49 protein-coding genes and 1 pseudogene (2 of these 50 running past the window's edge) are annotated in these 57,671 nt (G+C 59.6%); 30 read left to right on the forward strand and 20 right to left on the reverse strand.

Annotated elements, in window-relative coordinates; genetic code table 11:
* From ACLGGT_RS09455 to ACLGGT_RS09465, 3 genes are all read left to right on the forward strand, one after another.
* Positions 1-1,834, forward strand: partial view of a leucine-rich repeat domain-containing protein gene (locus ACLGGT_RS09455; RefSeq protein ID WP_437195833.1) — the 3' portion only. 962 nt of this gene lie to the left of the window's left edge; 1,834 of the gene's 2,796 nt are visible here — the last part of the coding sequence; its start codon lies beyond the left edge, outside the window; it ends in the stop codon at positions 1,832-1,834.
* Between the two features lie 36 nt (positions 1,835-1,870).
* Positions 1,871-8,311, forward strand: a complete 6,441-nt coding sequence (locus ACLGGT_RS09460) for an RHS repeat-associated core domain-containing protein (RefSeq protein WP_437195835.1) — start codon at positions 1,871-1,873, stop codon at positions 8,309-8,311.
* Positions 8,312-8,372: 61 nt separating this feature from the next.
* Positions 8,373-9,029, forward strand: coding sequence for a hypothetical protein (locus ACLGGT_RS09465; RefSeq protein ID WP_437195836.1), 657 nt, complete (start codon positions 8,373-8,375; stop codon positions 9,027-9,029).
* 153 nt (positions 9,030-9,182) lie between these two features.
* On the opposite strand, the gene ACLGGT_RS09470 is transcribed toward ACLGGT_RS09465, so the two are convergent.
* The 5 genes from ACLGGT_RS09470 to ACLGGT_RS09490 all read right to left on the reverse strand — a co-directional run bounded on the left by ACLGGT_RS09470 (position 9,183) and on the right by ACLGGT_RS09490 (position 13,924).
* Positions 9,183-9,839: an aspartate/glutamate racemase family protein gene (locus ACLGGT_RS09470; protein ID WP_437195837.1), complete on the reverse strand. Its 657-nt coding sequence runs from the start codon at positions 9,837-9,839 to the stop codon at positions 9,183-9,185.
* A complete protein-coding gene (locus ACLGGT_RS09475; RefSeq protein WP_437195839.1) occupies positions 9,836-10,672 on the reverse strand; it encodes an ABC transporter permease in 837 nt (278 codons plus the stop codon). The genes ACLGGT_RS09470 and ACLGGT_RS09475 overlap by 4 nt, the downstream gene beginning before the upstream one ends.
* Before the next feature lies 1 nt (position 10,673).
* Positions 10,674-11,528 (reverse strand): ABC transporter permease, encoded by an 855-nt coding sequence (locus ACLGGT_RS09480; RefSeq protein WP_437195841.1) that lies wholly within the window; start codon positions 11,526-11,528, stop codon positions 10,674-10,676.
* A gap of 100 nt (positions 11,529-11,628) precedes the next feature.
* A complete protein-coding gene (locus ACLGGT_RS09485; RefSeq protein ID WP_008281527.1) occupies positions 11,629-12,900 on the reverse strand; it encodes an ABC transporter substrate-binding protein in 1,272 nt (423 codons plus the stop codon).
* Between the two features lie 49 nt (positions 12,901-12,949).
* Entirely contained in the window at positions 12,950-13,924 is a 975-nt protein-coding gene (locus ACLGGT_RS09490) for an ABC transporter ATP-binding protein (protein WP_037298111.1), read from the reverse strand.
* Between the two features lie 252 nt (positions 13,925-14,176).
* Here ACLGGT_RS09490 and ACLGGT_RS09495 point away from each other — a divergent pair, with 252 nt between their 5' ends.
* The 4 genes from ACLGGT_RS09495 to ACLGGT_RS09510 all read left to right on the forward strand — a co-directional run bounded on the left by ACLGGT_RS09495 (position 14,177) and on the right by ACLGGT_RS09510 (position 17,869).
* Positions 14,177-14,863, forward strand: coding sequence for a GntR family transcriptional regulator (locus ACLGGT_RS09495; RefSeq protein ID WP_422002958.1), 687 nt, complete (start codon positions 14,177-14,179; stop codon positions 14,861-14,863).
* Positions 14,860-15,693, forward strand: a complete 834-nt coding sequence (locus tag ACLGGT_RS09500) for a GNAT family N-acetyltransferase (RefSeq protein WP_437195845.1) — start codon at positions 14,860-14,862, stop codon at positions 15,691-15,693. The genes ACLGGT_RS09495 and ACLGGT_RS09500 overlap by 4 nt, the downstream gene beginning before the upstream one ends.
* 143 nt (positions 15,694-15,836) lie before the next feature.
* Positions 15,837-16,295, forward strand: coding sequence for an NUDIX hydrolase (locus tag ACLGGT_RS09505; protein ID WP_422002954.1), 459 nt, complete (start codon positions 15,837-15,839; stop codon positions 16,293-16,295).
* A gap of 191 nt (positions 16,296-16,486) precedes the next feature.
* Positions 16,487-17,869 carry an inorganic phosphate transporter gene (locus tag ACLGGT_RS09510; RefSeq protein ID WP_437197409.1) on the forward strand — a complete coding sequence of 461 codons (1,383 nt, stop codon included), beginning with the start codon at positions 16,487-16,489 and terminating at the stop codon, positions 17,867-17,869.
* A 138-nt stretch (positions 17,870-18,007) separates the two neighbouring features.
* Here the strand turns inward: ACLGGT_RS09510 and ACLGGT_RS09515 are convergent, their stop codons facing one another.
* The 4 genes from ACLGGT_RS09515 to ACLGGT_RS09530 are packed head-to-tail and all read right to left on the reverse strand — an operon-like array spanning position 18,008 to position 21,156.
* The gene (locus ACLGGT_RS09515) at positions 18,008-18,832 is read right to left on the reverse strand and encodes an ABC transporter ATP-binding protein (protein ID WP_437195846.1); all 825 of its coding nucleotides are present in this window, start codon (positions 18,830-18,832) and stop codon (positions 18,008-18,010) included.
* Positions 18,832-19,866 carry a FecCD family ABC transporter permease gene (locus ACLGGT_RS09520; protein ID WP_437195848.1) on the reverse strand — a complete coding sequence of 345 codons (1,035 nt, stop codon included), beginning with the start codon at positions 19,864-19,866 and terminating at the stop codon, positions 18,832-18,834. Before ACLGGT_RS09520 ends, ACLGGT_RS09515 begins: the two co-directional genes overlap by 1 nt.
* On the reverse strand, positions 19,839-20,867 hold the full coding sequence (locus tag ACLGGT_RS09525; RefSeq protein WP_437195850.1) for an iron ABC transporter substrate-binding protein: 1,029 nt from the start codon (positions 20,865-20,867) through the stop codon (positions 19,839-19,841). The genes ACLGGT_RS09520 and ACLGGT_RS09525 overlap by 28 nt, the downstream gene beginning before the upstream one ends.
* A 1-nt stretch (position 20,868) precedes the next feature.
* Complete coding sequence (locus ACLGGT_RS09530; protein WP_437195851.1) at positions 20,869-21,156, reverse strand: hypothetical protein; 288 nt, start codon at positions 21,154-21,156, stop codon at positions 20,869-20,871.
* A 634-nt stretch (positions 21,157-21,790) separates the two neighbouring features.
* Between ACLGGT_RS09530 and ACLGGT_RS09535 the strand changes: the two are divergent.
* The 5 genes and pseudogenes from ACLGGT_RS09535 to ACLGGT_RS09555 all read left to right on the forward strand — a co-directional run bounded on the left by ACLGGT_RS09535 (position 21,791) and on the right by ACLGGT_RS09555 (position 27,834).
* Positions 21,791-23,052: pseudogene (locus tag ACLGGT_RS09535) on the forward strand (imelysin family protein).
* A gap of 120 nt (positions 23,053-23,172) precedes the next feature.
* The gene (locus ACLGGT_RS09540) at positions 23,173-24,198 is read left to right on the forward strand and encodes a hypothetical protein (protein ID WP_437195853.1); all 1,026 of its coding nucleotides are present in this window, start codon (positions 23,173-23,175) and stop codon (positions 24,196-24,198) included.
* 90 nt (positions 24,199-24,288) lie between these two features.
* On the forward strand, positions 24,289-25,764 hold the full coding sequence (locus ACLGGT_RS09545; RefSeq protein ID WP_437195855.1) for a di-heme oxidoredictase family protein: 1,476 nt from the start codon (positions 24,289-24,291) through the stop codon (positions 25,762-25,764).
* Positions 25,761-26,759, forward strand: coding sequence for an imelysin family protein (locus ACLGGT_RS09550; RefSeq protein WP_437195857.1), 999 nt, complete (start codon positions 25,761-25,763; stop codon positions 26,757-26,759). The genes ACLGGT_RS09545 and ACLGGT_RS09550 overlap by 4 nt, the downstream gene beginning before the upstream one ends.
* A gap of 4 nt (positions 26,760-26,763) precedes the next feature.
* Positions 26,764-27,834: a DUF1513 domain-containing protein gene (locus ACLGGT_RS09555; RefSeq protein ID WP_437195858.1), complete on the forward strand. Its 1,071-nt coding sequence runs from the start codon at positions 26,764-26,766 to the stop codon at positions 27,832-27,834.
* Positions 27,835-28,136: 302 nt separating this feature from the next.
* Here the strand turns inward: ACLGGT_RS09555 and ACLGGT_RS09560 are convergent, their stop codons facing one another.
* Positions 28,137-30,056, reverse strand: coding sequence for a sigma-54 interaction domain-containing protein (locus ACLGGT_RS09560; RefSeq protein WP_254700015.1), 1,920 nt, complete (start codon positions 30,054-30,056; stop codon positions 28,137-28,139).
* Positions 30,057-30,198: 142 nt separating this feature from the next.
* Between ACLGGT_RS09560 and ACLGGT_RS09565 the strand changes: the two genes are divergently transcribed.
* The 4 genes from ACLGGT_RS09565 to cynS are packed head-to-tail and all read left to right on the forward strand — an operon-like array spanning position 30,199 to position 33,836.
* On the forward strand, positions 30,199-31,575 hold the full coding sequence (locus tag ACLGGT_RS09565) for a CmpA/NrtA family ABC transporter substrate-binding protein (RefSeq protein ID WP_151976996.1): 1,377 nt from the start codon (positions 30,199-30,201) through the stop codon (positions 31,573-31,575).
* Positions 31,576-31,578: 3 nt separating this feature from the next.
* Positions 31,579-32,412 (forward strand): nitrate ABC transporter permease, encoded by an 834-nt coding sequence (ntrB, locus tag ACLGGT_RS09570; protein WP_151976998.1) that lies wholly within the window; start codon positions 31,579-31,581, stop codon positions 32,410-32,412.
* A gap of 11 nt (positions 32,413-32,423) precedes the next feature.
* Positions 32,424-33,326 (forward strand): ABC transporter ATP-binding protein, encoded by a 903-nt coding sequence (locus tag ACLGGT_RS09575; RefSeq protein ID WP_151977000.1) that lies wholly within the window; start codon positions 32,424-32,426, stop codon positions 33,324-33,326.
* A 27-nt stretch (positions 33,327-33,353) separates the two neighbouring features.
* Positions 33,354-33,836: a cyanase gene (cynS, locus tag ACLGGT_RS09580; RefSeq protein ID WP_437195860.1), complete on the forward strand. Its 483-nt coding sequence runs from the start codon at positions 33,354-33,356 to the stop codon at positions 33,834-33,836.
* Positions 33,837-33,909: 73 nt separating this feature from the next.
* On the opposite strand, the gene ACLGGT_RS09585 is transcribed toward cynS, so the two are convergent.
* The 9 genes from ACLGGT_RS09585 to ACLGGT_RS09625 form a co-directional block, all read right to left on the reverse strand.
* Positions 33,910-34,275, reverse strand: coding sequence for a cupin domain-containing protein (locus ACLGGT_RS09585; RefSeq protein WP_437195862.1), 366 nt, complete (start codon positions 34,273-34,275; stop codon positions 33,910-33,912).
* A 49-nt stretch (positions 34,276-34,324) separates the two neighbouring features.
* Positions 34,325-35,146 carry an ABC transporter permease gene (locus ACLGGT_RS09590; protein ID WP_008281552.1) on the reverse strand — a complete coding sequence of 274 codons (822 nt, stop codon included), beginning with the start codon at positions 35,144-35,146 and terminating at the stop codon, positions 34,325-34,327.
* On the reverse strand, positions 35,146-36,036 hold the full coding sequence (locus tag ACLGGT_RS09595) for an ABC transporter permease (protein ID WP_437195864.1): 891 nt from the start codon (positions 36,034-36,036) through the stop codon (positions 35,146-35,148). Before ACLGGT_RS09595 ends, ACLGGT_RS09590 begins: the two co-directional genes overlap by 1 nt.
* Positions 36,033-37,121 carry an ABC transporter ATP-binding protein gene (locus ACLGGT_RS09600; RefSeq protein WP_437195866.1) on the reverse strand — a complete coding sequence of 363 codons (1,089 nt, stop codon included), beginning with the start codon at positions 37,119-37,121 and terminating at the stop codon, positions 36,033-36,035. The genes ACLGGT_RS09595 and ACLGGT_RS09600 overlap by 4 nt, the downstream gene beginning before the upstream one ends.
* Positions 37,122-37,195: 74 nt before the next feature.
* A complete protein-coding gene (locus tag ACLGGT_RS09605; RefSeq protein ID WP_081506931.1) occupies positions 37,196-38,236 on the reverse strand; it encodes a polyamine ABC transporter substrate-binding protein in 1,041 nt (346 codons plus the stop codon).
* A 95-nt stretch (positions 38,237-38,331) separates the two neighbouring features.
* On the reverse strand, positions 38,332-39,591 hold the full coding sequence (locus ACLGGT_RS09610; protein ID WP_037298122.1) for an NAD(P)/FAD-dependent oxidoreductase: 1,260 nt from the start codon (positions 39,589-39,591) through the stop codon (positions 38,332-38,334).
* Between the two features lie 179 nt (positions 39,592-39,770).
* A complete protein-coding gene (locus tag ACLGGT_RS09615) occupies positions 39,771-41,249 on the reverse strand; it encodes a PLP-dependent aminotransferase family protein (protein WP_151977005.1) in 1,479 nt (492 codons plus the stop codon).
* Positions 41,250-41,330: 81 nt separating this feature from the next.
* The gene (locus tag ACLGGT_RS09620) at positions 41,331-42,431 is read right to left on the reverse strand and encodes a mandelate racemase/muconate lactonizing enzyme family protein (RefSeq protein WP_375554269.1); all 1,101 of its coding nucleotides are present in this window, start codon (positions 42,429-42,431) and stop codon (positions 41,331-41,333) included.
* A 109-nt stretch (positions 42,432-42,540) separates the two neighbouring features.
* Complete coding sequence (locus ACLGGT_RS09625) at positions 42,541-43,344, reverse strand: response regulator transcription factor (protein WP_437195868.1); 804 nt, start codon at positions 43,342-43,344, stop codon at positions 42,541-42,543.
* 98 nt (positions 43,345-43,442) lie between these two features.
* Here ACLGGT_RS09625 and ACLGGT_RS09630 point away from each other — a divergent pair, with 98 nt between their 5' ends.
* The 7 genes from ACLGGT_RS09630 to ACLGGT_RS09660 all read left to right on the forward strand — a co-directional run bounded on the left by ACLGGT_RS09630 (position 43,443) and on the right by ACLGGT_RS09660 (position 49,255).
* Positions 43,443-44,627 (forward strand): ABC transporter ATP-binding protein, encoded by a 1,185-nt coding sequence (locus tag ACLGGT_RS09630; protein ID WP_437195870.1) that lies wholly within the window; start codon positions 43,443-43,445, stop codon positions 44,625-44,627.
* Positions 44,628-44,668: 41 nt separating this feature from the next.
* Complete coding sequence (locus ACLGGT_RS09635; protein ID WP_437195872.1) at positions 44,669-45,823, forward strand: ABC transporter substrate-binding protein; 1,155 nt, start codon at positions 44,669-44,671, stop codon at positions 45,821-45,823.
* A gap of 17 nt (positions 45,824-45,840) precedes the next feature.
* Positions 45,841-46,698 carry an ABC transporter permease gene (locus tag ACLGGT_RS09640; protein ID WP_437195874.1) on the forward strand — a complete coding sequence of 286 codons (858 nt, stop codon included), beginning with the start codon at positions 45,841-45,843 and terminating at the stop codon, positions 46,696-46,698.
* A 7-nt stretch (positions 46,699-46,705) separates the two neighbouring features.
* Positions 46,706-47,512 carry an ABC transporter permease gene (locus ACLGGT_RS09645; RefSeq protein ID WP_437195876.1) on the forward strand — a complete coding sequence of 269 codons (807 nt, stop codon included), beginning with the start codon at positions 46,706-46,708 and terminating at the stop codon, positions 47,510-47,512.
* Between the two features lie 4 nt (positions 47,513-47,516).
* On the forward strand, positions 47,517-48,287 hold the full coding sequence (locus ACLGGT_RS09650) for an SDR family NAD(P)-dependent oxidoreductase (protein WP_081506925.1): 771 nt from the start codon (positions 47,517-47,519) through the stop codon (positions 48,285-48,287).
* A gap of 87 nt (positions 48,288-48,374) precedes the next feature.
* Entirely contained in the window at positions 48,375-48,677 is a 303-nt protein-coding gene (locus tag ACLGGT_RS09655; protein ID WP_437195878.1) for an SH3 domain-containing protein, read from the forward strand.
* Positions 48,678-48,685: 8 nt separating this feature from the next.
* Positions 48,686-49,255, forward strand: coding sequence for a hypothetical protein (locus ACLGGT_RS09660; protein ID WP_437195880.1), 570 nt, complete (start codon positions 48,686-48,688; stop codon positions 49,253-49,255).
* Positions 49,256-49,478: 223 nt separating this feature from the next.
* Here ACLGGT_RS09660 and ACLGGT_RS09665 read toward each other — a convergent pair whose 3' ends face one another.
* Positions 49,479-50,621 (reverse strand): HPP family protein, encoded by a 1,143-nt coding sequence (locus ACLGGT_RS09665; protein WP_437195882.1) that lies wholly within the window; start codon positions 50,619-50,621, stop codon positions 49,479-49,481.
* Between the two features lie 156 nt (positions 50,622-50,777).
* On the opposite strand from ACLGGT_RS09665, the gene ACLGGT_RS09670 reads away from it, so the two are divergent.
* The 7 genes from ACLGGT_RS09670 to ACLGGT_RS09700 form a co-directional block, all read left to right on the forward strand.
* Entirely contained in the window at positions 50,778-51,725 is a 948-nt protein-coding gene (locus tag ACLGGT_RS09670) for a DMT family transporter (protein WP_037298130.1), read from the forward strand.
* Between the two features lie 662 nt (positions 51,726-52,387).
* The gene (locus ACLGGT_RS09675; RefSeq protein WP_037297995.1) at positions 52,388-53,623 is read left to right on the forward strand and encodes a transporter substrate-binding domain-containing protein; all 1,236 of its coding nucleotides are present in this window, start codon (positions 52,388-52,390) and stop codon (positions 53,621-53,623) included.
* An 85-nt stretch (positions 53,624-53,708) separates the two neighbouring features.
* A complete protein-coding gene (urtB, locus tag ACLGGT_RS09680) occupies positions 53,709-54,578 on the forward strand; it encodes an urea ABC transporter permease subunit UrtB (protein WP_437195884.1) in 870 nt (289 codons plus the stop codon).
* 10 nt (positions 54,579-54,588) lie between these two features.
* Positions 54,589-55,701: an urea ABC transporter permease subunit UrtC gene (gene urtC, locus ACLGGT_RS09685; RefSeq protein WP_081506921.1), complete on the forward strand. Its 1,113-nt coding sequence runs from the start codon at positions 54,589-54,591 to the stop codon at positions 55,699-55,701.
* A 2-nt stretch (positions 55,702-55,703) separates the two neighbouring features.
* The gene (locus ACLGGT_RS09690; RefSeq protein ID WP_037297998.1) at positions 55,704-56,432 is read left to right on the forward strand and encodes an ABC transporter ATP-binding protein; all 729 of its coding nucleotides are present in this window, start codon (positions 55,704-55,706) and stop codon (positions 56,430-56,432) included.
* 2 nt (positions 56,433-56,434) lie between these two features.
* Positions 56,435-57,136 carry an urea ABC transporter ATP-binding subunit UrtE gene (gene urtE, locus ACLGGT_RS09695; RefSeq protein ID WP_008281574.1) on the forward strand — a complete coding sequence of 234 codons (702 nt, stop codon included), beginning with the start codon at positions 56,435-56,437 and terminating at the stop codon, positions 57,134-57,136.
* 45 nt (positions 57,137-57,181) lie between these two features.
* On the forward strand, positions 57,182-57,671 hold the 5' portion of the coding sequence (locus ACLGGT_RS09700) for an aliphatic amidase (RefSeq protein WP_008281575.1). The gene runs 554 nt beyond the window's last position; the window shows 490 of its 1,044 coding nt (coding positions 1-490); it begins with the start codon at positions 57,182-57,184; the stop codon falls past the right edge of the window.

The following is a 57,671-nucleotide window of genomic DNA, read 5'->3' on the forward strand; positions in this document are numbered from 1 at the left end:
ACTGTCCTTGCCCGGCAATGTGCCGGACACCATCGCCCCTCTGCAATTTCTGACCCAGCTGACCGAGCTGGATTTGGCGCGAAACGAGCTGACCTCGGATGACATCGGCGTGCTGGTTGGTCTGTCGCAGCTCACGTTACTCGACCTTTCCAACAACGAAATCGACGATTTCAGCGAGCTGGCCAATTTTGGAAGCGAGGTGGAATTCAAGCTTGCGGGCAATCCAGCCTCCACCGGTGGCCCCACGGATTTCATCACCTTTTGCGTGCAGTTGCGCGATGAGCCCACCCAGACCGGCGCCACAATCCGCGCGATGATCGAAGTCACCGGGCAAAGCACCTGTTCGGGGGCGGCAACCGTACTTAATTCCTCGAATGCGCTGACGATCACCGGCAAGACCTTGTCAGAGCTTGGACCACTCGCGACCCTCAGCCATCTGACATCGTTGAACCTTGCCGACAACACGATCACCGATGTATCGGCACTGGCCGCGCTGACGCAGATCATCACGCTTGATTTATCGAATAACGCGATCATCGATGTGCGGCCCCTGGCCGCGCTGGAGCGGCTGACCACTCTGCGCATGGCGGGCAATCCTGTAACCTTCGGCGACTACCTGTCGGCCTGCATCCTGCGCAACGAACCGGAAACGCTGAGTGAGGCGCATCGCACAGAGGTTGGCGCGCTTTTGAGCATATCACAGACGCAAACCTGCAGGTCATCGGAAAGCCGGCTAAAGACCATGTCGACAATCAACCTGCGCGATCGCGGGCTGACCACGCTGGATTACATCCGGGTGGCTGAAAGCGCGACGAACGTTTTGCTGGACAACAACCCCGTTGGCGAAGTGAGCAACCTGCGGTTCCTGCAACGGCTGCAATTTGTCGATGCCTCGAATACCGGGCTCGAGGATGACGACAGCCTGATCAACCTGCGCGCGCTGCGGAACCTCGACATCTCTTCGAACCCGATTGCCGAACTTTGGGCTCTGCGCAACATGCCAGAGTTGCAATCCGTCAATTTCCGCGACACCCAGGTCCGCGACATCCGCGTTCTGGACGAATTGCCAAGCCTGCAAACCGCGACGATGTGGAACGCGCCGGTCGTGATGAATTCGATGCTGACCTATTGCCTCGTGCACAGGTTTCAGATCGGGATGCTGGGCGATGCAAGGCGTACGGTGGACGCGATCATGGCGGTGGCCGAGGGCGCGGGCCAGAGCAGCCAGAATTGCCGGGGCGTCAACGAATGGGCGCGCAGCGTCACATCGTTGAACCTCAATGCCAAGCAGATCAGCAACGTGGCTCCTATCGCCGGGATGCCGGAACTGACCAGTCTGCTTCTGTATGACAACAACATCAGGGATGTGCAGCCGATGCGGCAGTTGCGCAAGCTCAAAACCCTGAACCTGAGCAAGAACCAGCTTGGCACCATTCCAATCGTCTTTTCACAGGATCTCGAACACCTCTATGTGACGGAAAACCAGATCGCGAACCCAAGCGCGGTCAGCCGGTATTCCAAACTCAAAAGCCTCAACCTGCGCAAGAACCGCCTGACCGTGACCAGCGGAATTTCCGGGCTGCCGCAGCTGTCCTTTCTCGATCTGCGGGACAACAAGATCGCGCAACTCAATCAGATCACCCCGTTGCTCAGCAAGAACCCCTACATCAAGGGTAACCCGGTTTGCGGGTTGCAGAACACTGTTCCGATCTTGGTGATCTGCCAGCGAGAGCCGCAATTCATTCTCAATTCGAATCTGGTCGATCCCAACGTGGTGATCCGACGCGACTTCTTGCAGCCGGTGCCGATCATCATCACACCGTCAAACCCCTGATTGTCGATCCTACGTCCCAACCGAAAGGACCTTGTCATGACACGATTTTACACAGCGTTTCCTGTCGCCGCCATGCTCGCGGTCCTACCTGTGGGCGGGTTCGCCGCCGATGACAAATCCGCCTCTTCGGTGATCCAGCTGCCATCTGCGGGCGGCACGGTCAGCCAAGAGGAGGGGGCGTTCCAGCTCAACGCCAACACCGGGTCGGCCAACTTTTCGCTGCCGCTGCCAGAGCTGCCGCAGCGCGGCAAGTTCGGTCCGGGGCTCTTCCTGAGCTACAACCAGTTCGCGGGGGACAGCGGGTCGGGGCTGGGCGTGGGATGGTCCTTTACCGCGTCTTCGGTGATCGTGAACCAGGATTTCGGCACCGCCATTCCGGGCAGGAAGCCGGATGGCGATTTCTTTCACCGGCTGAGCTTTCAGGGCGCGCGGCTGGTCTATCTGGGCGAGATAGACGGTTTGCCGAGCTATCGCCCGGAAGTGGCCGAAGAACAGATGGTGTTCGTGCGCCGCGATATGCCGTTCGAGGTGGTCGTGCTGGACCGTACCGGTGAGCAAGAGGTAATAACGATCCCAGCCGGGTTTGAGCTGCGCATGGCGGATGGCAGCCGGATGTATTTCTCTGGCGCCGAGGGTGTGGCCGAGGGCAATTTCGCGACGGCCGAACCCACGATCACCCGCTGGCCGCTGGTGATGAGCGTCAACACCAACCGTGACGCAGTGCGCTATGAATATGAAAAGCACGGAGAACGGTCCTACCTTACCGGGGTGGCCTTTGCCGGGGGGCAAAGTCGTTATGATTTCGATCTCATCGACACGCGCGCCAGCCTTGTCAGCCATATCGCCGGAGTGCGTCAGCAGAACCCCAAGCTCTACGGCAAAGTGACGGCGAGTTTCGCAGGTGATGTCTATGACCAGTGGTGCATGGCCTTTATCGGTCGGTCGCTGAATGACAATACCGAATTCACCGTGCGCACCCATCCCGATTGTCAGGCCATGGCCGAATCCGACCTTGCGGGCGAGATCGACCCCAATTCGGTCAATGTTCTAGACCAGCTGCGCGCGGTCTATCGCTTTGGCAACACCGGCGGCTCTGCGCTTGGCGATGATACGCTGCGCTACCCCGATCTGCGGTTTGACTATTCAAGCTGGACGGCGGCAGAGCTGGCCGAGCGGGAGCTTGTCTTTCCCGCGCCAAACCTGGCTTTTGCGGGGGATATTTCGCCGCAAAACTTGGAACTTGCCGATCTGAACATGGATGCGCTGCTTGACGTGGTGCAGACCAGCGACACCGAAGTGACCCGGGTGCACTTGGGTGAAGGGGCTCTGGAATCGGCCTTTGAGACGTCAATTCCACTGAAGCTGACGCGCACGACAGCCTCTGGCCTGACGCGCGAGATCACGCCGAGGCTGGTTGAGAACCGGTTCCATTTCGCTGACATCACCGGTGACACCTATGCCGATATTCTAGAGGTCGAGGACGGTCTGCTGCATGTCTTTAACGGCAACGCGGTCGGGGATTTCCCCTATATCGGGCGGGCGATTCCGCTGGACGGGATTTCACCGTCGCTGTTCTCGGACGGCAATGGCCGCTTTGTGGATGTGAACCTTGATGGTCTTAGCGACATTGTCGCGACGCGGCTTGATGCCAATGGCCGGACCGAGGCGCTGATTTACCTCAACCTTACCCGACGCCAGCCAGACGGGGGCCATGCGATCAATTTCGCTCGGGTGTCCAAGGTGCTGCCGATGGACAGCCAAGATGGGGGCCTCTTGAGCCGCCAGTCGACCCGGCTGACGGATGTGAATGGTGATCGATTGCCCGATCTGGTGACGATCAACGTCGCTGATCAGGGGTTTTGCATCTACGAGAACCAGGGCAACATTTTCAGCCGCGAAGCGGGTGCGCTGCTCTGGGGGGATATGCGCTTGAATGACCCAAAATGCGGGGCAGGGCGGTTCACCGCGATAAGGGGCATGAGCCCGTCCGACAACGTGCAGTCGATGTGGTACGTGGATGCCAATGGCGATGGGGTGCGCGACTTTGCCTCGATGGGCAGCCGTACCGACGAGATTCAGATTTGGCTGGGCTTTGGCGATGGATCTTTTGCGGATGAAAGCCTGCGGCTGTCGCTGAATGCCCGGGTGCAGGTGGGCAATGCGCCCAATTCCTTCCGCTCGCGCGTGGCTGATCTGGATGCCGACGGTCAGGCGGAAATCATCGTGTTCCAACAGGCCAGTGGACCAGAGATTGCGCCGGTCGTGGTGATTGATTTCAATCGCACCACAGAGATTCAACTGGTCAAGGCCAACCTGCTGACAGTGGTGAGTTTCGAGAGCGGGCGGCGGCACGACATCCGCTATGCAACCTCCACCGACGAGATGCTGCGCGATCGCGCGGCGGGGCGCGAAACCGCGACGCTGCATTTTCCGGTGGTGGTGGCAAAACAGATGGTCACCTCTGAAGGCGTGGCAAACGCGGCGCGGCGTGATGTGCAGGTCGAGGAATACTTCTACCACAAGCCCTTCTATGACGTGATCAACCGCCGCTTCATCGGCTTTTCCGAGGTCGAGCGTGTCACCTATGGCGACGAATTCGTGGGCGGGGCAGATACCCAGAAATCTTCGATCGCGTTCGAGCAATATTACGCCTTTGCCGATGTGACAGCCGACCTTCACCTTGCTGGCAAGCTGCGTATCCGGCAGACCTACGCGGTCGATGCCGATCCGGTGCTGCTTGCTGCAGCTGCCGGGTCCGCGTCGCTCGATCCGAATGCGGCGGGGCTGCATTCGCTGTCCACCGCGACACGGGCCCAGAAATTGCCGACGCCCGGCGCAATGTTGTCCTGCGAAAGCAATACATGGCAGACAGCGCCTACTGGGATTGCCAATGTCAGCTGGCTGCGCAAGACCGAGGAAAGGCTGACCGCTGCGGCGGGGCCACAGCACGTGCAAGAGCCAAGCGACACAGAATGCGTGAACCCGGTCAAGACGCGCATCTTCGCGGAATTCGACGAATTCAACTATGCGGGCCGCGAAACCGAAACCGTGGTCGAACTGACCGGCCCAGAGGGCCAGGTCATGCCCGGCTATGCGCGGGTGACGGAAACCGATTACGCAGAGGCGCGCGCCACTTTGGCACCGCTTGGCATCGTCAACGCCGCATCGGCGCGGCGAACCGTGGCAGGCACGCGCCTTCTGTCGCGGGAACGCTTTGCCTACCTGCCGGAAAATGGGGGGCGTCTGGGAATGCGGGCGATCGACGTATTCTCCAGTCTGGCAGATGTTCCGCCAGACATTGCCGACTGGCACAGCGCCACCCATACGCTGCTCAAGAACATGGCCTATGACAGGTTTGGCAACGTCGTGGAAATGTCCGACAATCTGTCGAAAATCGAAAGCGTGACCTTTGACGAAACCGGCACCTTGCCAACGGCGCATACCAAGTTTCACGGCTCAGACGACAGCCGCAATCAGGTTACCACCATGGCCTATGATGATGGGATTGCCGGGCGGTTGTCTGGGCAAACCACGCCACTGGGCATGGAAATCAACTACGACTACGACGCGCTGGGCCGCAAGCTGCGCGAACTAAGCGCGGATGGGTCGGAAAAGCGCTATGCCTACCGCTTTGGCCTGAACGGCGCGCCGTCCATGATCCTGACCTCGCTGCGTCGTTACCCCTCCGCCGCCGACACGCCGGAGGGCGAAAGCGAATTCGTGCGCTCGTTGGCTGCGTTCAACGCACGGGGCAATCAGCTGGCCGAGATGGAGGATGTGGCTGAGGGCGGTGTTCGGATGTTCAAGTACTCGGAGTTCAACCGCAATGAGCTGCTGACCTTCCGTTGGACACCTTACATGACAGAAACCGTGCCGGATGTTGAGGCAGCCTTTGCCTCGGGTCAGGTGCCAGAACCCGAACGCCGCCACGGCAATGCCTATCGCTATGACGGGCTGGGCCGGATGATCGAGGAAACGCATCCGTCAGGCAAATTTTCCACCCAGAGCTATGCGCCTTGGGGCATGACGACAATCACCACCTACGAAGACCAGCACGGCGGCTCCATGTCGGTTGAAGAGCATCGGCTGGTCAATGATGTTGGCGTCCACGCAGTGATGATCGGCGATGCAAGTGGCACCTCGCTTGTAACCCGGTTCGACCGCGACAGCTTTGGCTATCTGACTGCAATCCGGCTCGCGGGCGAAGATGCGCCGCGGCAATTCCGTTTCAACTCTGTCGGGGATATGGAATTCCAGCAGATCCCGGGGCTGGGCACGCATTACTACTTCTACGATGAGCGCGGCAGACAATGGTCCAAGGCGCGGATAGCCGAAGATGGCACCACCGATGTGATCGCCTTTGAGTACGACCTTCTGAACCGCAAGCTGCTCGAGACGGTGAATGGCGAGGACCGCATCCGGTACGCCTATGACGTGACCGAGACGTTGCAGGTTGCGGCGGCCTTCGAAACGCCGATCCCGCTGCCTCTGGGCAAACACACCCGGATTGAGGTCATCGATCCTAACGGGCGGCATGACAGCATCCAGCGCTTTGGCTGGGATGCCAATGGCCGCATGGTCCAGAACGAGATCGAGATCGCGGGCGAGGTGTTTGCCGAAAGCTTTCACCAGACGCTCGACGGGCGGATCAATCGGGCGACGGGGCCAGGTGGTCTCGGCTATGACTTTGCCCTTGGGCCAGACCGGAACCTGCGACGGGTTGCGATCACTCATCCCGATTTCAGCGGGCCGGAAACGGTGATCGAGGACATCACCTACAACCCCGAAAGCCGGATTGATCAGATTGCCTACCGCGCTGGGGCCGTGACCGAGCTGACCTATAACCGCGAAACGCTCTTTCTCGAAGAAATCGTGACGCGGACAGGTGACGGCACTGCGTTGCAGGACATTTCGATGACCTTCAACGGGAATGGTTCGATCACCGAGATCGTGGACCGTCTGGCGGCTGGGCCTGCGCCCGCACATGGCCATGTCGACCGGTCGGGCACTTTCCACTACGACTTTCGCAACCAACTGGTGCGGTACCTGCGCTACGGCGAGGACGCGGCGTTTGAATACACCGATGCCGGTGCCTTTTCGCGGAATGACGAAATGGCTGCGGGGGAAACATTGGTGCCGCCCTCGGATGCCGATACGGACCTGATCCCAGTTGGTGCCTCTGCTGCGCCCTACAGCTTTGACGGCTTTGGTCAGCTGGCCGCGAGCCCCAAGGTAACGGCAACGGTCTTCGATGCCTATGGGCGGCTCATCCGGGCGCAGACCTTGGAACATGACGTGTTCTTTGGCTACGACCAAACCGGGCGGAGAACGTACAAGGACGTAGTGCCGCTCGACGATGCGGGTGCCGCAGAGCTTTACCTCTTTCCCACCGAAACTTTCCATCGCGGGCCGAAAGGGGACGAGAGCTTTGTCAATATCGGCTCTACCCGCTTGGTACGGATGGAACACGGGACGGGGCGCTGGTTCTACTACCTCAAGGACCATCTGGATTCCTCGGATTACGTGATGACAAGTGCTGGTGTGCCGGTCGAACAGATGCTCTACCGCGCCTATGGCACAGAGCATCAGCCCCAAATTCTGTCATCCGATTGGGCCAGCCATGAGGAGGCTGTCGCCGACGAGAAACCGCGTGAAAAGACGCATCACCGCTTTACCGGCAAATATCTCGATGATGCGACGGGGCTCTATTACTACGGGGCGCGCTACTACGATCCGGCGCTGGGGCGCTTCATCTCGCCTGACCCGCTCTATCTGAGCGACCCCGAGCGCTGTGTTGGCAACACCATCGCCTGCACTCTCTTTGCCTATGCCAACAACAACCCGATGTCGTTCATTGATCCCACAGGGCTAGAAGGCATCGTGCAGGGCGATGAGGCCTATAGGCGGCAGGTCGAGGAAAGTCTGCAACGCGTTGATCCCACTGCGCGGGTAGATATGGAGACTGGCGAAATCAGCCAAAGCTGGCTGCACGGGCTTTGGCTCGATATCAAAAGCTTCTTTACCGGTGAGACCAATTTTGACACCGGCCGAGAGCTTGTCAGCCGGATCGTGGAGGACCCGCAGACCACCACAATCAGCTTTCAGGCCAATGCGGCTGGGGGGGCGCGGGCGGATGGTCAGCCCTTCACGTCGAGCACGCCGGGTGATATCAACCTTGTCTATGACCCATCCTACCTGCCGGCGTTGCCAGAATATGACGCGTCAACCGGCACATTGTCCTACGAGACGCCCGATCCGGGCGTGGTTTTGGGCCATGAGCTGATCCACGCCACTCATGGGATGCGCGGCGATGTCGGATCGGCAATCGTGAACTACACTGGTCTGGATGGGTCGCCGCAAAGTGCATGGCACGAGGAGATCCGCACCACAGGTGTAGGTGGCGTGAACAGCCCTGACGACATCACCGAAAACGACCTGCGCGAGATGCTTGGGATCAACCCGCGCAACCACTACTAGCAGGCAAAGCGCCGAATGAGAGGAGCGGCGGCTGTGCCGCTCCCGGGAAAGGAGTTAGACAATGTCGAGAACCTCAACCAAAGGCCGAAATTGGGCTGCGGCGGCGCTGATCGGCGCGGCGGCGCTTGGACCTAGCACAGGAGAAATGGCCATGGCGACCCCGCTTGCCGAACCATTGGACATCCCTGCGGAATTCCTGTCGGAAATCGACGGCGCTCCGGATTGGCTGCGCGGTGCGATGGCGGGCCTCGGGGCACCTGAGGGCTGGTCGATGACCCGCGACGCCATCGTCGTGAGCGAGGTTGAGGCGCTGCGCGCCCTCAACCGCATCCGCTCCTTTCGCCAAGCAGTCAGGGGCGGCACCGGGGCGATCTGGCTGTCACTGCCGGTCGCCAACGAGATGGGCGAAATACGTGACTGTGTGACGCCTTGGGCAACGCAACTGATCCCCGACCTCGATGCCAATGATTTCGGCCAGAGCTTTGCCCTGTCGATGCTGCGCACCGATGAACCCGAGGCCTGCCTGATCGACGTGGGCACGGATGATCCTTGGGCAGGCTCAGACCGCACCGCTTTGCGCGGCTATTTCGATGATGCAGGTGACCTTATGGTCGAGCATATAAGCCTTAACGAAGACGCATTGTTCGTCCGCGCCCTGATCGAGGCAGGCTATCTCGTCACCAAAGGCAGCGTGTCCGGACGGCTGCGCGTGGAATAGCGCGCGGGCGAGCGGGCAAAACCTATTGTCCGTGATGGTAGGGTAAGGGTGTCGATACCGAAACGGTCTTGCGGCGTCACGGTCCCGGCCAGAAGGCTGGTTATGGGCCACTTGCCCAGACGAACAGATCCGCGGGTGGGGCGCTCCGGTCGCCTATGGGCCAAAGCCGGACACGATCGCCTTGGCCAACAGGGCAGATGCTGAAACGCCGTCGATCAGGCGTAAACTTGTCCGTGCCGCCAACGCCCCTTGCAGCGGGGCCATTCCGGCGCAACCCAGCACGGCGCAGGTGGCAGCATCTTCAAGGCGGGCGGTCTCGATTTCGGCGGCGATGCGGTCGATGGTCTCTGGCGCGCCCTCGTCGATGGTCAGCACCGGCAGGCCGCTTGCCCGCACAGAGGCGCAAATCCCGGCAAAGCCCTGCTCGCGGATATTCTCTTCGATCACGGGGACAGAAATGGCCATAGACGTGATGACCGAGAACCGCAGCCCTAGCAATTGCGCCATCACATAGCTGGCCTGTCCGATACCCAAAACCGGGCAACCGGCGCGCGCGCGTGCCTCATTGAGGCCTGTATCGTCGAAACAGGCGATTACAATAGCCTGCGCGCCTTGCGCCCGTGCGACGGGTAAAAGGGACAAAAGACCGGGCACCGCCGCGTCCCCATCCGCCTTGCCCTGAATGGCCACAGGACCGCTTGTATTGGTCAGGCCAAAGATCTCCGCCTCTGGCAAGGCCTTGCGCGCGGCGGTGACGATCCCTGTTGTCATGCCGACCGTTGCATTGGGGTTGATATAGGCAAGCTTCACAATCCGAGCCCCGCATCCGAACCAAGACGTGCGCGCCGCTTGCCCATGATCCACGCGCCCATCAAAAAGGCTGCGATGATTGCAAAGGAAAAAACCGTGGTGAGTGTGCCAAGCGCGTAGATCACCGGCGTGGTGACATTCGTCGTCATCCCAAAGATCTCCAGAGGCAGGGTGTTGTAGCTGCCAGCCGTCAGCAGGGTGCGGGCGAACTCATCATAGCTCAGGGTAAAGCCAAAGAGTGCCACCCCGATCAGCGAAGGCCCAATGATCGGCAGAACCACATAGCGCAGGGTCTGCCACGCGGTGGCCCCTTGATCGCGGGCGGCTTCTTCATAGCTTTTGTCAAAGCGGTTAAAAACGGCGAACATGATCAGCAACCCAAAGGGAAGCGTCCACGTCAGTTGCGCGCCAAAGCCCGAGGTTGCCCAATGTATCTTTAGGCCCAACTGGGTAAAGATGAGGCCCACCCCTAGGGAAATCAGGATCGACGGGATCACCAGCGCGGTGACTGTGGTGTAAAACAAAAGGCCAGATCCGACAAACCGCTTGCGAAAGGCCAGTCCAGCCATGACCGAAACCACCACTGTCGTGACCATCACGACCAGCCCAAGCACCAAGCTGCGGCGGAACGCGCCCCAGATGTCGCCCACCGCCTGCTGCTCGAACAGGTCACGAAACCAGTGCAGTGACGCGCCGTTCATGGGAAAGGTCAGACCCCCTTGCGGCCCCTGAAAGCTCAGGATGCTGATGGTCAGGATCGGACCATAGAGAAACAGTACGAATAGGCCAAAAAAGGCGGCCAAGACGTAAAACGAGCGCGGCCTGCGTTCCATCTCAGAGTTCCTTGCGAATGTTCACAAACCGCAGCAGGATCGCAATCACGATCAGGACGGTGCAGAGCAGCACAACGGCGGTCGCGGCTGCGGATGGGTATTGCAACAGGGCAATATCGTTGGAAATCAAACGCCCCACATTGGCGCTCTGACTTCCGGACATGAACCGAACGGTGACAAAATCGCCCATCACCAATGTCACGACAAAAATGGTTCCAATCATTATGCCGGGTTTGGTGAGCGGCAGGATGACGTATAGCAAAGTCTGCAAGCCGTTTGCGCCATTGTCGCGCGCCGCCTCAAGCAGGGATTTGTCGATCCGCATCATGGTGTTGAAAATCGGAACCACCATGAAAAGCGCGTAGAGGTGCACAAAGGCAAGGATCACCGCGAAATCGGAATAGAGCAGCCATTCCAGCGGTTCGTCGATCACACCCCAAGACATCAACGTCTGATTGGCAAGACCATTTCGGCCCAAAAACGGAATCCAGGAAATCATACGGATGATATTAGATGTCCAGAACGGGATCGTGCAGACCAGAAAGAGTGCCACCTGCATCGTCAGGCTGCGAATGTGAAAGGCCAGAAAATAGGCAACTGTGAACCCTATGGTGAGCGTCAGCGCCCACGTGATCAGCGCATATTTCAGTGTTGCGCCAAACACCTGATAGGTCACGGGCGAGCCAAACAGAAACTCGTAATTGTCGAACTGGAATGCGGGATAAATCGAAAACTCGGTCGCGCCCCAAAAGCTGACGACAACGATCATCACAATGGGTGCGATCAGAAACGCGAGCAGCACCACAGCCAGAGGTGCCGCTTGTAACCAGCCCAGAATATGACGGTTGGTCGTCATGTTACCCGCTCTTCATGCTTGGGAACTTTGGTCAGGATCCTTGGTCTGGGGGGCGCCTGCCCCCCAGCCCTAAATGGCGTTCAGTCTGCGTGCTATCGGGTCATGCAGCGATGAACTCGTTCCACTTGCGCACCATATACTGGTTTTCGTCCATGACCGCGTTCCAGCAGGCCACAGCGCCCATACGCTCGTTGAACGACCCGCCATCACGCACCTCTCCGGCCTGCGCAAGGGTATCGCCGGTGGGCGAGGTGATAACATCCGTTGCGGGCTTGCCCTCGAACCAGTAGCCCCATTCGTTCTCGGACATGAAGTTTTTGGAGGTCTCGGGCACCGCAGAGTAATAGCCCTGCCGCATCAAATAGCCGCCAACCCAGCCCGAGAGATACCAGTTGATATAGTCATAGGCCGCATCCAGCTCCATTCCGGATAGGGATGCGGACAGGCCGATACCGCCCCCCCAACTGCGATAGCCTTCTTTTAGCGGCTGATACACGCAAGGGATGCCGCGTGATTTGACTGCGGTGATGGCGGGTGACCACATCGACTGGATCACCACCTCTCCACTCGCCATCAGGTTCACGCTCTCATCAAAACTTTTCCAAAAGGCGCGGAACTGTCCGTTTTTCTTGGCCTCAGTAAAGATCGCCATGGTCTTGTCTATCTCGTCGCGGGTCATGTTGCCTTTGTCGCCATATTCGACCGCGCCCATAGCCTCGCAGACCATGGCCATATCCATGATGCCGATGGACGAAATATCAAGGATCGACGCTTTGCCCTTGAATTCGGGGTTCAAAAGCTCGGTCCAGCTTTCGATCGGGCGGCCGATCAAGTCTGGGCGGATCCCTAGCGTATCGGCATTATAAATCGTCGGAATAAGGGTCATCCAGCCGGTTTCTTCACTCGCAAAGCTGGTGCTGCCGGGGCCGTCGACAAATCCCACCGAATGCGGCGCGGTGCCTTGGGCAATGGTCGACGTGGGCGTCAGCTTGCCCGAGCGAAAGATGCCGACGATCTTGTCGTAATTGGCGATGCGCGCGGTATCCATGGCCTGAAGGTTGCCGGTCGGCCATACCTTCTTGCAGATCCAGTATTCGATATCGGCAATGTCAAAGCTATCGGGCTGGGTGGCTGCGCGCTGGGTGACGCTATCGCTGTCGAGCGCCGTCATTTCCAAGGTAAAGCCGAGGTCCTCTTTAACCTTGTTGGCCACGTCGTTGAGGTTCGACACACCGGTGCCAAACTGGCGCAGCACGATGTCCTTGGTATCCTGCGCCCAGAGCATGGGGGCGGGCAGTGCGGAGGCGGCAAATGCTGCGCCCCCGGCCTTGAGTAGGGCGCGACGACTATAGCCGACCTTGGGTTTTGCCATTGTTCTGTTCCTCTCTGTCCTGTGGATTGGTGGGAATTGGGGTGGGCTCTCAGGCCTCAAGCCGGTGGAGTCGCCCTTCGTCCCAGCTCAGCCTGACGGCTTCACCGGGAGATTTCGGAGATTGAAAAAATTGCGCTTCGGGCAGCAGGGCAAGCATCTCTTCGCCGCTTTCGGTTGCCGCCGTGACACTGACAGAGGCCCCCTGATATTCGACCGCGATCACCGTAGCGGGCAGGCCGTCTTTTCCCAGCGATACCGCATCGGCGCGCACGGTAACCTTGCCGCCGGGTCGTGCGAGCACGTTATGCCCGCCAATAAACCGCGCCACGAACTCGGTGCGCGGGCGTGCCCAGACCTCGCGCGCAGGCCCAGCCTGTTCGATCACCGCGTCATTCATCACGACGATCTCGTCTGCTAACGCGAGCGCCTCATCCTGGCCGTGGGTGACGTGCAGAAAGGTGATGCCCAACGCGCGCTGCAGTTTCTTCAACTCGCTGCGCATCCGAACGCGCAGGAACGGATCAAGCGCTGACAGCGGCTCATCCAGCAAGAGCACCTTGGGGTCTGTGATCAGCGCGCGTGCCAAAGCAACGCGCTGTTGTTGGCCCCCAGAAAGCTGTGCAGGTAGACGGTCAGCCAGATTTAGCATGTCTACAAGTTCCAGAAGCTCATTGGCGCGGGCGTGGCGCGTCGCCTTGTTCACCCCTTTCATGCGCAGCGAAAATGCCACGTTCTCGCGCACCGACAGATGCGGAAAGAGCGCATAGTTCTGAAACATCATGGCCGTACCGCGCTGCGCGGGAGGAAGCGGCGATACGTCGTGCCCATCCAGCAGAATGGCCCCTTCGCTGACGTCCTCATGCCCTGCGATCATGCGCAGTGTTGATGATTTCCCACAGCCGGACGGACCCAAAAGGCAGACATAGCTGCCTTTTACAAAGACATGATTCAAATCACGCACTGCAACCGTATCGCCATAGCGCTTGGTCAGGTGCACCAATTCAAGATCATACCCCGTTCGCATCAAGGCCCCCATACCGTCATCTGCAATGAACCTGCGCTTTGAATTGCGCGTGCGGCAGAGTTTTCGCTGGCGGGAGGGCGCAAAAACCGGCGCCGCCCGTTTTATGGGCCTCTTGCAACGGGTGGCGCTTAAAAATCAGAACATTTTTGTATACAATATTGTCTCAAATCGCGAAACCCACTGTTCTACTTGTCCCTTTCCATGCGAATCGGAAAAAGACATACTCAGGGGCAAACAATCGGCGCAGGACCCATGACCAAGATCGAGATCACAACTTGGACCAGCGACGCGGTCATCCTAGACCTTGAACGTGCGATCCACGAACATCGCCTGCCCCCCGGCACCAAACTTGGCGAAGATGAATTGGGCGATGCCTATGGCATCAGCCGCACCATAGTGCGCGCGGCTCTATTGGCCCTTTCGCACCGCCATCTGGTTGAGTTGAAGCGCAATCGTGGTGCTTTCGTCGCGCAACCTTCGATCCGCGAAGCACGTGAGGTGTTCGAGGCCCGTGCCCTTCTGGAACCCCGCACTGCGCATTCCGCAGCGACCCGCATGACGGAAATGGACCTTGCCCTTTTGCGGACCAATATCTGCGACGAACACGCCGCTCTCGACGCCGGAGAGAACGGTCGCGCGCTGTTCCTGTCGGGCCAGTTTCATATCGAAATCGCCCGCATTGCAGATCAGAGCACGATAGAGACCTTCATTTCCGAACTCATCTCGCGGTCGTCGCTGATCATCGCCCTCTATTGGCGTCGCCGTGCCGCCCTATGCGAAACGCAGGCGCATCATGCACTGCTGGATGCCTTTGCCAACCGCGATGCCGCTCTTGCCGAACAACTGATGAAAAGCCACCTGCTGGATCTTGTGGCGTCGCTTGATCTGCGCAATGTCACCCAGCCGCCCACCTCTCTGCGCGAGGCGCTTCAACGATGAGTGACCTGTCGTGCCGTACCGCAACCCTGCCAGAGGTCGTGCAAATGCTCGACTGGGCAGCGGAGGAGGGGTGGAATCCGGGGATTGACGACGCGGCGGCCTTTTATGCCGCTGATCCTGAGGGGTTTTTCGTGGCCGAAGTGGACGGGCAGCCGGTCGCGGCTATTTCCGTCGTCAACCATTCTGATGCCCACGCCTTTCTCGGGCTCTACCTCTGCCGTCCTGCGTTTCGCGATCAAGGGATAGGCTTTGCCCTCTGGCAACATGCCATCGCCCATGCCGGCACGCGCCCCCTGGGCCTTGACGGTGTGCCCGCGCAAGAGGCGAATTACGCCAAATCTGGCTTTGCGCTGGTCGACCGGACCCGCCGCCTGACGGGAACTTTGCCACTGCAGGCTCTGACATTGCCACTTTCTAGCCCAGAGGATTTCCCGGCACTTGCCCGTCTCGATCGGGCTGCGACGGGCGTTTGTCGGCAACGGTTTCTACGGGTATGGGTGGACAATATCGCCACACGCAAAACCGTGCTGCTGCGCGAAGCGGCAGAGGTTACGGGCTTTGCCACGGCGCGGCGCTGCCGCAAGGGGGTCAAGATCGGCCCCATAGTGGCACCCGACGCCATGGCGGCGCTGCATCTCGCGGGGCAGGCGGCGGCGGCATTGGCAGAGCCGCTGACCATCATTGACGTGCCGGATGGAAGTGCCGCCTTTGGCGCGGTGTTGCGGCGAAACGGCTTTGTCGAAGGGTTCGGGACCGCCCGAATGTATCGTGGCACTGCACCCCAAAATGGTGATACGCTGCATGCCGTCGCCACGCTGGAACTGGGCTAGGGCGCGCGAAACCCGGTGGACTTGAGCGAGACCACCAATGCGGCAGTGTCGACGGCTAACACCACCAAGGCTTGCATTTGCACTGACAGGGTGTTTTTCGTATAAATATGTGAATAAAGGATTTTTTGGGGGACGCGAGGATCATGGCAAGAGCGATCTACGGTACATGGATCGACTTGGTGTGTGCGTTTTTTAAACGTCCCCGTCGGCTTCAGGTGGCGGCGGTCTGCTACAGAGAAACGCATGGCCGCAAGGAAGTATTGCTCATTACCTCGCGCGGCACGGGGCGCTGGGTCATCCCGAAAGGCTGGCCAATTGACGGTAAGGATGCCCCCGGCGCGGCATTGCAGGAAGCTTGGGAAGAGGCCGGCGTGCGGTCTGGATGTGTGAGCAAAGAGGCGGTTGGTCTTTATTGCTACGAAAAAGAGCTGTCCACAGGATTGCCCGTCTCGGTGGAAACGCTGGTCTTTGCGATTGAGGTGGATCAGATGGATGAAGACTATCCCGAAGCTGCGGAACGCCGCCTCACATGGGTCAGCCCCGGTGCTGCCGCGAGCATGGTTCAAGAGCCAGAGTTGCAAGATATCCTGCGCAGGATGTAACAAATTTATTTCGATTTTGTGACAAAGCCGGTTGATGCCAATCGCGCGCTTGAATATGCCCCATCCAGCCAGTTACCGGGGGGCAAGCTGTGAGCGACACGCAAAACGACGCCAAACACCTTGAGACCCTCGACAGGGATCTTCAGCGGTTTTCCCATCTAGAGACAGCAACGCAATATGTTGCGCGCCCAATGGTGGCGCCTGGCATCGCCCTGGCCTTTATCGTCGTGACAGCGCTTGCCGCGGCGGTCTTTTTTGGTGAATTCCCGATCAACTTTGTGGTGATCGCGGCGACGGTGTTTGGGGCCTATATGGCACTCAACATCGGGGCCAATGATGTGGCCAATAATATGGGACCAGCGGTAGGTGCCAATGCGCTGACCCTTGGTGGTGCCATCACGATTGCGGCGATTTTCGAAACGCTAGGGGCGTTGCTTGCGGGCGGAGATGTGGTTTCGACCATTTCCAGTGGCATCATAGACCCCGTGACCGTCGCGGATACGCAGGTTTTCATCTGGGCGATGATGGCGGCGCTGATTTCAGCGGCGCTCTGGATCAACCTTGCAACATGGATCGGGGCCCCTGTGTCGACCACGCATTCCGTGGTCGGTGGGGTGATGGGGGCCGGGATTGCCGCCGCCGGGTTGGCCGCAGTCAATTGGAGCACGATGAGCGCAATTGCCGCGTCCTGGGTCATCTCTCCGGTGCTGGGCGGGGTGATTGCAGCGCTCTTCCTTGCGCTGATCAAATCGCGGATCATTTACCGCGAGGACAAGATTGCCGCCGCGCGTCGCTGGGTGCCGATCCTTATCGGGATCATGGTTGGGGCGTTTGCAACCTATCTGGCGATGAAAGGGCTAAAGCGCGTTGTCAAAATCGACCTCGGTACCGCCGTCACCATCGGTCTGATGATGGGAGTGATATCATGGCTTGTGACGATCCCACTGATCAAGCGGCAGTCACAAGGGCTGGAAAATCGCAACAAGTCTCTCAAGGTGCTGTTTGGCGCACCTCTCGTGATTTCGGCGGCGCTGTTGAGCTTTGCCCATGGGGCGAATGACGTAGCCAATGCAGTAGGCCCGTTGGCGGCCATCGTCCATGCGGCAGAGTTCGGCAGCGTCACGGAACAGGTGTCGATCCCACTCTGGGTCATGATCGTCGGCGCGTTCGGCATTTCCTTTGGCCTGTTCCTGTTTGGCCCCAAACTTATTCGCATGGTCGGCTCTCAGATCACCAAACTGAACCCGATGCGCGCCTATTGCGTGGCGCTGTCGGCGGCGTTCACGGTTATCGTGGCAAGTTGGTTGGGCTTGCCCGTCTCTTCAACGCATATCGCCGTGGGCGGGGTGTTTGGCGTTGGTTTCTTTCGCGAGTGGGATGCGGAACGCCGTCTGCGGAACAACAAAGTGGCAAAGCCCCAAGAATTGCGGATCGCCCCCGAGGAACGCCGTCGGCGCAAACTGGTGCGTCGGTCGCATTTCATGACCATTATTGCGGCTTGGGTGATCACGGTTCCCGCTGCGGCGCTTGTCTCGGCATTGGTGTTTCTGGCGCTGAACAGCCTACCGGCCTAGCGGTCGCGACAATGACCTGAGTATCCTGTTCACAAACCGTGGGTTTTGGAACGTCGAAAAGGACCGTGCGCTCTTCTTGGCTGCCATGATCAAAGATGCCTTGGCCGACGAGCCGGGCCATAAGGCCGCCAATTCCACCTAGGGGCTCGTCATGGCATCTGGCATCATGGTTGCGGACGTGTGAGCGGCGAGCCTTGGCAAGCAGACCTTGCGGCCTGAGAGCGTGCTTTCGACCGTTATTGGAAGCCCGTAGACGGTGGTAAGGTTGGCCTCTGTCAGAACCTCTGCGGCGGGGCCCTCTGCCAGCACTCCGCCGCGATGCATCAGCAGAACGCGTGCGTTCAGCGCAAAGGCCTGATCGGGGTCATGGGTCGACAGGATGACGCCATGGCTTGCAGTGCCTTTGATCTGCGCCAACGCGCCGATCCGCGCCAGTACCTGCGCTTGGTTGCCGAAATCGAGGCTGGCGGTCGGCTCATCCATCACGATCAGCGTGGCCTCCTGGGCCAATGCGCGGGCGATCAGAACCAGTTGCCTCTGCCCGCCGGACAGCTGGGAATAGTCTCGATGCGCAAGGTCATGGATGCCGAGGTGTCGCATCGCATCCTCGGCGACGGCACGGTCGGTTTTGCCCGGCTGAGCAAAGGCCCCGAGCCGCGCCGTGCGCCCCATCAGCACCACTTCCAGCGCCTCGAACGGAAAGGGCGGCGCATGGGCCTGCGGGACGTAGGCGATGGCCCGTGCGATTTCGGCTCGCGTCTGTGCCGTGATCGGGCGGCCCCCCAGCAAGACGGAGCCGGAAAGCGCGGGCAGCAACCCCAAAAGCGTGCGGAACAGTGTTGTCTTGCCGCAGCCGTTCGGACCCAGCAGGCACAGAATTTCGCCCTCTCGCACCCGCAAGTTCAGCCCGGTGCCGACCGGACTTTTGCCATAGCCGATGGACAGGTCCTGCGCCTCAAGCATTACAACCAGCCCCTTCGGCCACGCGCCAGCAGCCACACGAAAAACGGCGCACCGATGACGGCTGTCAGCACGCCCAACGGAACTTCGACCGCCGCTATGGTCCGCGCCAGCGTGTCAACCACCAGCAGATAGCCCGCGCCAATCATCGCCGAAGCGGGCAACAAGCGGCCAAAACCCGGACCAACCAGCATCCTCGCGATATGCGGGATGACAAGGCCGACCCAGCCCACAACCCCGGCCAAGGCCGTGACGCTTGCCGTGATCAGCGTCGCCGACGCGATCACAATCAACCGTGTGCGCCCGGCCTCGATTCCCAATGCGCGGGCCTCTTCGTCGCCAAGGCTTAGAACGTTGATCCGCCACCGCAACAAGGCCAGTGGAACCAGTCCGACCAGCACCACGGGCAGGGCCGGAACAATATCCCGCGTCGTGATGGACGCCAGCGATCCCAGCAACCAAAAGGTGATCGCGGGCAACTGATCATAGGGATCGGCCATCACCTTGAGCAAAGAGGTGGCGGCCCCCGCCAATGCGCCGACCACCACGCCCAGCAACACCAGCGTCAAGGTCCGGTCAGTGCCACGCACCAACGAACCGACCAGAGTGACCAAGCCCACCGCCACCATACCGCCAACAAAAGCAGAGGCCTGGATCATCACCACCGGGAGTGACAGAAAGATGCCAGCCACTGCACCCAGCCCCGCCCCTGCCGAGACCCCGAGAATATCGGGCGACACCAAGGGATTACGAAACAAAGCCTGATAGCTCGCCCCGGCGGCGGCAAGGGCCGCGCCGACCAGCAGCGCCGCCCCCACGCGCGGCAGGCGGATGTTCCACACCACGATCTGTGCCTGCTGGTCCCCCTGTCCGAGAAGCGCTGACAGAACTTGGCCTGTCGTCAGGCCATAGGGGCCGATCATCACTGCGCCAAACGCCAGCAGAACCAGCACCATAGCCAGCCCGCCGGTCAAGCTCAGGCCTTTGAGCAAACCGGCGTTTGGCGGGCTTACATCGGCGGTCGTCCTTCGGCCCATTCGAGCAGCCTTTCCAAGTCCTCGTCGCTAAGATCGACATTGTAATAAAGCGCGTAGAAGGCTCGGGTATCCTCGCGCAGGTCCCCTTGCCAGAGATCAGGATATAGCAGCCTCGCCATCCAAAGCAGCCCCATCATCCGGTTGAGCGACGGAGGCCGGTCGATCCAGCCAAAAGGTGCCGTGGGCGACAGGTAGACCCGCCCCCTTTGAACTGCGTCGATTCCCTGCCACAGCGGATCGTCAAACACCGATGCGTAGAAATTCGGGTCCCATGTCACGATTGTGTCGGGATTGGCGACGATGAGCTGTTCCATGGATGCATTCACCAGACCCCCCGTCGCCCCACCGTCATCTGCTACGTTGCGCCCCCCGGCGCGCTCGATGATCTCGGTATTGATCGAGCCTTTCATCCCGGTCTCCAGCCCCTCGGGGCCGCGGGCAAGATAGACGCGCGGGCGGTTTTCCTCCGGCACGTTGGCCAACATTGCGTCAATTCGGGCAAATGTCGCCTCGACATCCAGTGCCAGCACCTCTCCACGCTCAGGCACTCCAAGAGCGTGGCCCAAGATGCGCAGCGCCTCTGGGGTGTTATCAAACCGCCCGTCGATAAGAAGGTAGGGAATGCCGGTCTGCTCCTGCACCCTATCGGCAAGGTCGATATAGGTGTCGCGCACCGAGCCGAAATCGACGATCAGGTCCGGCTGGATCTGCAAGACGCGCTCTAAGTTCGCTTCGCCGCCGCGCCCGGTGAGACGACCGGTTTCGGGGATGTCGCGGTAGGGTGCTGCGATATAGGCGCGTTCCTCGGGGCGCAGCGCACGGGGCCAGCCGGTCAGCGCCTCGGGCTTGAGCACATAGACCAGCACCGAGGCTGGTGGCCCGGACGCGAAGACAGAGGTTACCGTGTCCGGCACCTCGACCACGCGGCCCGCGCTGTCGGTGACGCTGCGGGCATGGGCGGGCAGCGCCAGCACCGCGAGGATAACGAGCAGATACCGCATGTCAGCCTCCGTTCCCCGTGGCGAACCCGCTGTCGGCAAGCATCGCCAGCCCTTGGGGCGACAGAAGGTCTTCTGCCGGTCTCCGCGCCCCCCTCGGCGCATCATTCAGCGCGATCAAGCGATGGTCAGCGCCAGCCGATTGGTCCAACCCATACAGGGTCTCGATGTTGGCATAGGCCTCTCGCCCCTCGCGGGCCACGTGCCACTCGGGTTCAAGGTTGTGCCGCCGATACCGAGGGCCATTTTCACGCGCGAACCGCAGTGTGGGAGTACGGCCAATAAACCGCAAGGCGGCGTCTGATGCCGGTGCGCGCTGGATACATGTCTTAGTCTGGCAAAGTTCCATGCATAGTTCCGTTCGATCATTGCACATTACGCGGTGATGTTCCGGGCAACGCCCGCATAGCGTCACGCTTATCGCACAGAATGGCGCTGAAAATCGTCGCTTCATAGCCTTGAAGTTCACGCGTCTTAAAGAAGGGGACAAGAAGCGCAGGAAAAATGCGCGTATCCGCAGATATCGCACTGCGGTTTGGACAGGGTCGCCAGCGGTACGCGCCGCTTCGCAACGCTGGATTTACTTCACCTGCTGCACGAAAGGCCGATTTGGCCCCAGCCCAATGCAGCCGTGTTGACCGATGCCATCATAGAGATTTTCCGATGCCGGGCGCACAAAGGTAAGTAGATGACTGAAAAACTCTGATATTGCAGTTTCTGATAAAATCAGTCAGGATAGCGACCAAGGCTCAACGTGTCCCTCTGACGGCCGCATGAGGGATTGCGCTTTACCTGAACACGCCTGACGGCCTGACGGGGTCATCGGTCGGGGTTTCGACGTGAAAGGCTCGCTGGATGCGAAAGGGGCGCAACATTCTCGCCCTCCGCGTCCGGTGAATACAAACGAAAAGAAGGGACAATGAACGATGATCCGAAACCTCCTTACTACGACGGCTGTGATTGCCGCGCTGGGCGGCACAGCTCTGGCACAGACACCCGGTGACGTGCTTGACACCTACGCTGATATTGCAGCAGCCAACTACACCGACAGCCTGACTGCCGCGCAGGCGCTGCAGACGGCGGTAGCCGCGCTGATCCAATCCCCATCAGCCGCGACCCTTCAGGCCGCCCGCGCAGCTTGGCTTGCAGCGCGCGTGCCCTACCAGCAATCAGAGGTGTTCCGCTTTGGGAATGCGATTGTGGACGACTGGGAGGGTCGCGTGAACGCTTGGCCGCTGGATGAGGGGCTGATCGACTATGTCGACGGGGCCTATGGCGGCGCGACAGACCAAAACCAGTTGGCCGCGCTCAACGTGATCGCTAATCCGGTCTTCACGCTTTCGGGTCAAGAGATCGACGCGACCGAGATCACCCCGGCTCTCCTCAAGGAGACCCTTCACGAGGCCGACGGGGTCGAGGCGAATGTCGCCACTGGCTATCACGCGATCGAATTCCTGCTTTGGGGGCAGGACCTGAACGGGCATGGCGACGGCGCGGGGGATCGGCCCTGGACTGATTATGCGCAAGGTGCGGACTGCACCGGCGGCAATTGCGACCGTCGGGCCGAGTATCTGGCGGCGGCGACCAAGCTTTTGGTCGGCGATCTGGATTGGATGACAACGCAATGGGCCGACGGTGGCGCGGCGCGCGCGGCCCTGATGGCGGATGAGCGGGCTGGCCTTGCCGCAATCCTGACCGGGATGGGAAGCCTCTCTTACGGTGAGACGGCGGGCGAACGCATGCGGCTTGGTCTGATGCTCAACGATCCCGAAGAAGAACATTCCTGCTTCGCCGACAATACCCACAACGATCATTTCTATAACGGGGTGGGGATCCGGAACGTCTATCTCGGGAGCTATACCCGCACTGATGGCACGAGCGTGTCTGGCCCCTCCCTCTCCGGTCTCGTTGCTGAGATTGCCCCAACGCTTGATGTCGAGATGCGCGCGCGGCTCGCTGATGCGGTTCTTGCACTGGGACGGATCAAGACATCGGCTGAAGCGGGATTTGCATATGACGAGATGCTTGAACGCGGGAATGCGGGCGGCGAGGCCTTGATCATGGGGGGGTCGAGGGGTTGATCGCCCAAACCCGGTCGATCGAGCGGGTGATCGCCGCGCTTGACCTTGGTGGGATTGAAATAGAGGGCTCTGACAGCCTCGACGATCCCTCGGCCGTGTTTCAGTAACACATCTTTGTTCACCGCTTCAGGCGGTGGACACAAACCCCAGCTTGTAGACTGGTATGTTATCACATATCAAGCGCAATGACGTGTGTTGACGTCATTCACAAAAACCAAGGAACAGTGATGAAAACCCTATCTGTAACGCTTGCCGCCTGTGCTGCGCTTGGTGCGACCGCAGCCCAGTCTCAGGATGCGAACTCGCCGTTCTCCGCCGAATTCTCGGTCGAGTTGCAAACCGATTTTACCGTCGATTCCTCTGCGCCCGGCGGCGAGATAAACAATACGTTCGCCACCATTGAGGGCGCGCTTTCGTTCGCTTTCACGTCGCGGACCTCGATCAACAGCACGCTGGTTCTCGAACAAATCACCGCCCCGACCTCGGACAGCTTCCTCGAAGACCATGGCCTTTATGCCGAAGAGCTTTACTTCGCGCATGATTTTGGCGCGGCGCAGGTGGTGCTAGGCAAGTTCAACCCCGCTTTTGGCCTGGCGTGGGATGCAGCGCCGGGTATCTATGGCGTTGATTTCGCTGAAGACTACCAACTCACCGAGAAGCTCGGTGCGGGCCTTGTGATCCCTTTTGCGGCAGGACAGGGCGAACATGCGCTGAGCCTGTCGTTCTTTAACGCGGATCGGAGCATCCTCAGCGAGTCGCTGGGCGAAAATCGCGGGCGGACAAACCGGAGCGACGGTGGCGTGTCGAATACCAGCGCACCGGAGTCTGTTGCGATCTCGCTCACGGGTGCCTTTGGCGCGACCGGGTACAACCTCGGCCTGCAATCTCAGGCGCGCGGCGTCGTCGACGCAGAAGATCAGACCGGGATCGTGGGCGGTATCAGCCATGAATTCGTAACCGGCTCTTTGCCTGTGAAACTGCTTGCCGAACTGGCCTATTTTGATCACTTCGACGGCACCGCCGACAGCGCGACCTTCGCCACATTTGGGGCTGAGGCGCTTGTTGGCCCCGTCACGCTTTCGGCGGTCTATGCGATGCGTGATGTCGAGACGCTGCCAAAGGATCACCTGGCCACGCTCTCTGGCGAAATTGAGATCCTTGAGGGGCTAAGTGGCGCACTGGCCTATCGCTATGGCGATGAGGGCGGCGACGAGACCCATACCATAGGCGCGCTGCTCGCCTACGAATTCTGAGAACCACTTGAAAGCGTCATGCCCGTGTCTACGCCAAAAACATACCACACATTCCTGCCTATAATCGTCATAGCGAGTATCTGCGCGGGCATGACCGCTGCCCAATCTCTTGAAGATATCCATCTGAATGTGGTGCCGCGCACCGAAACCGAGCGTGCGCGGGTCGACGCCGCGACAGCCCTGCCCACGGATTTCTCAAAGGCATGGCCCTTCGAGCAGAACGTTGGGGGCGCGCAGACCGTGCGGTCGCGCGATACCGCCGATGCCTTCTCGCAGCCCGCCGCAAACCTGACTTTCGAGCAGGAGCTGGAATTTCGTATCGGCAACGGCATGTTCCGCCGCGTCTGGGTGTCGCCTCCGGCCTCGACGCTGGCCTCGGATGGTCTTGGCCCGCTCTACAATGCGCGCTCATGCCAGCGCTGCCACCTTAAGGATGGGCGTGGGCATCCGCCCGAAGGCCCCGGTGACAGCGCCGTTTCGATGTTCCTGCGCATCTCGATCCCGGCGCCCGAGGCATCCGAGATCGCCGCTTACATTGACGGCATCCATCCGACCGCGCCTGATCCCACCTATGGCACGCAGTTGCAGGATTTCAGCCTGCCGGGGCACAGGCCCGAATACCGTCTCGATGTGAGCTACGAAGAGATCGAGGTGCCACTCGCGGGTGGCGAGGTGGCGCATCTACGCGCGCCCACCTATCGCGCCGCCGACCTCGGCTATGGCCCGTTGCACGCGAATGCTATGCTCAGCCCCCGCGTCGCGCCGCAGATGATCGGCATGGGGCTACTAGAGGCGATCCCGTCAGCGGATATTCTGGCGCTCGCCGATCCCGAGGACGTTGATGGTGACGGCATATCAGGGCGGCCGCAGATCGTGTGGTCGGACGTGTACGATCAGCCGATGCTCGGCCGCTTCGGGCACAAGGCGGGCAATCCCACGCTGTTAGAGCAGACGGCAAGCGCCTTTGCCGGCGATATCGGCATCTCCAACCCGATCCATCCGGCGGGGTGGGGTGATTGCACCGACGCGCAGACCGATTGCCGTGCGGCGATGCATGGCGGCGACGCCGAACAATCTGGGTTCGAGATCGACCAAGTTGGTCTCGATATCGTCACTTTCTACAGTCAGACTTTGGCGGTGCCAGCCCGCCGCAATGTCAGCGACCCCGAGGTGCTGCGCGGGCGCGAGGCGTTCTACACCACCGGCTGCGCCTCTTGCCATCGGCCGAACTATGTCACCCATCGACTTGAAGGCGACAACCCCGCAAGTTTCCAGTTGATCTGGCCCTATACCGACCTTTTGCTGCACGACATGGGGCCCGGTCTTGCTGATAACCGCCCAGAAGGTCGTGCCAACGGACAGGAGTGGCGCACCGCCCCACTCTGGGGAATAGGGATGACCAAACTGGTCTCGGGCCACACGTATTTCCTGCATGATGGCCGCGCGCGTTCTTTGTTAGAGGCTGTCCTCTGGCACGGCGGCGAGGCGCAACACGCCCGTGACACTGTCGTCGACATGCCCCCCGAAGACCGTGCCGCCCTCATAAAATATCTGGAGAGCCTGTGAGACTGATCACCACCCCCGTTTTGAGCCTTAGCCTTGTGCTCGGCCTTGCCGCGCCGTCGCTGGCCGATGTCAAAAGCGCGCTCGACGCGCATATCCTCCCGGCCTTTGCCCGTTTCGCCGAATCCGCCGACGCGCTCGCTGAAGCTGCGGGTGCTGATTGCCGCCCTGAGGCGATGGCCGAGGCCTATCACACTGCCTTCGATGCTTGGATCGCGGTCTCGGACTTGCGGATTGGACCGTCAGAAACCGGCGCACTTTCGGTTGCCTTCTGGCCCGATGGGCGCGGTTCTACGCCGCGCGCGCTGGCGCAGTTGATCGCAGAAGAAGACCCGGTTGCCTTTGATCCCAAAGCCTATGCCGAGGTGTCGATTGCCGCGCGCGGGTTCTTCGCGCTCGACATGCTGATGTTCGACCCGGAGTTCTCTGACTACGCACCGCAAAGCTATGGCTGTACGCTGGCTGCCACCATCGCCGCCGATCTCGCCCTTCAGGCTCATGCCCTAGAGGCTGCTTGGTCCGGGCCCTTTGCTGACACGTTGCAGAGTGCCGGGGCCGATGGCAACGCGGCCTTTCTGACGCCGGACGAGGCGTTGCGGGCCATCTATACGCAGATCCTGACATCGCTCGAATTCACGGCCGATACCCGGCTGGGCCTGCCGATGGGCACTTTTGACCAGCCCCGACCTCTTCGTGCCGAGGCGCGCCGGTCAGGGCGGTCCTTGCGAAACGTGGTTCTGGCAGCCGAGGCCGCACATGGGCTGGCAAGTGCACTGGCCGACTGGCCCTTGCCCGAAACCCAAGCCGCGCTGGCCCGGTTGCAGGTTGCCGCCGCTCGGATCACCGACCCTGCCTTTCAGGATGTGACGGACCCTCAGGCACGCTTGCGCGCCGAGGTGCTGCAACAGGCGGTGCGCGGCTTGCAGGCGGCGATAGAGGAAGAGATCGGTGCCCAGCTTGGCATTGCGCCAGGGTTCAACGCGCAGGACGGGGATTAGGACAATGGCCACACGACGAGGATTTCTGATTGGGTTGGCCGCCGCAGGTGCCGCGCCGCGCATTGGTTGGGCCGCCGTTGGGAGCCCTGCCTATCTGGCCGCAGCACGCGAGGCGGATGGCAGCTTTACGCTTTATGGCCTTTCAACGGACGGCATCGCCAAGTTCCGTGTGCCCCTTCCCGCGCGCGGCCATGCCGGCGCAGCCCATCCAATCCGGGCCGAGGCCGTGGCCTTTGCCCGCAGACCGGGGCAGTTCGCCCTTGTCATCGACTGCGCAACTGGCGCGGTCCTGCATAGCCTGACCCCGCCCGAACGCCGTCAGTTCAACGGCCATGGTGTTTTCGCTGCCGGGGGTGACCTGTTGTTCACCAGCGAACAGGCCCGCGACACAAGCGAAGGCATTATTGGCATTTGGGACGCGGCCGCTGGCTATGCCCGGATCGGAGAGTTCCCCAGCGGTGGGATTGGTCCACATGATCTGCGCCTGATGCCAGACGGGCAAACGCTGGTGGTGGCCAACGGGGGCATTGCCACCGACCCGAGTGATCGGACCAAGCTAAACATCCCCACAATGCGCCCGAACCTTGGGTATCTGACCCTGTCCGGGACGCTTGTCGATAGGGTCGAGCCAAGCCCCGATCTGCAGCAGAACTCGATCCGCCATCTTGCGGTGCGCGGCGACGGTCTGGTCGCCTTTGCCATGCAATGGGAAGGTCAACCGGGCATGGCCCCGCCGCTTGTGGCGCTGCACCGCCGGGGACAGGCCCCGATACTGGCCGAGGCCCCGCTGGCCGACGAAATCGCCATGCAGGGCTATGCCGGCAGCATCGCCTTCTGCGGCGACGGGTCAGAGGTGGCGATAACCTCGCCGCGCGGTGGGCGCGTGCATCGCTTCGGAATTGACGGCGTATTCCTTGGCGCCGTCGGGCGTGCGGATGTCTGCGGACTGGCACCGCGGGCAGGGGGGTATCTTGCCAGCGATGGGTTGGGTGGCCTCGTGGCGGTGGCCCCTAGCGGCTTGATCGCTCTGGCCCGGCATGATTGTGCTTGGGACAACCATATTATCCCCTTGTAGGTTGGATTGCCCCGCAGCGCATCTTCAGCAAGTCGGCCACCCTCATATTGTGCTGTATTTTGGGTGGTTGAAGGGCACCGATGCGGGAAAACACCCTGCGGGTCGCAGGCCCTTTAATGTCGGCGCTACAATCCGTTTCATTTCGCAATCGCCTGATCTTGTCGGGCTCGGTCGATTCACGCGGTCAATCTATGCGCCCTGCGCCTACGACATATTATAGATGCTTGGGCTTGAACCCGAATGCGCACTGACTTTCGCGTTCTAATCAAGTGGCGTTGGACAGGCGTAGAAGCGATGCACGGTCATGTCCAATCCGCCTCGACGATATTCAAGCTACCGATGCGGGAATAGAGCGTTGTGGGTTTGACGCCAAGCAAAGCGGCCGCACCAGAGGGGCCGGCTATACGGCCGCGTGTTTCGCGTAGGGCGGCAATCAGGTTAACCCGAACAAGGTCCTGCATCTGCGCTTCGGTTCGAAAGGATCGGCCTGTCTCTGCCAGCGGCCCTACGCCCCCCAGTTCGACAACCAGCTTGCGATCCTGAGACACAATCGCGGCCCGTTCCATCACGTTATGAAGCTCGCGCACATTGCCGGGCCAGTCATAGGATTGTAGCTGTTGCACCACGCCTTCGGTCAATACGGGCTCGGGCCGGTTCAGCCTGCGGCAGGCGATCTTGAGCAGATGGGCGGCGAGAAGCGGGATATCTTCCTGTCGGTCGCGGAGCGGCTGGCAGGTGATGGGAAAGACATTGAGAAACAGATACAGGTCTTCGCGGATGCGGTGAGAGCGGCGGGCCTGTTTGTCCGACAGGGTGGTCGAGGCGATCACACGGATATCGAGCGGCTTTTCTCGGGTGTCGCCCAGACGGGTCACAGCACTGTTTTGCAGGGCAGCCAAAAGTTTGCCCTGTATCTCAAAGGGCAACTCCTCGACATCGTCGAGAAACAGCGTGCCGCTATGTGCCAGTTCCAGCTTGCCGGGTTTGTCGCGGGTGGCCCCGTTGGGGGCACCGCGAACCTGCCCCCATAACTCGGCCTCGACCTCTTCGGGGGCGACGGAGCCGCATTTGAAATGGATGAGGGGGCGGCGTGCGCGCGGGCTTGCCTTGTGAATGGCGGTCGCCACAAGGGATTTGCCGGTGCCAGTCTCGCCACTGATGAACACGGTGGCATCGGTGCGCGCCACAAGGTCAATCCGTTGCACGGTCTGCCGCACCGCAGAGGACGCGCCGATGATATTGTGATGCGCGCGCTCGGTGGTGATCGCCTCTTGGAGATAGGCGTTTTCCTGTTCCAGCCGGTCGCGGAGCGCGGCCACCTCTGCCATCGCCTCGCGCAATTTACGTTCGCTTTCCTTGCGCTCGGTGATATCGCGAAAGATCACCACAGCCCCCGCCAGAACATTCTGATCGTAAATCGGGGTCGAGACATATTCGACGCGGATCGGTTTGCCATCCTTGCGCCAGAACACCTCGTCTTCGATCCGATTGACCTCTTCAAAGCGGAAGGATTGGTAGATCGGGCAATCATGTGCGTGATAGATATCACCGTTCAGATGGTGGTGATGGATCACGGAATGAATGTCGTGACCCAAGAGGTCCTCGGCGGTCCAGCCCAGCATTTCCTGCGCGGCGCGGTTAAGAAAGGTGGTCTTGCCATCCGCATTGACGCCGTAGATGCCTTCGCCCGCGGCATTCAGGATCAATTGGTTCTGACGCTCTAGCTCGGAAAAAAACTCCTGCGCGCGCCGCCATTCAAGCAGACCTGAACGATGCAACTCAGCCGCTTGCGCGATGCGGTCGTGGCGTTCCATTTCTGCAAGATCGAGCAGGGTCAGCGCAAGGAGCGAGGGGGCATTGGCAACCAGCCTGCCGCGTAGCTCAACGCGCAACGGCCTTCCTGTGATGCTGGCAAGGGTAATGTCGCGGCTCCATGCCTCGCCCCGGTGTGCGATTTCATCCACCAACACGATAAAACCCGGCAAGCTCGCGCCGACCAGCGGTGAAAAGGGTGTGCCGGTGGAATCCTCAAGATCGAGGAGCGCTCGGGCGCGGGGATTGGCCGCGACGATCCGGTCGGCAACAAGGTCGATCACCAGCGCCGCCTCGGCTAGGGCGTCAAGCAGGGAATCGGGGGTTGTGGGTATCTCGTACATGACTTCACCAAACACCGCCGCAGCGCAGCGCGGCAATACGAAATCTCGTAAATTACGAAATTTCATAAGGATATACGTGAGAGATACTGTGCTAGTATTATGTAAATAAATGATAAAATACTGAGCTTAAAAAATAGGCACACCCCTTTCGCGCGTAGCGGCTTCATTGGATCATGGGCCAAACGGCATTTGAGCGAAAGGACGTGAAATGACCATGAAGAGCCTTGGCGACCCATTTTCAGAAAAGAATGACCTGCGCCACGGCGCGTCCTGCGGGTGCGACACCTGCAATGGCGCGCAGCATGACGTGACCGCGCGGGCGATGTCCTCTGAAGCGATGCTAGAGCGCGCGGTCGAAAGCGCCGTGGTGCGGTCGGTGTTCGGCCACAGCGATATCGGGCGGCGGTCGTTCATGGGGATGATGGGCGGCGGTACGGTTGCGGCGGCGCTTGCATCGGTGTTTCCGCTTGATGCAGCCAAGGCAGCAATCCTCGACAATCTTGGCGCGCCGGAAAAGACAGACCTCAATATCGGGTTCGTGCCGATTACCTGCGCCACGCCGATCATCATGGCGCAGCCCTTGGGCTTTTACGAGCGCTACGGATTGAACGCGAGTGTCATCAAAACCGCCGGTTGGGCTGTGGCGCGCGATAAGTCGCTGTCGGGGGAATATGACGCGAGCCATATGCTGACGCCGATGCCTCTTGCCATGACACTTGGCGCAGGCTCGACCGCTGTGCCATACATCATGCCCGCCGTTGAAAACATCAACGGGCAGGCCATTGTCCTGTCGAACGAGCATCTGGACAAGCGCGACCCCAAGCAATGGAAGGGATTCACCTTTGGGGTGCCGTTCGAATACTCGATGCACAATTTCCTTTTGCGCTATTACGTGGCTGAACACGGGCTTGATCCCGATGTGGATATTCAGATCCGCGTGGTGCCGCCGCCCGAAATGGTCGCCAACCTGCGCGCCGGGAACCTTGATGGCTATCTTTCGCCCGATCCGTTCAATCAGCGCGCGGTTTGGGAAGGGATTGGCTTTATCCATCTGCTGACCAAAGAGATCTGGGAGGGGCACCCCTGCTGCGCCTTTGCCGCGCCGCTGAGTTTCGCCACGGAGTTGCCCAACACCTATGGGGCGTTGCTCAAGTCGATCATTGACGCCACGCAATATGCGTCCAACCCAGAGAACCGCATTGAAATTTCCGAGGCCATCGCGCCGACGAATTATCTCAACCAGCCCGTCGAGGTGATCCAGCAGGTTTTGACCGGCACCTTTGCCGATGGCTTGGGTGCGGTGCAGCAAGTGCCAGATCGGATCGACTTTGATCCTTTCCCTTGGCATTCGATGGGCGTTTGGATTCTGACCCAGATGAAGCGGTGGGGCTATATCGAGAACGATATTGACTACAAGGCTGTGGCCGAACAGGTCTATTTGGCTGCCGATGCCAAGAAGGTGATGAACGATCTGGGCTATGACGCGCCCGACATCACCTACAAATCGCACACCATCATGGGCAAGACATTCGATCCGGCAGAGCCGGAGGCCTATGTCAAAAGTTTCGCCATCGGGAAGGGTTAAGCGATGTCGACACTGTCGCTAAATCAACGCGCCCTGCTTTTGTCGGTGGTGATGCTCTTTGTCGGGCTGTTCCTCTGGGAGATGTCCATTCCGGCGCAAAAAGCCGTGGGCGAGTTGACGGAATACGAGCGGTTGACCGGCGGGGGGGCGCAAAAGGCAGGTGTGCCGCCCCCGTCACAGGTTATGGCCAAGGCATGGGAAGAACTGAGCAATCCGTTCTACGATGCTGGACCCAATGACAAGGGGATCGGGATTCAGATCGGATACTCGATCTACCGGGTGCTGTCGGGCTATCTGATGGCGGCGGTGGTGGCGATACCGCTGGGGTTCCTGATCGGCATGTCGCCGGTCGCCTACAAAGCGCTCAACCCGTTCATTCAGGTGCTGCGCCCGATATCGCCGCTCGCGTGGATGCCGCTGGCTTTGTTCGTCATCCAAGACAGCGAGGCGAGCGCGATCTTCGTGATCTTCATCTGCTCGATCTGGCCCATGTTGATCAACACCGCCTTTGGCGTGGCAGGTGTACGACAGGATTGGGTGAATGTCGCACGGACGCATGAACTGGGGCATTTCAAGACCGCCTTTACGGTGATCCTGCCTGCGGCGGCACCGACCATCGTGACCGGCATGCGTATCTCTATCGGCATCGCGTGGCTTGTCATCGTCGCCGCCGAGATGCTCGTGGGGGGGACGGGTATTGGGTATTACGTCTGGAACGAGTGGAACAATCTTGATCTGACCTCGGTCATCTTTTCGATCCTGATGATCGGCATTGTCGGCATGATGCTGGATGCGGCCTTTGCCACGCTCCAGCGCGCCGTGGCCTATGCGGAATAAGGAGCCGTGAGATGAACAAACCGTTTCTGTCGATTGAGAACCTGACCCAGTGTTATCCGGATGGCCAAGGCGGCACGATGACCGTGTTCGAGAACGCCACATTCGGGGTGGAGAAGGGCGAATTCGTCGTTATCCTTGGGCATTCGGGCTGTGGCAAGTCTACCATCATGAACATTCTTGCGGGCCTTGCAGAGCCGACAAGCGGTGTGGTCAAGATGGATGGGTTCGAGGTGTCGGGCCCCAGCCTTGATCGGGGCGTGGTGTTTCAGAACTATTCCCTGCTGCCTTGGCTGAGCACACTCAAAAACGTGAGCTTTGGGGTCGCCGCGCGGCATCCGGATTGGTCCAAGGCCAAGGTGCTGGACCATTCCCGCGAGTATCTGGCGATGGTCGGGCTTGAGGGCGACGTGATCCACCGCAAGCCCAGCCAATTGTCGGGGGGCATGCGGCAGCGGGTGTCGATTGCCCGCGCCTTTGCCAATCATCCCAAGCTCTTGTTGCTGGATGAGCCGTTTGGCGCGCTCGATGCTCTGACGCGAGGGACCATTCAGGACGAGTTGCTCAAGATTTGGGGCGGCACCGGGCAGACCGTGTTTATGATCACCCATGACATCGACGAAGCGATCCTTCTGGCAGATCGTATCCTGCTCATGACCAACGGTCCCTTTGCCCGTGTGGCGGAATCGGTCGAGATCACGATCCCGCGCCCACGCAACCGGACCGAGATCGTGGAACATCCCAACTACTATCCGATCCGCAACCATCTGGTGCAGTTCCTTGGCAAGCGGTCCAAGGAATTGGCGGGGCAGGTATCCGACGGCGCGGCACAGACGCCCGAGACTGTGCGGATTGACCACGCACCACCCGAAGACGAGACCGGCGAGGCCCTGCGGCTACGCGCCGTGAACCTGTGACACCAATTTTCACCTGAGATCAAACGAATGGAGGACACTATGAAAGACACTGTGACTATGCCCGCGCTGATGACCAAGGAGGATGTAACCACCCTGATCCTGATCGCGAAGAAAAAGACCGGGAAGAAATGGGAAGAGATTGCTGAGGGCATCGGCATGTCGCCCGTCTGGACCCATTCGGCCTGCATGGGCATGAACACCATGCCCAAGGCCAAGGCTGAGGCGCTCGTCGCGCTGCTGGATCTGCCGGAGGAGGCGGTTTCGGTGCTGGAGGAGTATCCGACCAAGATCTGGGAACAAGCGGTGCCAACAGACCCGTGTATCTACCGCCTCTACGAGATTGTGGGCGTTTACGGCCCCACGATGAAGGCGTTGATCCAAGAAGAGTTTGGCGACGGTATCATGTCGGCGATTGATTTCGACATGAAGATCACCCGTGTCGCAAACCCCAAGGGGGACCGTGTCAAGGTTGAGATGTCGGGCAAGTTTCTGGGGTATAATTCCTGGTAATACGGGTCATCCTTTTATCTGGCCCGGCGATTGAAGCCGGGCCAGACGTGCAGACAAGCAACGCCTCCACGCTTCAGATCGTGGGGGATGTGCTGAGGATATAGAGCTTGCGCATATGCTCGTGGATCACCCATTCGCCGGTCCATCCCTGCGGCAAGACAAGAAGATCACCCGGACCGATATCGCGCGTTCCCTGCCCATCGGCATTCGTGACCGTGGCGCGGCCAGAGATGATATGGCAATATTCGCCCATCGCGGTGCGGTCGGCGGTGAAATGCCCCGGCTTGCATTCCCAAACGCCAATCTTCGTATGCCCATCGGCAGAGGTCCAGAGTTGCGCCGAGGCTTCCTCTTGTCCCGGTGTGAGGCTGGTCGGTTTCGGGGCAAAGGCGCCAATCGGCTGAGTGGCGAGGCTTTGATACGTCTTGAGGTCGATCATTTGGGTCTCCAAAGGTTCTTGTCGGTATCGCTATGTGACGCTGCGCGTGTCAGTGTTTCTTGTCTTGGCCGAATACTTGCACCAGGACCATCATCACGGTGGTCACAAGGATCATGATCGTCGAAATGGCCGCAATGGTCGGGTCAATCTGATCGCGCAGCGCGTTGAACATGTTGCGTGTCAAGGTTGGGTTGTCGCCGCCAGAAATGAACATTGCCACCACAACCTCGTCAAACGAGGTGAGAAAGGCCAAAAGCGCGCTCGTGACCACCGCAAACCGAATCTGCGGCAGGGTCACGGTTAGAAATGCCTTCCAGCGCGGGGCACCTAGGCTGCGGGCGGCCTGTTCTTGGCTCATGTCGTAACCTTTGAGGGCGGAGCCGGTGACGATCACCACCAGCGGCAGCGCCAGCACGGTATGGGCCAGAACCAATCCGGTTATGGTGTAAAGAAGATTGAGCTTCACATAGGCGTAGAACGCCCCAATCGCCACAAGCACCAGCGGCACCATCATCGGTGTGATCATCAGGACAAAGGCAACCCTGACAAAGGCAAACCGAGAGCTATGCAGCCCATAGGCCGCCAGAACCCCAATCGGCGTCGCCACGATCATGGTCAGAAAGGCCGTCTGAAAAGAGGTCCGCGCCGCCTGCATCCATTCGCTTGAGCCAAAGAAATTATCATACCAGCGGGTTGACCAGACCTCGGGTGGAAACTCAAGATATTGACTGTCCGAAAAGGACATCGGGATCACGATCAATGTGGGCGTGACCAGCAGGATCATCACGATCACCGCAAAGACATAAAGCCACAGGCGTTGGCCATGGGTGACTTGCGTGTCGGTCGCCGGGGAATTGAGCCAGTTGCGCATCAGTGCCCGCCTCCGGTCATCCGGTCGAGGTTCAGAAACCGGGATGCGACCCAGAGGATCGCCACAGTCAGGATCAGCAGCACCACGCCCAAGGCACTGGCCGCACCCCAATTCACGAATAACTCGATGTTCGAGACGATCTGCATCGACACCATAATCACCTTGCCCCCGCCCAGCACCGCCGGGGTGACAAAGAAGCCAAGGCAGAGGATGAACACCATCAGCGCCCCGGCAAAAAGCCCCGGCGCGGTGAGTGGAAAAAAGACTGTCCAAAACGCCACCCGTGGGCTTGCCCCGAGGTTAGCCGCCGCCTTGAGGCAATCGCGGTCAATCGCCTTCATCGCGCCGTAAACTGGCAGGATGAGAAATGGCAGCATGATATGCACCATGCCGATCAATGTGCCGGTCATGTTGTGAACGATCTTGAGCGGTTCATCCCAGAGGCCAAGCGAGATGGCCCAATTATTGATCAATCCCTGTTTCTGCAACAGCACCAGCCACGCATAGGTCCGCACCAAAAGTGAGGTCCAGAACGGCAAGAGCACGGTGATCAGGCACAGATTTGCAAGGCGGCTTGGCAGCTGCGACATGAAATAGGCAAAGGGATAGCCGATCAGGATGCACAGCCCGGTGGTCAACAGGCTGACCTGAAAGGTGGTGATGAAAATGCGCAGATAAGAGCGGCGGCTGATCATGCGCTCGTAATTCTCAAGCGAGAATTGCCCGTTTGCCCCGATGAACGAGACATAGAACAACCAGCCCACGGGAATGACCAGCACCACGAGAATAAGCAGGATTGCCGGTGAACTCAGACCAAAAAGCGTCAGCCGCTCTAACCGCTCGTCACGGCGCAGCCCGGCGGCATTGAGGGGCGCTGTCTGCATGCTCATGTTTGGCTTCCGTCGATCAACACTGTGTCTTCGGGTGCCAAGGTCAGGGTCACGCGGTCACCAAGCTGGGGCAGGGACGTTGCATTGCTGCCGCGCACCGCTCCGCGCAAAGCCACCATTTCGCCCGTGTCCAACCGCGCGTGCAGTAAATAGCTGTCGCCTTGATAGACCACATCGGTCGCGGTGGCGGCAAAATTATTGGCCCCCTCACGCGGTCCACCCGAAGAGAGCACGATGCGTTCGGGGCGGATCATCAGTTGAAGTTCGGGCGTGTCGGGCAAGGGGCCTGCATGGATCAGCGGCACCCCGCCAAAGGTCACGTCAGCGCCCAAACGGTTCACCCTCAGAAACGTGGAATCGCCGATGAAATCTGCCACAAACCGATTTGCGGGGTGTTCATAGAGATCGCGGGGGGTTGAGAGCTGCATGATGCGCCCATGGTTCACCACGGCGATCCGATCGGACATGGTCAGCGCCTCGCGCTGGTCATGGGTGACATAGACAGTGGTCATGCCCAGTTTTTCATGCAGATGCCGCAACTCGATCTGCATCTGGTCGCGCAGTTTCTTGTCGAGCGCGGATAGCGGTTCATCCATCAAGAGGATGCGAGGCTCAAACACAATGGCGCGCGCCACCGCGACTCGTTGCTTTTGCCCACCAGAGAGCTGGTCGACGCGACGATTGCCATAGCCGCCAAGCTGCACCGTTTCCAGCGCCCGCTCGACCCGTTCCGCGATCTCTGCCTTGGGGCGTTTGCGCAGACGCAAGGGATAGCCCACATTGCCCGCCACGGTCATATGCGGGAAAAGCGCATAGCTCTGAAAGGTCATGCCGACCTCGCGCAGATGTGGCGGGGTGCGGATAACTTCGCGGTCGCCAAACTTGAGACTGCCGCAATCGGGCCGGGTAAATCCCGCAAGCACCATCAAAAGCGTGGTCTTGCCAGACCCAGACGGCCCCAGAAGTGTCAGAAACTCACCGCTTTTGACTTCGAGCGACACATCGTCGAGGGCATGCACCGCCCCGTAGGTCTTGGTGACGTTCTGCACCGATATCGGCAGCGCTTCTGTGGCGGTGTTGGTCAATTGCTGCCCTCCGAGTGGTCTATTGGCGCAGACGGGCGCCGTAGCGCCCGTCAGGTCTTGTGTTGGGGCTTTGGTTACTCAGTCAGCATTTCCTGATACATCTCGGCGGCGACGGTTTCCCATTTTGCATACCATTCCAGAGAGATTGGCAATTGCATGGCCGCATTCTCGGGCGAGGAGGGCAGGCCGGCCGCAACCTCTGCGCTGATCTCACCTGTGTCATAGGCAGATTTGTTGGTCGGGCCGTAGGTGATGTATTTCGGCAGATCGTCCTGATACTCGGGTTTCGAGATTTCAGCGAGGAACTGCATCGCTGCATCCTTGTTCGGCGCACCTTTGGGGATTGCGAAACAGTCGTAATCCAGCAGCGCCTGATTGAAGCTGTAATCCACCTTGGCCCCATCCGCCGCAGCGGTATCAAAGCGGCCATTCCAGCCGGTGGTCATGTCGACCTCGCCATCCTTCATCAACTGGGCGTGCTGCGCACCAGAGGACCAGAAAACCGAGATATTGGGCCGCAGCTCGCGGATCTTGTTGAGCGCGCGCTCGATCCCCTCTTCCGAACTCAACACCTCATAAACCTGATCCATCGGCACGCCATCAGCCATCAGCGCCGGTTCAAGTGCGCCCGCAACTGACCCACGATAGGCGCGCGAGCCGGGGAATTTCTCGGCGTCAAAGAAATCGGCCCAGCTTTGCGGGCCGTTCTCGCCATAGGTGTCGGTGTTCCAGGCATAGACCGTCGAGAACACATCGCCCCCGACGCAATACTCGGAATAGAGGTTGGGATAAAAGTTGGACACGTCGATCACGTTGTAATCCAGCGGTTCCAAAAGCCCTTCTGCCCCGGCCCGCGCTGCAGAACCGGACCCACTGGCCACGATGTCAAACGTCACCTGCCCGGTTGAAACTTGCAGGCGGACATCGGCCATCCCGCCATATGTTTCCTGCTTGACCGTAACCCCAGTTGCCGCAGAGGCCGGTTCGAACAAGGCTTTGCTCTGTGCGTCCTGATAGGACCCGCCCCAAGAAGCGATGGTGATTTCCGTGCCCTGAGCGACAGCACCGCTCGCAAGCAGCGTGGCAGCGACGGTAAGTGAAAATGTCTTTCTCATCTTGTTTTTCTCCTGTTGGAATGCCGCGAAATGGCAGTACGTGCCGATTTTTATCATGTTTCGCTGGCTCGGCATGTTTCAGCGAAAGTTCAAAGTCAGGATGGATCCGCGACCATCGCCCGCCGGGTCTGTCTCTTGTCCATCCAGCGATACCAAGCGACCGTTGCAGGAAGAAACCACGGCTTGCCTGTATAAAGCGGTCGGGTCGGGTGTGGCACGTCGTCAAAGGCGGTCTTGCCCTCGGCGAGGCCCAGCACCTTTTGGCCGGTGCGCATGCCCAGATATCCCGCCATCGACACACCAGACCCGCAATAGCCCATGGCGTAATGCACCCCGTCGTGAACGCCGGTATGTGCCAACTCATCGAAACTATAGGCCACCGTGCCATGCCAGGAATGCGAAATTGCGCAGTCCTTCAATTGCGGAAAAATGCGGGTCATGCTTTCAAACAAGAGCGGCGCGCTGACCGACGTATCGGTTTCCGCCGCAGAGACGCGGCCGCCGAACAGGACACGCCGCCGATCCGGTGAAGCGCGGTAATAATAGAGCACTTTGCAGGTGTCGCTGGCGATCCGGTCGGTCGGGAACAACTCGTCGATCAGGCTCTCTGGTAATTCTTCTGTGGCAATGATGTAGCTGCCGATTGGGATCACCCGCCGTTGCATCCACGGGGTCAACGCGCCGGTATAGCCATTGGTGGCAACGATCACATCCCGCGCCCGGACCTCGCCCTTGGCGGTCTGCACGCGAAAGCCGGATCCTGTATTCTCAATCTTTCCAACGGGGCAATGCGCAACCACCTCGACGCCAGCGTTGAGTGCCGCCATCAACAGGCCACGATGATATTTGGCGGGATGCAGCGCGCAGTGTTTCGTAAACACCACCCCGCCGTGATAGAAATCTGTGCCCATCTCGCGATGCTGTTCGGCGCGGGGCACGGCAAAGCTCTCGATGCCTTCGCCTTTGTGCATTTGTTCCGCGTCGCGCACCAACATTTCGTAATGTGCGGGGGTGTGCGCGGCGTGAAACCGGCCAACGCGCTTGAAGTCACAGGCTATCCCCTCTTGGTCGATGAACTCACCGATCCATTTCAGCGCCCGCTCTCCCTCGCCACGCAGCGCGCGGGCCTTTTGTGCCCCAAATTTGGCGGTCAGCTTTTCCAGTGATGGCTTTACGCTGGTGCTGATCTGTCCGCCATTACGGGTGCTGCATCCAAAGCCTGCGGCCTCGGCGTCGATCACCACCGTTTTGCGACCGCCACGCGCCGTAGCGATAGCCGCGCTCAGCCCGGTATAGCCCGACCCCACGATCAGCACATCCGCATCACGCGGCGGATCCACAGGTAACACAGGCATCGGGCCAACCTGATCATGCCAATAGGGATGGTGCCGAGTCGATCCGGGTGAAGTGCGGTCCATCGCGTTACTCCGTTCGCAGGGCAAGCCAATGTGGCACCCTACAGATGCAAGGTCTAACGCTAGGGCAGAATTGGACGTTCTTTCATATCCAATTTGACAAAAAAATCAGACCAATTTCACCTCAGGGCAGGTAGGGTCCGTAGGGTTTCCATCCCGCGCCGAATGTCCTCGGGGGCTGCGCTGCCAAATCCGAAGACTAGGCCGGATCGGTCAATCGGGCTGAGGCAGTATTTCGAAAGCGGGGCCAGAACAACGCCGCGTTCCGCCGCCTGTGCCACGACCGCTTGCGCGTCAATTCCTGGCGCAAGATAGGCTGGCGTGTGGAATCCGCTGGCGGTTTCCTGAAGTGTGATACAGTCGGGCAGGATGCGGCTTTCCTCCATCAGCGCCTCATAGCGCGCCTTGTAGAGCCGCCGCATCAGCCGGATATGGGTGGCAAAATGGCCCTCGTCCATGAAATCAGCAACGGTTGCCTGCGTTGCCGTGGGCGGACCGCTGGCCCAGAACCGGAACATGCGATCAAACGCTTCGGTCATCCGCTCTGGCACAAGAACAAAGCCCAGCCGGAGCGATGGAAAGAGCGACTTTGAAAAGGTGCCGACATAGATCACGCGGCCAGAGGTATCCGTACTGCGCAGCGCCGGTTGGGGCGCGTTGCCATAGTAGAATTCCCCGTCATAGTCATCCTCTACGATCACCGCCTGCGCTGCGTCCGCCGCCTGCAACAGCTCGAACCGGCGTGCCAAAGACATGACATGGCCCAAAGGCTGTTGGTGCGATGGTGTGACAAACGCCATGCGGAAATGCGGGGCCTTGGCCAAGCCGTCGGCCACGATCAATCCGTCCTGATCCACGTCGACCGGCACCAGTTCGGCCCCTTCCGACAAGAGCGCATTGCGCGCGCCCGAGGCACCGGGGTTTTCCATCCAGACCCGATCACCGGGATTGAGCAACAGCCGCCCGATCAAGGCAAAGGCATGCTGTGCGCCAGAGGTGATGAAAATCTGCTCGTGGTGACACTGAATCCCCTTGAGCACGCTCAGATGGGTGGTGATCGCCCGGCGCAAAGGCTCATACCCCTTTGGCTGACCATAGCCCATCACCGCCCCGCGTGCGCCCCGCAGGTGCCGCGCCGAAAGCCGCGACCAATGCGCCAGCGGAAAAGCGTCGAGTGCCGGCAGCGCCGTCACAAAGGCGCGGGCCTCATGGGGCAACCAAGTGCGTTGGGCATAGCTCTTTTCGGCATGGTTGATGGCATAGGACACGCGGGGCTGTTGGGCCGTGGTATCCGAGGCGGTGGTCAGCACGGGCACTGAGGGCTGATGTTCCAGTGTGTCGCTGACAAAAGTGCCAGAGCCCACTTGCGACACCAGCATGCCCTCGGCAACCAGCCGGTCAACGGCGTCGATTACCGTGGTGCGCGATACGCCGGTTTCGCGCGCCAGCGTGCGCGTCGCAGGCAGGCGGTCGCCCGCTCGCAAACCGCCCGACAAGATGATATCGCGCAACGCCATGTAAAGTTGCACGCTCATGCCCTTGCGCGACGAGCGGTCGAGATGAATCGCGGACAAAAGCGCCCCTGCGGCTTGTTTCATGCGCAACTCCGACGCAATTGGTCTGCAGAGCGTACATGAATCTTGAGGGCGAGCAAGCCAATTGGCGCTCTCGGGGCGTCCTTACCTCTCGGAGACTTGATAGGTCGCAGAGTCGAGCCATGTCGGGGAAATCTCGACACCCCAGCCGGGGGCGTCTGTGACAATGGCATGGCCCCCCTCAATTCGGTAGGGATCACCCAGAAACAGCCCCTCTTGCCAAGGGTAATACTCGGGCCCCTCAATCGAGAATTCGAGGTATTTTCCCGCGTTGGGAATGGCGCGCAACAGATGCATGGTGCACATCGTCACCAGTGACAGATTTGCGGCATGCGGAGTGACGGGCAGGCCAGCGCGCGCAGCCATCTGGCAGACCTGCAAGGTGCGGTGCATGCCACCCATATACATCACATCGGGTTGCACGATATCGACTGCGCCCCGATCCAGCATCAACTGCCAACTGGAATATTCGCAATCCTGCTCGCCGCCCGCAACATCGAGCAAAAGCGCGGCCCGCACCGCGGCGGTCTGGTCATATTCCCAATAGGGGCAGGGCTCTTCAAAATGCCCGATGCCGTTGTCCTGCAGCAGTTTGCCCACCTCGATGGCGCGGGCGGGAGAATAGCAGGAATTGCCATCGACCAGCTTTTCGATGCCGTCCCCCAAAGCCCGCGACACGGTCGGCACCACGGCTTCGGTTCTGCCTGGCCATTCGTCGTGGTCGCGCCCGGCCTCTGCACCAACGCGCCATTTGAAGGCGGTAAACCCCTTGTCATCCCGCAGACGGCAAAAACGCTCGGCCTCATCCTCGGGGGTGATGTCGCGGCGCATGGAACTGGCATAGGCGCGCACCGGCCCAGGAGAGCCACCAAGCAGGGTTGCAACCGGCTTGCCCTCTAACTTGCCGCGCATGTCCCACAGCGCGGTATCAAGCCCGGTCATGGCGCGGCGCAGGTAACTGCCGGGATATTTCAACTCGCGTTCATAAATCAGATCAAGAGTATCGGCAAAGTCGAGTGCATCGGTCCCAAGCGCATGCGGCGCGATCTGGCGGTGAAAGATGGTGCAGGTAATATCGGCATTATAGGTCGACACCTGCCCCCAGCCCTGTGCGCCGCTGTCCGTGGTCACGCGCACAAAACCCACGAATTCGTTGCAAAAAGTCTCTAACCGCGCAATCCGCATGTCACTCTCCCGATGGTCTTGGGGTTCACGTTGCCGATAAAGCGGTTTGGAACAAGCGCCACTCTGGGATCAAATGCCAGTCCATTTCAATCTGCGATGTGCCCCGCGTTCAGGCCAGCTCGGACAATGCGGCGATAAAGCTCGAAAACAACTCTCCTTGCGAGCTTACCCGCAGTTTCGCGTAGATGTTGCGGCGATGGATTCGCACTGTGCCCGGTGAAATCCCCAAGGCGCGACCGGTGGCATCGGCAGAATGACCCTTGAGCACATATTCCACCACCTCTGCCTCGCGCGGGGTCAAAAGGTTGCGCCCAAAGCTCTGAAACGCGTCTTCGATCAGTTGCGGCAGGCGGGGGCCGTCTGTCTCGGGTCGTGCCGAGAATTGGGTGATCAGGCCACCCCACTGTTTCTGGGCGATGGCCGCGACAAAGGGAAAGGCGGCCTCAAGATCGCGGAACTCGCGGGCAGAGAAGACCTTGTGTTCGCGCATGGCGGAAATCACTACGCCGACCTCATCCCCAATGTTGAGGATAAAGCCTATTTCTTCGGCAAGTCCGGTCTGGATGTAATAATTGCGGAAATATTCTGCTTGATAGAACCGATCCGGTGCCAGATCGCGCAACCGTGCGAGACGGGGCAACGTCGGGGCGGCGGCATTGAGATAGAAGGGATCCAGCAGATAGGGCCCCTCTTGATAGTCATCTACCATTACCTTGCGCTTGGCAGCGGGAAAATCATCATAAAGATCAAGAGGTTTGTGATCACGGTAATAGGCAAAGATTACGGTGAACTCATAGGGCACGATGCTGCGCAACGCTGTGGTGAGAGCCGAGGCAAACCCGGGCGTTCCAAGCGCCGAGACCGCGCGCGCGCTGGTTTCGAACCAATCTGACATTTGGGTTCTTGTCGTCATCTATGCTCTTTATGATATATACAACCGTCCGCGATTTTCTTACCGTTTTGTGATTGTATGGCATAGGCGCAGGGGCGCGGCAACACGAGAGGACCGGCATGCTGGATGCGAATGCCGAAGCGGGGATCAGGATGGGCGCGAGCCGGGAACAGGGGACGCACAGCACACAGGGCCATCCCTCGGACGAGGATTGCGTCGCAGAATTCGTCGGGGCCACCAAGCGGTTTGGCGCCGTGCTGGCAGCGGACCGGATCAACCTGCGTATCCGGCGTGGAGAGTTCCTGTCGTTCCTTGGCCCATCGGGCTGTGGCAAGACGACGGCGTTGCGCATGTTGGCTGGGTTCGAGAGCCCGAGTGACGGCACGGTGCGGATCGACGGACAGGATGTCAGCCGTGTGCCCGCCTATGCGCGCCCGGTGAACATGGTGTTTCAGCACTACGCGCTCTTTCCGCATATGACCGTGGCGCAAAATATCGGCTACGGATTGCGGCAGGTGCGGCCCAAACTGGCGAAATCCGAGATTGCCGCGAGGGTCGATGCCGCCTTGGCCAAGGTGCGGCTGGATGCGTTTGGCGCGCGGCGCACGTGGGAATTGTCGGGCGGGCAACAGCAGCGCGTGGCGCTGGCGCGGGCGATCATCAACGAACCCAAGCTCTTGTTGCTGGATGAGCCGATGGCGGCGCTCGATGCCAAGCTGCGCGGCGAGATGCAGCGCGAATTGCTTGATCTGCAACGCAGCCTTGGCATCACCTTTGTGCTGGTCACCCATGATCAGGAAGAGGCGCTGTCGATGTCGGACCGGATTTGCATCATGGGCGCGGGGCGGATTGCGCAGGTGGGCACGCCGCAGGATCTCTATGATCGGCCGCGCAATCGCTATGTGGCGGATTTCGTGGGCAAGGCGAATATCCTGAAGGGCGAGGTTCTCTCGCGGGAGGCAGGTCTGGCGCGCATCGCCCTTGCCGGTGGTGCGCAGGTGCTCGTCCCCGATACCGCGGGCGATACGCGTCGCCATGTCGAAATTGCGGTGCGTCCCGAGGCATTGCGCCTTGCCGTGCCGGGCGAGGCCCCGGGCGAGGATGCGATGCTGCGGGCACGGATCACTCACCGCACCTTTTTGGGGGATCATACCGAATATCTGATGCAGGCCGACGACATCGGCCCTCTTCAGGTCAATGTTCCGCGACAGGCCGAAAGAGCCTTGGGCGGGCAGGGGGTGGGCGATCAGGTCCATATCCTCTGGACGGCGGGCACCGGATTGGTCCTTGCCGCTGACGAGTGACGGATAACAACTGCACCACGTTCAACAAGGGAAACGAGACGATGACACAGGATAACACACCGATTTCGCGCAAGAAATTCATTGAAGAACTGCGCCGCTACGAAAAGGGTTCGATCAGCCGACGGCAGTTTCTGGGCACAACGGGCCTTGGCACTGCGATGGCGGTTCTGGGGGGCGCGTTGCCGGGCCTGCTGCCGGGGCGCGCCATGGCGCAGGATCTGGGCGACCGCGTGGTTCTGGCAACCTGGCCCAATTATCACGACGCGGCAAACTTTGACCTCTTCGCCACCGAGACCGGCGTTTTCTCTCAGGTCAATGTGTTTGGCTCGAATGAGGAAATGCTGGCCAAGATTCAGGCGGGTGGTTCGGGCTGGGACGTATTCGTTCCAACCAACTATGCGATTTCCACCTATGTCGAGGCCGGTTTGATCGAGCCTTTGGATCTGTCGAAATTGACCAATTACGACCCCGCCGCGTTTGATGCGCGCTTTGCCGATGCGGGTACGATTGATGGCAAGGTCTATGCCGTGCCGAAAAACTGGGGCACCACGGGGATTGCCTCGAACACCGCCAAGACCGGCGGCGTGGTCGATAGCTGGAAGACCTTTTTTGACGGGGCCAAGGATCAGTTCGACGGGCGCGTCATGGTGCATGACTATCAACTGACCACCATCGGCAATGCGTTGGCCTATTTCGGCTATAGCTTTAATTCGGTTGATCCGGCGGAACTGGCCGAGGCTGAAAAGTTGCTGATCGAGGTCAAGCCGCATCTCTTTGCGATCTCCTCGGATTATCAGCCTGCAATGCGCAACGGCGATGCTTGGCTTACGATGTGTTGGACGGGGGATGGCAAGCAGCTCAATACTGACCTTCCCGAAATCGCCTTTGCCTTGGGCAAAGAGGGGGGCGAAATCTGGTCGGATTACTATGCCATTCCGGTCGGCGCGCCGCACCGCGAGGCGGCCTATGCGCTGATCGATTATCTGCTCGCGCCCGAGGTCAATGCGCGTGAGGCCTTGGCGCATGGCTATCCGGTGGCGGATGCGCGCACCAATGCGCTTTTGCCCGAAGAGTTGCTGAATGATCCCATCCTATACCCGGCGGCAGAGGCGCTTAATGCGCTGGAGTTCGGCGCGGCGGTCACGCTGACCGATCCCAACCGCGCCGAATTGATGGCCCGGTTCAAATCAGCCTGATCAGAGGACCAAGGGCGATGGCCATGACACGGACACGGGCGCGCGCGCTGCTGCTGATGCCTGCGGGCATCTGGTATGGTGTGCTGCTCTTGTTCCCTTTGGCCGTCGTCCTCGTCTTTTCCTTTGGCGAGCGCAATCCGATTGGCGGCTATGCGCCGGGCTTTACGTTGGAGCAATATGCCAACCTGCCCGCCCGGTTTGCCGCGTTTCGCAACACCCTGACATTGGCGCCGCTGGGCACGCTGGCGGCGTTATTCATTGCCTATCCGCTGGCCTATTATCTGGCGTTGAAAGTGTCGGCGCGATGGAAGACGACGCTGCTTATTCTGGTGATCGTGCCGTTCTGGACCTCGATCCTGATCCGGTCTTATGCGTGGATTTATCTGCTTGGGGGCAATGGTATCCCGGCGCTGCTGGAGGCGGTGGGGCTGGGCGATATCCGGCTGATCAACACACCCTTTGCGGTGCTGGTTGGGATTGTTTATGGCTATCTGCCGCTAATGGTCTTTCCCATCTACGTGGCCCTGGAAAAGCTGGATCGCAGCCTGTTAGAGGCGGCGGCGGATCTGGGCACGCCACCGTGGCGCAGTTTTCTACAGATCACTTTGCCGCTGTCGATGCCGGGGGTTTTGACAGGCTCTATGCTGGTGTTCATCCTGCTGACCGGCGAATTTCTGATCCCGGCCATTCTGGGTGGCGGAAAGGTGTTCTTTGTTGGCAATGCGCTGGTCGATCTCTTTTTGCAGTCGCGCAACTGGGCCTTCGGATCGGCAGTGGCGGTGGCGCTGATTGTGATCATGCTGATCGTGGTCGTTCTCTACAGTCGGGCCGTCCGGCGGTTTGGCGCGGGCCGCGACGATATCGGGCTGATGTGAGGATGTTATGAGAGCCTATGCCATTGCCGTCTTTGCATTTCTCTACCTGCCCATCGGGATCATTGCGCTGTTCTCTTTTTCTGCCGGGCGGTCGGCGAGTTCGATGCAGGGGTTCTCAACCGAATGGTATGGCCGCGCGCTGAGCAATCCCTTTGTGATGGAGGCGCTTTGGACCTCGATTAAGGTGGCGTTTCTGTCAGCGGTGTTGGCGACGGTCATGGGCACCATGGCGGCGCTGGCGCTTACCGGTATGCGGGGGCGGTTGCGGGTGTTTTTCGACACGCTGGTTCATGTTGCGGTGATGATCCCCGGCATCGTGATCGGCATTGCCACACTGATCGCATTGGTGACGGTGTTCGATCTGATCAATCCGTGGCTTGAGGCGATGAGTGGCCGCAGGCTGTCTTTGGGCATGGGGTCGCTTATCGGGCTGCATGGGATGTTCACCATGTCCTTGGTGATCCTGCTGGTGCGCGGGCGGCTTGAGAGTTTTGATCGCGCGCAGATCGAGGCCTCTGGCGATCTGGGGGCCGGTCCGGTGGCGACCTTTGTGCAAGTGACGCTGCCGCAGATCGCCCCGGCTATTCTGGCGGGGTTTCTGTTGGCCTTCACCTTTAGCTTTGACGATTTCATCATGGCCTTCTTTGTCGCAGGGTCCGAAACGACCCTGCCGATCTATATTTTCTCGTCGATCCGCCGGGGGGTGACGCCTGAAATCAATGCGATTGGCACGATGGTGATGATGGCCTCGTTGACACTGTTGATCATCGCGCAAGTGCTGCTGCGGCCCGGTGCGCCGCGCGCAGGGCGCTGACCGAATGCAGGAGGCAGGGATGCTCAAGGATCGTATTGCACTGGTCACGGCGGCGGGGTCAGGGATTGGCCGGGCGGGGGCTGTTGCGATGGCCCGCGAGGGGGCGGTGGTCATTGTCACCGATCTTGATGGCGGACTGGCGCAAGAGACCTTGGCGCAGATCGAAGCGGCAGGCGGACGGGGGGCAGCCTTTGCGCTTGATGTGACAGAGGATGCGGCATGCGCTGCGATGGTCGCGCAGGTGGTCGCGGATTGGGGACGGATCGACGTCTTGCACAGCCACGCGGGTATTCAGATACCGGGGCGGGCCGAGGATGTGACACCTGCGCAGATGGATGCTGCTTGGGCGCTCAATGTGCGGGCGCATTTCGTTCTGTCGCGCGCGGTCATTGCCCCGATGCGCGCGCAGGGTGGCGGATCGGTGATTGTCACGGCCTCGAATTCGGGCTGTCAGTATGATCGGGGTATGGTGTCTTATGCCACGACCAAACATGCCGCCGTGGCGATGGTCAAACAGATGGCAGTGGATTATGCGGCTGAGAACATTCGCTTCAACGCGCTATGCCCCGGCTTTGTTGATACACCGTTCAATGCCGGATTCGAGACGCAGATGGGCGGGCGCAAGGCGCTCGAATCCTACGTTGCCGGGTCTATCCCGATGGGGCGATGGGCCAGTGTCGAAGAAATCGCGCATGGGATTGTTTATCTGGCCTCCGACCGCTCCAGCTTTGTGACCGGTCTGGCGCTTGTGATCGACGGCGGAGAGATGCTCTAGGTCGAAGGACCGGCGCGGTTGCACTGGCTATTTCGTTTCCGGGTGTCAGAGGGTAGAACTGAACGCATCAATTAACGGGAGAGTGCGATGCGCAGGGCTCTTATCATCATTCTGGTCAGCCTTCTGTCTGGGGCACTCCTTGGAGCGGCCCCGGCGACTGCCGCTTCGCTTGGCCGGTTTGAGGTGCATGGCGTCGAGGGCGACGACATGCTCAAGATGCGGGCAGGGCCCGGTATTGGCTATGACGTGATCGTAGGCCTACCGAATGGTACGGTGCTGCGGGTGCATAGCTGTCAACAGACGGGCGGCACTCGCTGGTGTGAAGTATCACTGGAGCGGGCGCGTGGGCTGCGGGGGCATGTGTCTTGGGCCTATCTGCGCAAGCTATGAGAAGCGCTTTGCCCATCGTCTTGGCGTTGCTGCTGTGCCTCGGGTTTGCGGTGTCGGGGGCCCGCGCGGCTGATGTGGCACCGCCGCCCGCTGGGCTGTTGTGGAACAAGACCGGCTTGCCAGCCGTTTTCCCCCTTCAGGTCAAAACCTTGCCAGGGCGTGATCATGTCGTCACTTTAATCGACGCCGAGACCAGAGAAGAGGCCTTGGCCGCCTATATCCGCGGTGGCGCGTTTTTTAGAGTTTTGGTGCCGCCGGGCGTATACCGGCTGCGATTTGCAAGTGGCAAGCACTGGCAGGGAGAGGCGTTGTTTTTTGGTGAGGGGCCTGACACTGACGTCTTTGAACTGCGCCGGGTGTTGCGGTTCGAGACGCGCGGGCTTGGCACCAAAGCGGGGCATATCGTTGACCTGCGGGGCCGTGGTACAGAAGCGCAGATAACGGAGCAGCGTATCTGCCAATCCTTCCGGCCGGATTTCCCGCGGCCAATAATCCGTCCGCGCGAGGACAGGCGTGCAGTTGGCCCTGACTACGAAGTGCCGCAACGCCGCGACGTGCGATCCCGCTACTGCGGCTAGTGCCTACATCGCGAAAGCTTCAACGAAAAGGTGAGAGGCTTGGCAGCGATCGTCATTTAACACGAGCATTAAGCGAAGTTTGGATTTTTAAAGCCACCCCACCGTATTCTGTAGGCAATATTTACGTATTATCAAGGCCTTGCGCAAAGCCGGGGCCGCGCTGCTCTTGTCTTACCTCATACTTGCGACTCGTCAGATCAGCATCAGGCCCAGGCATGATGTGTCAGGACCGCGCAGCGCGTCGGGCAAGTGCGGCGATAAGGTCTGTTCTTGTGACTATGCCAACGATTTTTCCGTACTCTATGACGGGAACAGCATCAGTATCACCATCCGCCATAATGGGGAGGAGTGCTCCGATCGGGGTATTGGTCGTCACGCGCGGGACTGCGACGCTCATGATGTCACTTGCCGTCATCGGTCCTGCTCGATCACGGTCCAAAAGGCGCTTGAAGGATGGCAAAAAGCCGCGATGCAGGCGCAGCGCATCTTCTCTGGCTTGACTGATGAGATGCATCTGAAAGATGACGCCAAGGAATTTTGTGTCTGGTCCCACGACGGGAAGCGACGTGAATCGATGCTTTCTGAAGATATCCGCGATCTCACCAAGCGTGGTGTCTGGATTGGCCGTGACAAGATTGCGCGACATGATGTCCTGTGCCGTCAAGGGGCCTGCGGAATGCGCAGCGGCCTGAAGTTCCGCCGCACCGATGAGCCGAGCCAGATCCTCGACACCGAGGTTGAATGATTGACTGAAGCGTTCAAGGATGCTGGTCAACTCGCCTTCTGAAAGGCCAAGCCGCTCTGTAGGATTGCGATCTTCTGTGCGATGGTTGCTTGGATCATCGAATTGCCGGAACGGATAATGCCGCCCGGTAAGTCTCGCGTATCCAGTCGCGAGCACGACAAGCGCGGTTGTTCCGATTGCGATAGGGGCCAGGGCAAACCAGAAACCCAGATGTTCAATTGCCTCTGGCGACATGGCGGCAGTCATCGCCACGGCACCTGCCGGAGGATGCAGCGCGCGGCATAAGATTGTCGCCGTGATCGCAAGACCAACAGCCAATGCGATTCTGAGGGAGATGTCCCCCACGACAAGGCATACGGCCACCCCGACAATGGCACCAACGGTGTTGCCGACAATGGCAGACCACGGCTGTGCAAGGGGGCTATTTGGCACGGCGAACAAAAGGACTGCCGATGCACCAAAAGGGGCCACGAGAAACAGACCCAGATCGAGATCAATCTGTGGCGACAGAAGGAAAAGCCCGGTCAGTCCGAGGCCAATGAGCGCTCCAACGCCTGCGCGCACAGCCTCCGCGCCGGAAACCCGGGCAACGGCTGGGCCGAGTGATCTCAGAATATGCAACTGCGCGACTCCCCTAAAAGATGTGCGCAGAGTTTCACCAGATTGTTACAGGTTCAATCAATCACACTGCGACACGCCGGCTGGCTGTACATCAAGGCTAAGCCATGCGTCGCAAAAAGGATAGACGCGCGCGGGGCAGCACCCTATGCGATGGCCATGACCAATACCTCCTCCGCCTCCCCGTCGACCGACCGCATTCTAGCGGGTGTCGCCCTGATGCTTGGGTTTTGCGTGACAGCACCCCTCCTCGATGTGGCGGCCAAGCTGGCATCGACCAGCGTACCAGTAGGACAGATCACCGCCGCGCGATTTATCGTGCAATGCGCGCTGATGACGCCGTTTGTTTTGATCATGGGGCTGTCCCTGCGGGTGCCGCGCGCGCACTGGCTGGCACTGCTGTTTCGTGCGGTGCTGCTCTTTGTCTCCACCTTCTGCTTCATCGCTGCGATCCGCGTGATGCCACTGGCCGATGCGCTGGCGATTGTGTTCGTTGCCCCGTTCATCGTGCTTTTGGTCGGCAAGTTCTACTTGGGCGAAGATGTTGGCCCGCGCCGCGTGGGCGCCGCGATGGTGGGCTTTGTGGGCGTCCTCTTGGTGATCCAGCCCAGCTTCGCGGCCTTTGGCGCGGTGGCGCTGTTTCCGCTGGGCACGGCGGTTGGGTTTGCGTTCTACATTCTGGTGACACGCGGGCTGTCACGGCGGATGCATCCCGTCACGTTGCAGTTCCACACCGGCCTGATCGCCAGCCTGCTCTGCCTCCCGGTGGTGATACTGGCCGAGGGCACGGGGATTGAGATGCTCGATCCGGTCTGGCCAGAGGGCATTGCATGGCTGTGGTTGCTGGGGGTCGGTTTTTTCGCCACGCTGAGCCATATGATGATGACGTATGCGCTGTCCCTTGCTCCTTCGGCCACGCTGGCACCTCTGCAATATCTAGAGCTGCCGGTGGCGACATTGCTGGGCTATCTGGTGTTTCGCGATTTCCCCAATGCGCTTACCCTTACGGGGATCGCCATCATCATCGGTTCGGGCCTTTACATGATCCACCGCGAACGGGTCACGGCCCGCCAATTGATGACCGAACGCGCCGCGCCACCGATTTGACGCGGATAAGATTGCTTGTTGAGCTTAATGAGAGCCGCTCGCTCTTTGTGTGTTCTCAGTCCTTTCGCCTGAGATTTTTTCAAGATAATCGAGACTTTCTGTCTCATTATTTGCGTGAAATCTCTTTAAATTCTACTCAAATTCTGTCTTTATGGAAGGGCCTCAACCGGGCCTAGAGTGACCAAGCCTTCCTAGGTCGGCAGGGGTTTGTGAGTGCCCCCGCATCCCCGGGCGCGACCTCCAGAACGCCCGGGGATCTCTGGCAAGATTACCCAAAACGAGCCGGATGCGATATCCCGACCTATCCTGCGGTGACGACCTCACTGTCGATGTTTCGCCTCAAATCTGAACGGACAAGAGTTCTGAAACTTGCCGTGTTTCTGATCAATCTTCACCTCTGAAATCAAGATTTCGAGCGGGTGCAGTTTTTAGAAACTCAAGTGACCTTTGCGAAAACTCTGTGTGTAAACGAATGATATTAAACAAATAAATAATCTTGCAAAAATAAGCGTTCTGCTTAACGATTATTACAGGCTCAATTGCGAGTCTAAAAAGCCAATATGAGCAAAGAGGCTCTTCAACTGCGGTTCACACCGCGTTGAAGGGCCTTTTTTCGTTGCCGAATCAAACGGCTGCTCGGTTCCAACAGAGGAGAAGTCTGAATGAAACGTCGTGATTTTCTAGGAGGGGTCAGTGCGGTTGGGATGGGCAGTGCGCTTTCCGCCCCGGCACTTCTTTCGACGCTGAGCCGCGCCGCAGCGCAGGGCAGCGACATTCCCGTGGGTCTGCTTTTTTCCCTCACCGGAGCGGTGGCTGTTGTCGAAAGCACGCTGCATGATGCGGCCTTGATGGCGATTGAGGAAATCAATGCCGCCGGTGGTGTGCATGGCATGCAACTGCGTCCGATCATCGAAGATCCCGCCTCTGATCCCGCAACCTATGCCGACCGGGCGCGTCGTCTGATGATCCGCGACAAATGCGTCAGCGTGTTCGGCTCCTACACTTCGGCCAGTCGGCAGGCGGTTCTGCCGGTGACTGAGCAACGCAATAACCTCTACTGGTATCCGACGCTCTACGAGGGGCGCGAGTGCTCGCGCAACGTCATGTATGGCGGCGCTGTACCGAACCAGCAGCAGGATGATCTGATCCCCTGGGCGATCGAGAATTTCGGGCCGCGTTTCTACATGATCGGCAACAATTACGTCTATCCCAAGGAAGAGAACAATTACTGCAAGACCCTGTTGGCAAAGCATGGCGGCGAGGTGGTGCATGAAGAATATGTGCCGTTGGGTCATTCCGATTTCAGCTCGGTCATCAATCGCATCCGCGCCGAGGAACCAGACGTGATCTTTGCCACCGTGGTCGGTGATTCCGATGTGGCCTTTGCCCGGCAATATCATGCCGCAGAACTGGACCCGGCCAAGATGCCGGTCATCAGCCTTACACGCTCTGAGGTCGAGGTTAAGGCCATCGGCGGAGAGGCGGCTGCCGGTCACTTCTCGTCCGCGCCCTATTTCATGGGCACTCAGACGCCGGAAAACGAGCGCTTTGTCGAGGCATACAAATCCCGATATGGCGGGGATCAGGTGACGCATTTCGTCAGCGAAGCGGCCTACTTTCAAGTGTACCAATTCAAGGCCGCTTTAGAGAAGCTCGACCCGTCAAACATCACCCCAGAGGCGATCCGCGACGCCGCGGTTGGTCTGGCACTGACCGCCCCCCAAGGTGAGGTGCTGATTGATGAGAACCTGCACACACATCTCTGGCCCAAGATCGGTCAGTGGCAAGCCAACGGTCAGGCCGAGGTTGTGGTTCAGTCCCAGAGCCGCGTCGCACCCCTGCCTTATGCCGCCTATGAGGGGCAGCGCTGCACGGGTCAGGGCCTCGTAGAAGGCTGAGCCGCAAGGCCAAACGTCGTCAACAACAAGAATACGGATCGCCCGGCCCCTCTATTTGGGCCGGGCCAGCGAGAGGCGTGTCTCGATGGACGTGATACTAAATCAGTTATTCGCAGGGCTGAGCATGGCTTCGATCCTGCTCATGATCGCTCTGGGGTTGGCGATCATCTATGGTGCGATGGGTGTCATCAATCTTGCGCATGGCGAGTTCGTGATGCTGGGTGCTTATGCGGCATGGGCCCTGCAGAGCTATGCTGGCTTTAGCATCATCGTGGCGCTGCCCTTTGTTTTTATTGCCGTCGCCGCTGTGGGTTGGATCATCGAAAAGGTGATCGTGCAACGCCTTTACCACCGCCCTCTGGACACGATCCTAGCGACCTGGGGGATCGGCATTATCCTGCAGCAACTGGTGCGTCTGTCGGTCGGCGCCGAGTCGCGCTTTGTCAAAGGCCCCGATATCCTGAGTGGAAACACTCAGATTGGCGGCCTGATCATGTCAAACTACCGCTTGTTTGTGATCGTTTTCTCGCTTTCCGTTCTCGCCGCGTCTTGGGCACTCATGACCAAGACAGAGTTTGGCATGAAGCTGCGCGCCGTCATTCAGAACCGCAAGATTTCTGAATGCTACGGGATAGAGGCAAAGAATATATACTCATTCACCTTTGCCTATGGTGCGGGGCTTGCGGGCATCGCCGGCGCACTCATCACCCCGCTTTTCAGCACAATCCCTACCATGGGCACTGGCCTGGTGGTGGATGCCTTTCTTGTCGTCATCGTCGGGGGCCTTGGCAGTCTTTTGGGGGCGGCCACCGCATCCGTTCTTATCGGTGAGGCAACGGCGCTGTTCTCAATGCTGTTCAATGACACGTTGGGGCGCATCGCGGTCCTTGCGGGGATTATCGTCCTGATCCGGTTCCGCCCGCGTGGCCTCTTCCCATCCAATACCCGCCGTTGAGGAGCGCACTATGACAACCAGATTATACTATGACCTCGCGGCACTGGTCCTCTTTGCCCTTGTGATCGTGCTTGGTGTTCCCGCGCTGATGGGCTTTGACGGGTTTGAGCTGAATACCTTTGCCCGTTATCTCGCATTGGCGATTGTTTCACTGGCCCTTGCCCTGTCTTGGGGAAGCGCGGGGTTGCTCAACCTTGGTCAGGCTGCAACCTTTGGCATGGGATCTTATGCCATGGCCATGCATCTCAAGCTGAAGGCCAGCGGCGAGGCATTGCCGGATTTCATGGGCTGGAACAATGTTCCGGAACTGCCGTTGCTTTGGGTTCCGTTCCACTCTCTCGGCTTTACCCTGTTGGCCGGGCTCCTGGTGCCGGCATTCGTGGGGGGGCTGATTGCGATCTTCATGTTCCGCGCGCGAATTGCCGGCGTCTTTGTCGCGATCATTACCTTGGCCTTTTTGGTGGCGTTTCAACTGGTCGTGATCGAGCAGCAAGGGATCACGGGCGGGCAAAACGGCCTGACGGGATTGGCCCCACTCAGCCTGATGGGATGGACGGTCGATACCTACGGAGTTGGGTTTTACTACCTTGTTGCCGGTTGCTTGATGGCGGCGGTTACGTTTGGCCTCTATCTCACGCACAGTAAGTTCGGCTTGATCCTGCGCGCCATCCGTGAGGATGCCGATCGTACGCGGTTCTTTGGCTATAACGTGGCCAATTACCAGACGGTGATCTTCTGTATTTCGGCCGCGCTCGCTGGTTGGTCTGGCATGCTCTACACGCTGGTGCTGGAATTCGCCTCGCCCACTTACATGAGCGTCTCGTTCAGCTTGGCCATCGTTATCTGGTGCGCAGTGGGCGGGCGGGACTCGGTCATCGCAGCGGCGATTGGCGCGATTATCGTCAACCTGCTCGAAGGGCGCCTTTCCGACGTGTTCGTCGAAGGCTGGAACCTGATGCTTGGCGTGATCTTTGTTCTGGTCGTCATGTTTATGCCGCGTGGGCTTCACGGGGTGATCAGCGACCTTTGGCAAGGGCTGTGCCAGGGCATGCGCAAAGATCGCACGCCCTCTTCCACCCCAAATCGCGGCGCGCAGCCGGTCAAATCTGGACAGGAGCGATAGCGATGAGCCAACTACAAGTAACGAACCTTCAAGTGGATTTTGGCGGATTGCGCGCCGTTGATGGGCTGAGCTTTGATGTGGCCCAAGGCGAGATCCTTTGCCTTCTTGGTCCTAACGGCGCTGGCAAATCGACAACGCTTGACCTGATTTGCGGCAAGACCCAACCCACAGGCGGCTCGATCCGTTTTGAAGGTACGGAAATCTCACAGATGCTGGAGTTCCGGCGCGCGCGTCTGGGGATCGGGCGCAAGTTTCAGGTGCCGTCCGTCTACAAGGAACTGACCGTCGCCGAAAATCTGTCAGTCGCGCGGTCGCGTCGACCGGGAATCTGGCACGCTCTCACGCGTTTTGCATTGTCAGACGGGCATGCAGCGGCCCCCATCCTCGAACGTGTCGGGCTGGAGGCAAAGGCAAACGATCTTGCGGGAAACCTGTCTCACGGCGAGACCCAATGGCTCGAAATTGCCATGCTGATTGCGCAGGACAGTCGGTTGATCCTGATGGATGAACCCACCGCAGGGATGACCATTCAGGAAACCGAGCGCACAGCCGAAATCTTTCGTGTGCTCTCGGACAGTCACACACTGATCGTCGTCGAGCATGACATGTCCTTTGTGCGCACCGTCGCTGACAGGATCGTGGTCATGAACCGTGGGGCCATGCTGGCGCAGGGTACGATCCAAGAGATCGAGACCAACGAAGACGTCAAAACCGCATATCTGGGGCATTGATCATGGAAACCATGCAGGCAAAGGACCTCTATTCCTTCTACGGCAAGAGCCCGGTGATACAGGGCGTCTCGTTTGACTTGGAGCCCGGCGAGTTCTTGGCAATCCTCGGGCGGAACGGCGTTGGCAAGACGACACTTCTCAAGTCGATCATGGGGCTAACAGACCGTTGCGATGGCGGGCTCATTTTTGGCGAACAGGACCTTTTGAGCCGAAGCACATCGCAAAGGGCAAAGCTGGGCATCGCGTATATCCCCCAAGGTCGCGAGATCATTCCGAACTTTACGGTTCGGGAAAACATCGTGATGGGCACTTTTGCCCGTCCTGACGGCAAGCGGGAAATTCCCGACTACCTCTTTGAGATGTTCCCAATTCTCGACGAGTTTATCGGGCGCAAGGGCGGCGATCTGTCGGGTGGACAACAGCAGCAACTGGCCATTGCGCGGGCCTTGGCGATGGATCCCAAAATCCTCATCCTCGACGAGCCGACCGAAGGCATCCAGCCCAACATCGTCAAACAGATCGAGGACGCCATTATCCGCCTGAATAGAGAACGCGGACTTGGGATCATTCTGGTCGAACAGAACGTCCCCTTTGCCCGCCGAGCATCTGACCGGTTCATGGTGCTCGACAAGGGCCGCGTTGTTCTAAGCGGGCTCAGCAAGGATCTCACCGACTCTGTCGTGGAGAAGCACCTGACCTTCTGAAGGTCGGGCAATCAGCAATGAAGCGCATCAAGGAAAGGAAAAGACATGAGACATGGTGACATCTCCAGCAGCGATACCACGGTTGGCGTGGCGGTCGTGAATTACAAGATGCCCCGGCTCCATACCAAGGCCGAGGTTCTTGAAAATGCCCACAAGATTGCGGACATGATCGTCGGCATGAAGCGGGGGCTTCCCGGTATGGATCTCGTGATTTTTCCGGAATACAGCACCCAAGGCATTATGTATGACCCCGACGAGATGATGGAGACCGCAGCCACCATCCCCGGCGAGGAGACCGAGATCTTTGCGGCGGCTTGCCGCAAGGCGAACACCTGGGGCGTGTTCTCGATCACTGGCGAACGCCATGAAGATCACCCCAAGAAAACCCCGTACAACACGCTGATCTTGATGAACAACAAGGGTGAAATCGTGCAGAAGTACCGCAAGGTGCTGCCTTGGAACCCGATCGAGGGCTGGTATCCCGGTGACAAGACCTATGTCTGCGATGGTCCCAAGGGACTCAAGGTCAGCCTTA

Source organism: Roseovarius sp. MS2 (assembly GCF_051447875.1).
Lineage (GTDB): Bacteria > Pseudomonadota > Alphaproteobacteria > Rhodobacterales > Rhodobacteraceae > Roseovarius > Roseovarius mucosus_A.

Coding starts and splice junctions, on each gene's coding strand:
- ACLGGT_RS09575 (WP_151977000.1), top strand. CDS start 32,424: ATGAACAAACCGTTTCTGTCGATTGAGAACCTGACCCAGTGTTATCCG.
- ACLGGT_RS09640 (WP_437195874.1), top strand. CDS start 45,841: ATGGCCATGACACGGACACGGGCGCGCGCGCTGCTGCTGATGCCTGCG.
- ACLGGT_RS09460 (WP_437195835.1), top strand. CDS start 1,871: ATGACACGATTTTACACAGCGTTTCCTGTCGCCGCCATGCTCGCGGTC.
- ACLGGT_RS09675 (WP_037297995.1), top strand. CDS start 52,388: ATGAAACGTCGTGATTTTCTAGGAGGGGTCAGTGCGGTTGGGATGGGC.
- ACLGGT_RS09510 (WP_437197409.1), top strand. CDS start 16,487: ATGGTGGCGCCTGGCATCGCCCTGGCCTTTATCGTCGTGACAGCGCTT.
- ACLGGT_RS09625 (WP_437195868.1), bottom strand. CDS start 43,344: ATGACGACAAGAACCCAAATGTCAGATTGGTTCGAAACCAGCGCGCGC.
- ACLGGT_RS09585 (WP_437195862.1), bottom strand. CDS start 34,275: ATGATCGACCTCAAGACGTATCAAAGCCTCGCCACTCAGCCGATTGGC.
- ACLGGT_RS09505 (WP_422002954.1), top strand. CDS start 15,837: ATGGCAAGAGCGATCTACGGTACATGGATCGACTTGGTGTGTGCGTTT.
- ACLGGT_RS09610 (WP_037298122.1), bottom strand. CDS start 39,591: ATGCCTGTGTTACCTGTGGATCCGCCGCGTGATGCGGATGTGCTGATC.
- urtE (WP_008281574.1), top strand. CDS start 56,435: ATGGAAACCATGCAGGCAAAGGACCTCTATTCCTTCTACGGCAAGAGC.
- ACLGGT_RS09620 (WP_375554269.1), bottom strand. CDS start 42,431: ATGCGGATTGCGCGGTTAGAGACTTTTTGCAACGAATTCGTGGGTTTT.
- ACLGGT_RS09605 (WP_081506931.1), bottom strand. CDS start 38,236: ATGAGAAAGACATTTTCACTTACCGTCGCTGCCACGCTGCTTGCGAGC.
- ACLGGT_RS09555 (WP_437195858.1), top strand. CDS start 26,764: ATGGCCACACGACGAGGATTTCTGATTGGGTTGGCCGCCGCAGGTGCC.
- ACLGGT_RS09500 (WP_437195845.1), top strand. CDS start 14,860: ATGAGTGACCTGTCGTGCCGTACCGCAACCCTGCCAGAGGTCGTGCAA.
- ACLGGT_RS09490 (WP_037298111.1), bottom strand. CDS start 13,924: ATGCGAACGGGGTATGATCTTGAATTGGTGCACCTGACCAAGCGCTAT.
- urtB (WP_437195884.1), top strand. CDS start 53,709: ATGGACGTGATACTAAATCAGTTATTCGCAGGGCTGAGCATGGCTTCG.
- ACLGGT_RS09565 (WP_151976996.1), top strand. CDS start 30,199: ATGACCATGAAGAGCCTTGGCGACCCATTTTCAGAAAAGAATGACCTG.
- ACLGGT_RS09520 (WP_437195848.1), bottom strand. CDS start 19,866: ATGGGCCGAAGGACGACCGCCGATGTAAGCCCGCCAAACGCCGGTTTG.
- urtC (WP_081506921.1), top strand. CDS start 54,589: ATGACAACCAGATTATACTATGACCTCGCGGCACTGGTCCTCTTTGCC.
- ACLGGT_RS09545 (WP_437195855.1), top strand. CDS start 24,289: ATGACCGCTGCCCAATCTCTTGAAGATATCCATCTGAATGTGGTGCCG.
- ACLGGT_RS09650 (WP_081506925.1), top strand. CDS start 47,517: ATGCAGGAGGCAGGGATGCTCAAGGATCGTATTGCACTGGTCACGGCG.
- ACLGGT_RS09540 (WP_437195853.1), top strand. CDS start 23,173: ATGAAAACCCTATCTGTAACGCTTGCCGCCTGTGCTGCGCTTGGTGCG.
- cynS (WP_437195860.1), top strand. CDS start 33,354: ATGGAGGACACTATGAAAGACACTGTGACTATGCCCGCGCTGATGACC.
- ACLGGT_RS09515 (WP_437195846.1), bottom strand. CDS start 18,832: ATGCTTGAGGCGCAGGACCTGTCCATCGGCTATGGCAAAAGTCCGGTC.
- ACLGGT_RS09655 (WP_437195878.1), top strand. CDS start 48,375: ATGCGCAGGGCTCTTATCATCATTCTGGTCAGCCTTCTGTCTGGGGCA.
- ACLGGT_RS09590 (WP_008281552.1), bottom strand. CDS start 35,146: ATGCGCAACTGGCTCAATTCCCCGGCGACCGACACGCAAGTCACCCAT.
- ACLGGT_RS09560 (WP_254700015.1), bottom strand. CDS start 30,056: ATGAAATTTCGTAATTTACGAGATTTCGTATTGCCGCGCTGCGCTGCG.
- ACLGGT_RS09670 (WP_037298130.1), top strand. CDS start 50,778: ATGACCAATACCTCCTCCGCCTCCCCGTCGACCGACCGCATTCTAGCG.
- ACLGGT_RS09475 (WP_437195839.1), bottom strand. CDS start 10,672: ATGGAACGCAGGCCGCGCTCGTTTTACGTCTTGGCCGCCTTTTTTGGC.
- ntrB (WP_151976998.1), top strand. CDS start 31,579: ATGTCGACACTGTCGCTAAATCAACGCGCCCTGCTTTTGTCGGTGGTG.
- ACLGGT_RS09465 (WP_437195836.1), top strand. CDS start 8,373: ATGTCGAGAACCTCAACCAAAGGCCGAAATTGGGCTGCGGCGGCGCTG.
- ACLGGT_RS09495 (WP_422002958.1), top strand. CDS start 14,177: ATGACCAAGATCGAGATCACAACTTGGACCAGCGACGCGGTCATCCTA.
- ACLGGT_RS09690 (WP_037297998.1), top strand. CDS start 55,704: ATGAGCCAACTACAAGTAACGAACCTTCAAGTGGATTTTGGCGGATTG.
- ACLGGT_RS09485 (WP_008281527.1), bottom strand. CDS start 12,900: ATGGCAAAACCCAAGGTCGGCTATAGTCGTCGCGCCCTACTCAAGGCC.
- ACLGGT_RS09645 (WP_437195876.1), top strand. CDS start 46,706: ATGAGAGCCTATGCCATTGCCGTCTTTGCATTTCTCTACCTGCCCATC.
- ACLGGT_RS09630 (WP_437195870.1), top strand. CDS start 43,443: ATGCTGGATGCGAATGCCGAAGCGGGGATCAGGATGGGCGCGAGCCGG.
- ACLGGT_RS09525 (WP_437195850.1), bottom strand. CDS start 20,867: ATGCGGTATCTGCTCGTTATCCTCGCGGTGCTGGCGCTGCCCGCCCAT.
- ACLGGT_RS09595 (WP_437195864.1), bottom strand. CDS start 36,036: ATGAGCATGCAGACAGCGCCCCTCAATGCCGCCGGGCTGCGCCGTGAC.
- ACLGGT_RS09615 (WP_151977005.1), bottom strand. CDS start 41,249: ATGAAACAAGCCGCAGGGGCGCTTTTGTCCGCGATTCATCTCGACCGC.
- ACLGGT_RS09635 (WP_437195872.1), top strand. CDS start 44,669: ATGACACAGGATAACACACCGATTTCGCGCAAGAAATTCATTGAAGAA.
- ACLGGT_RS09480 (WP_437195841.1), bottom strand. CDS start 11,528: ATGACGACCAACCGTCATATTCTGGGCTGGTTACAAGCGGCACCTCTG.